Below are 55,627 nucleotides of genomic sequence, written 5' to 3'. Positions count from 1 at the left end.
GGAGAACGGCAAGATCGCCGAGAGCGGCACCCATGCCGAACTGTTGGCCCATCGTGGCTTGTATGCGCGGTTGTGGGCGCATCAGACCGGAGGGTTTGTCGGAATCGACTGACTTTTTCCGTCACCACAAAACTCTGCAGGCTCACTCCTACAGGGGATGTGCGAAACCTGTGACAGATAAAACCGCCACAGCCCGCTAACTACGGGCGCTGGCGGTTTTTTTGCGCCTGCTGGAAATCCGTTAAAAGCCTGCTGTACTCAGGCAAGGCTCCGGCACGGAACCTGTCGTAAATCGGCATGGAGGCCTCACTCGATGCAGTCTCGATAGCACGCCTATCAAGGACACTCTCATGTCTCTGTTCAAACGTTCAGTTACTGAGTTGTTGGGTACGTTCTGGTTAGTGTTGGGCGGTTGTGGCAGTGCGGTGATCGCCGCGTCTTCACCGTTGGGAATCGGGGTGCTGGGGGTCGCCCTGGCGTTTGGTCTGACGGTGCTGACCATGGCGTTCGCCATCGGCCACATCAGCGGATGTCATCTCAACCCGGCCGTCTCGGTCGGTCTGTTCGTCGGCGGCCGGTTCCCGGCCAAAGAGCTACCGGCCTATATCATCGCCCAGGTGCTGGGCGCGATTCTCGCGGCCGCGCTGATTGCCCACATCGCCAGCGGCAAGGAGGGATTTGATATCGCCGCCGGCCTGGCCTCCAACGGTTATGGCGAGCATTCGCCCGGCAAATACTCAATGGCCGCCGGGTTCGTGTGCGAACTGGTGATGACCGCGATGTTCGTGATCATCATCCTCGGCGCCACCGATAAACGCGCTCCGGCGGGCCTCGCACCGATTGCCATCGGCCTGGCCCTGACACTGATCCATCTGATCTCGATCCCCGTGACCAATACCTCGGTCAATCCGGCCCGCAGCACGGGCCCGGCGCTGATGGTCGGCGGCTGGGCGATCGCGCAGTTGTGGATGTTCTGGGTCGCGCCGCTGTTAGGCGCGGTGGTCGGTGGCGGGGTCTATCGCTGGCTGGGCAAAGAAGAAACCTGAAGCCTGTACAAATCCCCTTGTAGGAGTGAGCCTGCTCGCGATAGCGGTGTGTCAGTCAACATCCATGGCTCTGACAGACCGCTATCGCGAGCAGGCTCACTCCTACAGGGGATTCAGGTCTGGCGGTAGGGCAAGGCTGTTCTGGCTTCTTCGGCATACGCAAGGACTCCGGCACGCTCTTGTTGCAGGAAATCCTTCACCGCCGCTTTCAACCCGGGATGGCGCAGGTAATGCCACGAATGAGTGATCACCGGTTCGAAACCACGAATCAACTTGTGCTCGCCCTGGGCACCAGCGTCGAAACGTTGATAGCCCTGCGCAATCGCGTAATCCATGCCCTGATAGAAACAGGTTTCGAAGTGCAGCCGATCAAACTCCGCCAGGCAACCCCAATAGCGTCCGTAAAAGCTATCGCCACCCACCAGACTGAAAGCCATCGCCACCGGGCGTGAACCTTGTCTGGCCAGCACCACGCGAATCGACTCCGGCATGCGTTCGGCAAGCAGGCTGAAGAACTCGCGCGTCAGGTATGGCGCCTGACGTCGCACCGCATAGGTATTGGCGTAACAGGCGTAAACGAAATCCCATTGCGCCTCGTCCAGCTCCCGTCCCTGCAACCATTCAAACTCGAAGCCCTGCCCCGCCACTTGCTCGCGCTCTTTGCGCATCTGCTTGCGCTTGCGCGAACTGAGCACATCGAGAAAGTCCTGAAAGTCCCGGTAGCCGCGATTCTGCCAGTGATACTGACAGCCGATGCGCTGCAACCAGCCTGGTTGTTCAGCCATGGCGGTATCGGTGAAGAGATCGGTGAAATTGATATGTGCGCTGGAAAGCCCTTCGATTTCCAGATACCCCGGCAGGCTCTTGAGCAACTCGAAGCCGTCTTCGACCTTCGCCGCCAACAAGCGTGGGCCGCTGACCGGGCTGAACGGCACGGCCGTCAACAGCTTGGGGTAATAGTCGATTCCGGCGCGGGCACAGGCGTCGGCCCAGCCATGATCGAACACATACTCGCCGTAGGAATGCCACTTGCGGTAACTGGGCAGTGCCGCTATCAGTCGATCGTCCTCGATGTGCAACAAATGTTCCGGCTGCCACCCCGTGTGAGGGCCGACGCTGCCGCTGTCTTCCAGGGCGCTGAGGAAGGCATGGCGCAGAAACGGCTGATTCTCCGGCACCAGTGCGTCCCAGGTGGCCGGGGCGATTTCTGACAGGTTTTGCAGGCGTTGCAACGGCATCAACAGAGTCTCCACAAGCGGGTTTCAGCGCCCGGCGAGTATCGCCTATCGCCGGCCATTGCACACGTTCAATCGGGCGACAGCGCTCTAGATCAATAGTTCACGACGCATCTGGATCGTCATCAACCTGCCATCATCGTGCCACTGCTCTGTCATAAACCATCGCGATACTGGCGCCTGTTTTTAGAGCGCCGGGTTCTACCCGGACACTGTTTTCCGACCTTCACGTCGGTTGTGCCCAGGATGGTTCAGCCATCCCCTCTCATCTTCGGAGATTGCTATGCGTCTTGCTTCCACGAAAACTGCGGCGGCCCTGTGCGGTGGCCTGTTACTGGCCATGAGCGTTCCGGCCAGTGCTGCAGTCGACGCCAAACTGCTCGACATGCTCAAGGCTAACGGTTCGATTTCCCAGGCGCAGTACATTGAACTGCAAACTGAACTGGCCAAGGATCAGAAGGCTCAGCAAATCGCGCAGCAGGCGCAGCAAGAGACTAACGAGCAAATCGCGGCAACCGCGAAGAAAACCAATGAGCTGAGCTCCTTCGACCAGAAACTGGCCTGGGCCGCCAAGACCCAGTTCAAGGGTGACGTGCGTATCCGTCAGGAAACCATCAAGATCGACGGCGAACCGAACAACGGCGGCCGCGACAAGGATCGCCAGCGCATCCGTGCCCGCCTGGGCGCCTACACCGAGATCAACCCGCAAGTCGACACCGGCATCCGTATCGCCACCGGCGGCGGCGACGACGCCCGTTCGACCAACCAGGATCAGGACAACTACTTCGACAAGAAGCAGATCTGGCTCGACCTGGGCTACATCGACTACCACCCCGATCAGATCAAGAACCTGCACGTCATCGGCGGCAAAATGCTGCAACCGTGGGTCAGCATGGGTGACGTGATCTGGGACAGCGACATCAACCCGGAAGGTCTGGCCGTTACCTACAAATACCCGTTGGGCAGCAGCGCCGAGCTGTTCGGCAGCCTGGGTAACTACAACCTCAAGGACAACGTCGATGGCGACGGCGTGCAATTCCGTCACGACCTGCGCCTGACCTCTGGCCAGTTGGGTAGCCGCTTCGCGATCACCGACAACCTGAAACTGACCCTGGGCGGCAGCGTCTACGCCTACCAGAACGACAAAGACAGCCGCTGCACCGGGACTTCCACTCCGTGCGCCCTGGCGGTCAACGGCAACTCGGCCAACAACGAATTCCGTCTGTACGAGGGCTTCAGCCAGATCGATATCGGTGGCTTGCCAATGCCGTTGTCGTTCTACGGTCAGTACGTGAAGAACAACGATGCCGTGACCGATGCAGACACCGCCTGGCTGGTCGGCGCCAAGTCGAAAGTGTTCGGTCTGAACCTCGACTACAACTATCGTGACGTCCAGCGTGACGCCGTGGTCGGCGCCTTCACCGACTCCGACTTCGCCAACGGCACCACCGGTTCGCGTGGTCACAAGTTCAAGGTCGGTTACGACATCGACAAGAACTTTGCCATCGGCGCGACGTACTTCCTGACCAAAGCAGACTTCTCCAGCCGTACCCAGCGTGATGCAGACACCAACACCCTGCAGCTGGACGCGGAAGCGAAGTTCTAAGAAAACAGCGACAAGCTTCGAGCGACAAGTTGCAAGTCACCGCTCCCCTTGCGACTTGCCGATCGAAGTTGATTTTCCTGCAGCTCGATGCAGCAACAGCGATCCCCATCATCCGTTCGCTGGTGCTTCACCGGGCTGTGTTTTTTCACGGGCTATCGTCCCGCCGTTGCGCCGCCAAACGTTCCGCCAAGGCATCCACCCCTTCCTCCGGTTTCTCCGGCATCGCCTTCAAGGTCGCCTGCATCAAACGCATCTGCCGAATGAAACGCCGACAGTTCGGGCAGAACATCAGGTGATGACGCACCATCAGCTTCTCGCGAAAGCTCAACTGATCATCGAGATAATCGCTGGAGCGCGCCACTTGTTCCTTACAGGTCAGCATTCCCCGGTCTCCTCAAAATGCTCCACGGTCGCGAAGACTTTCAGCCGCGCACGATGCAGCAGCACACGGACATTGGAGAGCGAGATCTCCAGAAGATTACAGATCTCTTCCAGCTCCAGGCCCTGACGCTCACGCAACAGCAGAACACTGCTTTGCAATTCCGACAGACTGAGCAGCGTATGCTCCAGGCAGTCACGCAATTCACTTTCGGTCAGCAAGGCTTCGGGCGTGTCCTGGTGCCAGGCGAACGGGGCGATCAACCAATGGCCGTCGCCGGGAGAAAAGCGGTCGTCATCAATGGTGCCGTGGGGCGATGGCAAGTCATCCATCAGCACTTCGCGGCGATTCAGCTTGTAACGACTTTTGGCCGAGTTGGCGGTGATGGTCAGCAGCCAGGTCTTGAGGCTGGAACGACCTTCGAAACTGGCGATGTGGCGCACCACGGAAAGCCAGGCGTCCTGCACCACTTCTTCGACATGACGCTGGCCGACAATCGCATACGCCACGGCACGCATGGCGCTCTGATACGTAGTCACCAGTTCCTTGAAAGCCCGTTGTTCACCTGCCAGCAGGCGCTCAAGCAGTTGGGTGTCGTCAGCCATCCAAAAATCTCCTTGTGCCGATTCCGAAATGATAGCGGCAGGACTTCGCCTGCCGCCATTTCCGAAAAATTACAGCGTTTGAGCCGATTCGGATGTAGGAAAAGTCGACGTGTTTAAGAGGAAACTAAACCTCTTTTCAACGCTTGCGCAGAATCACGCTGCCGATCGAATAGCCTGCACCGAACGAACTCAATACAGCCAGCGAACCGGCAGCCAGATCATCCTGGTGCTTGTGGAAGGCAATCACGGAACCGGCGGAGCTGGTGTTGGCGTAGGTGTCGAGAATCACCGGCGCCTCTTCTTCGGTCGCTTCGCGGCCCAGCAGCTTGCGCACGATCAGGTGGTTCATGCTCAGGTTGGCCTGGTGCAGCCAGAAGCGCTTTACGTCGCCGACATTGAGCTGATTCTCTTGCAGATGCTCACCAATCAGTTCGGCGACCATCGGGCAGACATCCTTGAACACCTTGCGCCCTTCCTGCACGAACAGCTTGTCGCGGGCGCCGACGCCCTCTTCCGCGGCGCGGTTGAGGAAGCCGAAATTGTTGCGGATGTTATTGGAAAACTTGGTCAACAGTTTGGTGCTGACCACGTCGAACTGGTATTTGGACGTCGCCAGATCGGCACGCTCGATGATCACTGCAGTCGCGGCATCACCGAAGATGAAGTGGCTGTCACGGTCACGGAAGTTCAGGTGACCGGTGCAGACTTCCGGGTTGACCATCAGGATCGCCCGGGCCTGACCCAGTTGCACGCTGTTGGCCGCCGCCTGGATGCCAAAGGTAGCCGAGGAGCAGGCCACGTTCATGTCGAAGCCGAAGCCCTGGATGCCCAGCGCTTCCTGGACTTCGATGGCAATGGCCGGGTAAGCGCGCTGCAGGTTGGAACAGGCAACGATCACGCCGTCGATATCGGCGGCGGTTTTACCGGCGCGCTGCAAGGCTTGCTCGGCTGCGCCGATGGCCATCTGGCACAGCACCGACCATTCGTCGTTGGAACGCTCCGGCAGACGCGGCGCCATGCGCAGCGGGTCGAGGATGCCGTCCTTGTCCATGACAAAGCGGCTCTTGATGCCCGAGGCCTTTTCGATGAACGCGGCGCTGGATTCGGTCAGGGCCTGGACTTCACCGTTGGCGATGGCTTCGGCGTTATCGGCGTTGAACTGGGCGACGTAGGTGTTGAAAGACTGCACCAGCTCTTCGTTGGAGATGCTGTTGGCCGGGGTGTACAGGCCGGTGCCGCTGATGACGACATTATGCATGGTCGTTTCTCTAATCTGTTCAGGCAGAAAGTGCTGGAACCGTCGTACCAACACACAAAGGGTCTATTCCCATCCGGGGGACGCTGACCTGGCATCGCTTTATTCCGGTTCGCGACCTTACCGAAGGCTCTGGGTCGCGAAACGGGCGTTTATGGTCGCGAAGTTTGCCATAAACCCGAGGTTTTGGCGCCTTTCTCAAGATCGACGCTGCTTCCCTGCAGGAGTGAGCCTGCTCGCAATTGCGTCGTATCAGTCACTATTACGTTGACTGACACTCTGCTATCGCGAGCAGGCTCACTCCTGCAGGGGGTTGTGCAGGCCTGGCAATCAAGGTTCGACCTGCGTCCACTGCTTGTTCAGGCGTTTGTCGGAAATCGGGACTTTGGTGCCCAACTGCTGGGCGAACAGTGACACCCGGTATTCCTCCAGCCACCAGCGGTACAACTCCAGTTGCGGATCGCGCTTGCCTTCCTGGGCATGCTTGGCGGCGCGGGTCTGGTATTGCGCCCAGAGGCCGGCCAGTTCGCCGCTCCAGACACGATCCTTCTGCACTTGCGCCCCGAGCTTTTCGAAACGCTGCTCGACCGCTTTCAGATAACGCGGCAATTCCTTGAGCCATTGCATCGGCGTTTCCCGGACGAAACCGGGGTACACCAACTGGCTGATCTGCTGCTTGATGTCATTCAGTGCCACCGCTTGCGCAAGGTCGATCTTGCCCTTGAAACGCTTTTGCAGACCGTGCCACAGCTTGAGGATCTCCAGCGCCAGGCGCGCCACGCGTTCGGCGTGTTCGGTCCAGCTGCCGCGCTTGCGCTCGGCCAACGCTGCCAGCCCGGCGCCATCGCGGGGCAACGGGTCTTCGCCTTCCAGAATGCAGCTGTCGAGGCTGGCCAGCAGAATGTCTTCGACCAGCGCATCGACCCGGCCCAACTCGCGATAGAGCAGGCCCAGTTCGGTCTGCCCCGGCAATTTGCTGCGCAGGAACTTGGCCGGTTCCGCCAGTTGCTGCATCAGCAGACGCTGCAACGCGCGGCGGTGTTGAAACTCCGCTTCGGCCGGGGTCGAGAAGCGCCCTTCCTTGACCGCGCCGCCCTCTTCCACCAGCGCCGGATACACCGTCATCGACAGCCCGGCGATCTTCTGTTGCGTCTTTTCCGCCACTGGTGCAAAGACTTTCGCCTCCACCGGTGGCTGACTTTTTGCGCTCTGCGGCACCGCCAGTGCAGCCTGACTGGCTTCGGCAAACCGTGCGGTCAACTCGGCCAGATCGCGGCCTTCGCCGAGGAACTTGCCCTGGCCGTCGACGATTTCCAGGTTCATCCGCAAATGCCCTTCGACCTGCTGCGCCGCTTCCGCCCACGCCTCATCGCTGACCCGCGCACCGGTCATGCGCAGCAACTCGCGACCGAGCGCTTGCGGCAACGAACCTTCGGCGAAGGTCATGCGCTGCAATGCCGCTTTGATGAAGTCCGGCACCGGTACGAAGTTCTTGCGCAGCGCCTTCGGCAGGTTACGCACGAGGGCGATGCACTTGGCTTCGATCATCCCTGGCACCAGCCATTCGAGGCGTTCCGGCGGCAGCATCGGCAACAACGGCGCCGGCACGCGCAAGGTCACGCCGTCGCGCGGGTGATTGGGTTCGAAATGATAGGTCAGCGCCAGTTCCAGGTCACCGATGTGCAGCGTATCCGGGTAGTCGCGCGCGGTGACTTCACTGGCCTCGCGGGCCAGCACGTCCTCTTCGCGCATGATCAGCAGTTGCGGGTTCTTCTGGCTGTTGACCCGATACCAGCTGTCGAAGGTCGCGGTCTGGTGAATCTCTGCCGGCAAGCGCGCATCGTAAAAGGCGTACAGGGTTTCTTCGTCGGCGAGGATGTCACGGCGCCGGGCCTTGGCTTCCAGCTCGTCGAGCTGTTCGAGCAACTGTTGGTTGGCCGTCAGGCACTTGGCTTTCGACTGAATCTCGCCGCGCACCAGGCCTTCGCGGATAAACAGCTCGCGGGACACCACCGGATCCACCGGACCGTAATGCACCGGGCGACGGCCAACGACGATCAGCCCGAACAGGGTGATCTGCTCGTAAGCCACGACCTGGCCACGCTTCTTCTCCCAGTGCGGTTCAAAGTGGTTCTTCTTGATCAGGTGCCCGGCCAGCGGCTCGATCCAGTCAGCGTCGATCTTGGCGACCATGCGCGCGTAAAGCTTGGTGGTTTCCACCAGCTCGGCTGTCATCAGCCATTGCGGACGCTTCTTGCCGATCCCCGACGACGGGTGAATCCAGAAACGCCGCTGACGGGCGCCAAGGTAATCGCCGTCCTCGGTTTTCTGACCGATCTGGCTGAGCAGACCGACCAGCACCGCTTTGTGCAGTTTCGGGTAATCCGCCGGCTCTTTATTGAGGCTCAGCTGCATGTCACGGCAGATCAGGCTCAATTGGCGATGGGAATCACGCCATTCGCGCAGACGCAGGTAGTTGAGGAAGTTCTTGCGGCACCAGTTGCGCAGCGGGCTGGCCGTCAGCGCCTGGCGCTGTTCTTCAAAACCACGCCACAGATTGACCAGCCCGGCGAAGTCCGAATCGCTGTCTTTCCATTGCGCATGGGCCTGATCGGCGGCTTGCTGACGCTCCGGTGGACGCTCGCGGGGGTCCTGAATCGACATCGCACTGGCGACGATCAGCACTTCCTGCAGGCTGCCGAGCCTGGCCGCTTCGAGCAGCATGCGGCCCATGCGTGGATCCACCGGCAGGCGTGCCAACTGGCGCCCCAGCGGGGTCAACTGACTGTTGCGATCCACCGCCGAGAGTTCTTGCAGCAGATTGAAACCGTCGCTGATGGCTTTGCCATCCGGCGGCTCGATGAACGGGAACGCGGTGATTTCGCCGAGGCGCAAGTGCAGCATCTGCAAGATAACAGCGGCAAGGTTGGTGCGTAGAATCTCGGGGTCTGTGAATTCCGGGCGACCGAGGAAATCTTCCTCGCTGTACAAGCGCACGCAAATGCCCGGCTCGACCCGGCCGCAACGACCTTTACGCTGGTTGGCACTGGCCTGGGAAATCGCCTCGATCGGCAGACGCTGGACCTTGGCGCGGTAGCTGTAACGGCTGATGCGCGCGGTGCCGCTGTCGATCACGTAACGGATGCCCGGCACGGTCAGCGAGGTCTCGGCGACGTTGGTCGCCAGCACCACGCGACGCCCCGGGTGCGACTGGAAAATCCGCTGCTGTTCGGCGGGCGACAGGCGCGCGTACAGCGGCAGGATTTCGGTGTGTTTGAGCTGAGCCTTGCGCAGCATGTCGGCGGCGTCGCGAATCTCGCGTTCGCCGGGCAGGAACACCAGCACATCGCCAGGACTGCGGCGCTCGCTGCGCTCGTAGGCGGCGATTTCGTCGAGGGTGGCGAGGATCGCCTGATCCACGGTCAGGTCGTCTTCGACGCGGTTGCCCTCTTCGTCCTGCTCCAGGGTCAGCGGGCGATACCAGGTGTCCACCGGGAAGGTGCGGCCGGAGACTTCGACAATCGGTGCGTCATCGAAATGTTTGGAGAAGCGCTCCAGGTCGATGGTCGCCGACGTGATGATGACTTTCAGGTCCGGACGACGCGGCAACAGGGTTTTCAGGTAACCGAGCAGGAAGTCGATGTTCAGGCTGCGTTCGTGGGCTTCGTCGACGATGATCGTGTCGTAGCGTTCCAGATAGCGGTCGTTCTGGGTTTCCGCCAGCAGGATGCCGTCGGTCATCAGTTTGATCAGGGTGTTGGAATCGCTCTGATCCTCGAATCGCACCTGATAGCCGACCAGCGAGCCGAGCGGCGTGCCGAGTTCTTCGGCAACCCGGCTTGCGACGCTGCGTGCTGCAATTCGGCGCGGCTGGGTGTGGCCGATCAAGCCATGCTGGCCACGACCGATTTCCAGACAGATTTTCGGCAACTGAGTGGTTTTGCCCGAGCCGGTTTCGCCGGCGATGATCAGCACCTGATGCTTTTCCAGGGCCTGTTTGATTTCGTCACGCTTGGCCGCAATGGGCAGGCTGTCGTCATAACGAATCACCGGCAGGCTGGCCTTGCGCGCCAGCACCTGATCGCAGGACGCCTGCATCCGCGCCACCCACTGGGCCAGCTTGGCCTCGTCGGGTTTCTTGCGCAGCTCAAGCAACTGCCGCCGCAGCCGGTGACGGTCGGCGAGCATGGCGTGATCGAGGTTTTTCAGCAGTTTGTCGATGGAGGGCGATTCGTCGGTCATCGGGTACGCAATTCGGTCGTCTATTTATGCAGGGGGCGGATTGTCGCAGATTTGGCGGATTTGTGGCGTGTCTGGGGGATTGCGGCCCTCACCCTGGCCCTCTCCCAAAAGGAGAGGGGACCGAGCGAGTCAACTTTGCCAGCTTCACCGACCTGAACGTGCATCACCGAATCCATAATCGCCAAGGCCTTTCAGGTCGATGCTTGCTCCCTCACCCCAGCCCTCTCCCTCCGGGAGAGGGCTGGGGTGAGGGAGTTTTTAAGAGGGCTATTCGTTATCCAACCCTTTACGCCGATAAGGAAAGACATCAATCACTTTCCCGGCGCGAATCGCCTCCTGCAGGCTCTTCCAGTAATCCGCGTTATACAACTCGCCATGCAACTGATCGAACAACTTGCGCTGCCCCGAATCGGCAAACAGAAACGGCGGAAACTCCTCAGGAAAGACATCCAGCGGCCCGATCGAGTACCACGGTTCAGAGGCCATTTCATCCTCGGGGGTGCGCGGTGCGGGGATGTGGCGGAAATTGGCTTCGGTCAGGAAGCAGATCTCGTCGTAGTCGTAGAACACCACCCGCCCGTGCCGGGTGACGCCGAAGTTTTTCAACAGCATGTCGCCGGGAAAGATGTTGGCCGCCGCCAATTGCTTGATCGCCAGGCCATAGTCTTCCAGCGCCTCGCGCACCTGTGCATCGTTGGCGTTTTCCAGATAGAGGTTCAGCGGGGTCATCCGGCGCTCGGTCCAGCAGTGGCGGATCAGCACCGTGTCGCCTTCGACCGAGACGGTGGACGGCGCCACCTCCAGCAGTTCTTCCAGGCACGCCGGATCGAACTTGCTCAGCGGGAAACGGAAATCGGCGAATTCCTGGGTATCGGCCATGCGCCCGACCCGGTCGACGCTTTTCACCAGCCGGTATTTCTCGATCACCGTGGCGCGATCAACGTTTTTCGACGGCGAGAAGCGGTCCTTGATGATCTTGAACACGGTGTTGAAGCCCGGCAGGGTAAACACGCTCATGACCATGCCGCGCACGCCCGGGGCCATGATGAACTGGTCATCGGTGTTGGCCAGGTGGTTGATCAACGCACGGTAGAACTCGGACTTGCCGTGTTTGTAGAAACCGATTGAGGTGTACAGCTCGGCGATGTGCTTGCCCGGCAGTATGCGTCGCAGAAAACCGATGAATTCCGCCGGCACCGGCACATCGACCATGAAATACGAGCGGGTAAAGGAAAAGATGATCGACACGTCGGCTTCGTCGGTGATCAACGCGTCAATCTGAATCCCGCGTCCTTCACGGTGCAGCAGCGGAATCACCAGCGGCCACTGTTCGTCACGGGTGTAGATGCGCCCGACCAGGTAGGCCCCCTTGTTGCGGTAGAGCACCGAAGAAAACAGCTCGACGCTCAGTTCCGGGTCCTTGCACACCCAGTCCGGCAGGTTCTCGCGCAGTTGCGCTTCGAGGCGGCGCAAGTCGCCGGGCAAATCGGCGTAATCTTCGCTGAAGCGGTAATCGGCAAAAATGCTCGCCAGCATCGCGCTCAACTGGCCTTGCGGCTTGTAGGTGCGGGTCTGCGCGGCCCGTGCGCGGCGCAGGCTCGGACGCGTGGTGTGGATGAACATGCAGCCATCGCTGATCAGGTCATGGCTGAACAGCCCGCAGAAGATCGAGTTGTACCAGGTCTCGGACAATTCATCGTCGAAGCGCAGGTCGATGACGCTGATGTAGGCGCTTTTCACCAGTGGCCAGCAACTGACATTCATGAGTGCTTCGTCATCGAAGTACTCCCGCAGGCGGGCAATGGTTTCGCCGACTTTCTCTTCGTAGAGGTTGATTCGCGCCGCAGATGCGGTTTGCGTCTCCTGCCAGCGAGCCTGTTCGAAACGCTCCCGGGCGCCGTCGGTAATGCGCCGGAAATGCTCGCGGTAATCGTCAAAGCCTTCGAGAATCATCCGGGCGATGTCGGTGGCTGGCCATGGCTGCGGCATAGATGGGACCTCGGCGTGCAAGTGGGAATCCGTGCCAGAGCTTAGCCATGGATGCACCGGCAGGAGAAGTGCAATTTCTGCCAAATGCGCGGCAGGGTTGTACAACAACACAGTTTTTATCAAAGTTTTTTAGTCGACCGTTCGGTCAGCAAAGCCACCGACCAGTCGCGCACAACGCCCGCCAACCACGTGGCGCGGAGCCGCGTATTCATTGGCTTGCGGATCCAATAGCCGCCCCAGCGCTCTAGCCTGCATCTCTTCCTCTGTTATTCATGCTGCAGCAACACTCGGCATGACGTGCGCAGATTGGTCTTACCAAAATAGTGGCACTTTGATATACAGGCCGCCATCACCCTCTTCACAACAAGATCCTCGACTGACGGGGACGACCTCTCCCCCCCAAAGATCAAGGAGCACATTGATGTCTATCCGCAATCTGCGCATCGGTTTGCGCGCCGGTTTGAGTTTTGCCGTGCTGGCCAGTCTGTTGGTGATCGTCGGCCTGTTTGGCCTGGGTCAGATGAAAACTCTGCGTGAAAGCGCTGCGGTCATCGAAGAGTCGTGGATGCCGAGCATCGAAAGCATTCATGACGCCGCCGCGAACATTGCCAGCATCCGCCTCGAATCCCTGCGCCTGATCACCAGCACCCAGCCAGCCGTGCGTGACAGAAGCAAAGGCCTGATCAAGGTGCAGCGCGAAGAATTGCTCAAGCGTCTCAAAGACCATGAAGCCTTGCTCACCAGCGATCAGGAACGGGGCATGCTCGCAGGCTTGAGTGCCGACATCGGCAAGTACATGAGCATCCTCGACCAGATCATCAGCCAGATCGACGCCGGGCAAACTGAACAGGCCTACACCCGTTTGAACAATGATCTGGCGCCACAGGGCAGAGTGCTCGACACAACCCTGGAGCAGATGATCAGCCTCAACCAGCAAGGTGCCGACGCCGCCGCCGAGGCCGCCGCCGACATGTACCAGCGGGCGCTGTGGATCGTTGCGACGATTATCGTCACCGCGTTGATTGCCACGCTGTTGCTGGCGTGGCAGCTGACCCGCAGCATTACTACGCCGATCAATCAGGCGCTGAAGGTGGCCCAGCGCATCGCCGCCGGCGACCTCAGCGGCGAGATCGTCAGCAGCGGTCGCGATGAGGCCGCGCAATTGCTCGATGCCCTCGCGCAAATGCAGGGCAATCTGCGCTCGACCATTCGCGGCATCAGCGAGTCGGCGCAGCAACTGGCCTCCGCCGCCGAAGAAATGAGCTCGGTGATGGAACAAAGCACCCGCGGCCTGCAACAGCAGAATGACCAGATCGAACAGGCCGCCACCGCCGTCACCGAGATGAGCACAGCTGTGGATGAAGTCGCCGCCAACGCCGTGTCCAGTGCCGAGGCTTCCGAAGCGTCGAACGAAGACAGCAAGCATGGCCACGTCCAGGTCAGTGAAACCATCCGTTCGATTCAAGAACTGGTCACCACCGTGCTCGGTGCCTCGGAACAGGCCGAAGGCCTCGCCACCCAGGCCCAGGACATCAGTAAGGTGCTGGAGGTGATTCGCGGGATCGCCGGGCAGACCAACCTGCTGGCGCTCAACGCCGCCATCGAGGCTGCGCGGGCCGGTGAGGCCGGGCGCGGTTTTGCCGTGGTCGCCGATGAAGTGCGCTCGCTGGCGCAGCGTACGCAGAACTCCACCGAAGAAATCGAGTTGATGATCAGCAGCATCCAGCACGGCACCGGCGCGACGGTCGGCGCGTTGCAAAGCAGCGCCGAGCAGGCCAGTCACACCCTGCGTCGGGCCAACAGCGCCGGGCAGGCACTGGAGAAGATCACCGCGTCGATTGGGCAAATCAACCAGCGCAATCTGGTGATCGCCAGCGCCGCCGAACAGCAGGCGCTGGTGGCGCGCGAGGTCGACCAGAATCTGGTCAGCATCCGCGATCTCTCGACGCAAACCGCGGCCGGCGCCACCCAGACGTCGGCCGCCAGCCAGGAGCTGTCGCGGCTGGCGGTAGACCTCAATGGTCTGGTCACGCGCTTCGTGATCTGAGGGAAAAATTAAATGCCCCGATAGCGGTTGCCATCGCCGGGGCGCTCGGCAACACTCTCGTCCCGATCAAGGAAGGAGTGTTGTCGTGAGCCCTGTCGATATTTTCCGCATGCTGTCGCTGGCCGCCATCTGGGGTGCGAGCTTCCTGTTCATGCGCATTATTGCGCCGGTGATCGGCACGATTCCGACGGCATTCTTTCGGGTGTCGATTGCGGCTGTCGGGCTGCTGGTGATTCTCGGCCTGATGCGTATCAACTGGGATTTCAAGGGCAAGCTGAAAACCGTGATGTTGCTGGGGGTGATCAACTCGGGCATTCCGGCGACCCTGTATTCGGTCGCGGCGCAAGTGTTGCCCGCGGGTTATTCGGCGATCTTCAACGCCACCACGCCGCTGATGGGCGTATTGATTGGCGGCTTGTTCTTCAGCGAGAGGCTCACCGTCGCCAAACTGACGGGCGTGTTCCTGGGATTGTTCGGTGTCGGCGTGCTCACCCGCGCAGGGCCCGTGGCCTTCGACCTGGAATTGTTGATGGGCGCCCTCGCCTGCCTGCTCGCGACCACCTGCTACGGCTTTGCCGGATTCCTCACCCGTCGCTGGCTGGACCATACCGGTGGGCTCGACAGCCGACTGTCGGCCGTGGGCAGCATGCTCGGTGCCTCATTGTTTCTCTTGCCGCTGTTCGGCTACAGCGTCATCACTGCGCCACCGGCAAGCTGGGGTGGCTGGAATGTCTGGCTGTCGCTGCTCGGCCTGGGCCTGGGTTGCACGGCATTCGCCTACATCATTTACTTCCGCCTGCTCAGCTCGATTGGCCCGGTGAAGTCAATGACCGTAACCTTCATGATTCCGGCGTTCGGCGTGCTGTGGGGCGCATTGTTGCTGGATGAGCCGCTGTCGATGGCGCACCTGTATGGCGGGGTGTTGATTGCCTTGGCGTTGTGGCTGGTGTTGAAGCCTGCGGTGGTGAAGCCTGCCGAGGTGGCGGCTCGCTGATTCAGTCTTCGCGGGCAAGCCTGCTCCCACAGTGATTGATGTCGTCCACATCCTGCGGCTCGACACAAAACCCTGTGGGAGCGGGCTTACCCGCGATGGCGACCGAACAGCCGCCACCTCAACTGGCTATCAGCTGGATTTACGGAACACAAACGCCAGACCGACAATGATCAACAGCATCCCCAACACGCTCAACGCGGCCAGACGATTACCGAAGATCAGATAGTCCATCACCGCTGTCACCGCCGGCACCAGATAAAACAGGCTGGTGACATTCACCAGATTGCCCCGCGCGATCAGGCGATACAGCAACAGCGTCGCCAGCACCGACACCACCAGGCCCATCCACAACACCGGCACGATAAACCCTGCGCTGTGTTCGAAATGAAACGGCTGGAACGGCACGAAGATCCCGCACAGCAACAGCCCGGCCAGGTATTGCACCGGCAGCGTGCCGAGGGGATTGTCAGTGATGCCTTTCTGCATGATCGAGCCCAGTGTCATGCTCGCCAGCGCCAGCAGACCGAAGAGCATCCCGGCCCAGGACATACCGGCCAGACCGATCCCTTGAAACACCACCATGATCAGCCCTGCCAGCCCCAGCGTCAGCCCGAACAGGCGGCTCGCCGAGCGCTGCCGCTCCATCAATACAACGGTGAGAATCGGCTGCACGCCCATGATGGTCGCCATCACTCCCGGAGTGATTCGGGTGTTAAGGGCCAGCAGATAGAAAATCTGATAAGCCCCCAACAGCACCACCCCGGTGGCGATTGCATAGAGCATCGGCCTGCCGCCCTTGGGCAGCTTCAACTTGAGCAACGGCGCCAGCAGCAACAGCCCGCACAGGGCAATCACAAAGCGAATCAGCAGAAAGGCGAAGGGTGACGCATGGGCCAGGCCCCATTTGGAGAAGATCGCCCCGCTGCTCCACAGCAGAACGAACAGGCTCGTGGACGTCGCCGCGAGCACGGTTTTTTTCGAAAGGACAAACATGAATACCACCTGTAGTCAGGCAAAAAGCCAACTCAGCCGAAGCTGAAGTTCAGTAGGTTTTTCTGGCGGGCGCAGGGGTCAGCAGAGAATGCCGATCAGCCCGAAACGCCAACGCCCGGCGGTGATACGACTGCGCACACCGGCGTGCTACTGACAGGTGGAGGGTAATGACTGATCTGCCCAGGCTGCTGATTCCCGCACGGCACGACGCCAGCGTTGACCGCTGAATCGACTACCGCGTTGATGAGGGATGCAGGCATCGGGGCTGATCTTTGTTGAGGGTCTGGAAGGTGAATCGCCTGATTCACGAGCGCCGACTATAACCAGCGCGGAACATGGATTGCAACGATTTGTACAAAGGGCCAGCAGGGACAGCTCGAAGGCAGGCACATAGGCTGATGAGCAACGGATAGGCCCATTGATGGGGAGACAGGGAATGCTCGAAATTACATGCCAAGGGAACGGACGAATTTGCGGTATCAGTGGTATCGGTCAGAGGCGAGGAAGCAGGCGGCCAATACTTTTGCAAAACTACAGAAAGATTTGCAGCAGAAGGGGATCGTCGATGTCGACCACTCCAGAGTCCGATTTGAAGCTGTCGATGCGCTGGCTCTGAATGCCTATGAAGAATGGCTCGACCCTCATTTTTCATGGCAAGAAATTGTCAGGTGGAAATCCAGAGAACCGATGGGTTTTGATTTGGCTATCTGGTTTGACCATGAGCTCTGCGGGCTGTGCTTTGCAAACCCGAATCAGAGTCGGTTACGCGTGAAAATCGTGCGACTGGAAGGCAAGCCTGGCAACGATCACCCGCTCAAGAGTCGGATCGCGACGTTTGCCCTGACAGCTGTTACTCACTTCGCGCGAATCATTGGCAGTGAGCAGATCGAAATTCAGGAGCCTCTAGCAGGGGTTATTCCTCTCTACCGGCAACTGGGTTTCGATTTCGACTCAGAGGGGCGGCTTGTGATGCCTGTCGACTACGTCTAGTATCAGCTCAACTGCTCATTTAATGATCAATTTCGGAGGCGCCATGAAAAATCTCGTAGAAAGCAAAGCGCCAGACGTCAAATCGACCAACAGCAAGCGCTGTTCTGGGGAGTTGTCTGAAAAAGAGTTGCGCCGAATTACAGAAGCATTGGCAAAGCCCGCCAGTGAGGAGCCGGGAGGTGTTCTCGCCGGCGCCTCATTCACCTTCGCCTCATGAAAAAACCGCTCACAAGGAGCGGTTTTTTTTGTGATTGCGTTCAGCCTCAACCAAACAGCCAATACCCCAGCAATGTCAGCACCACCACCGCCAAAATCGGGCGCATGATGCGGTAGGCCTTGGGATTACGGCGTTTCCACTGTTTGACCACCCCACTGAACCTGTCGCTGAAGTTTTTGCTCCAGGCGTAGGCCTGGTTGATGCCGCCAACACGCTCGTCGTCAAGGTTCTGGGGTGCTGTTGCGCGCCCCAGCCAGCCGCTGATGAAGCGGTTGATGCGAGTCATCAAACGGTTGCTCAACGGACGCTCGATGTCGCAGAACAGAATGACGCGGGTTTTCTCGGTTTCGTTCTTGACCCAGTGCACATAGGTCTCGTCGAACATCACGTCTTCCCCGTCGCGCCAGGCGTAGACCTGACCATCGACGAAGATCCGGCAATCGTCAGAGTTTGGCGTCGACAGGCCCAAGTGATACCGCAGGGAGCCGGCAAACGGATCACGGTGCGGGTTCAGGTGGCTGCCACCCGGCAACAGCGCGAACATTGCCCCTTTGACATTGGGAATCGCACTGACCAGCGCCACGGTCTTCGGGCACAGGGCCTCGGCCGATGGCAGCGGCTTGTCGTACCACTTGAGGTAGAAACGTTTCCAGCCCTTTTTGAAGAACGAACCAAAACCGGCATCGTTGTTCTTCTCGGCGGCACGAATATAGCCCTCGTCGAACAGGTGCATGGCTTCGTCGCGAATGGTTTCCCAGTTGTCCCGCAGCACGTCCAGCTCCGGGAACTTGCTGCGATCCAGATACGGTTTGGACGGCACACCGGAGAACAGGTACATCAGGGCGTTGTACGGAGCGAACAGCGCCGAGTGGTTGACGAACTGACGCAGGACCGGCAAACGCGCCCGACCGCGCAAATGCACGTAGAGGATGCTGCCCACGAACAGCAGCAACACCAACACCTTGGCGGCTAACGAAAAGGTCATCAACGACTCCTTGAATAAAGACAACGCTGCGCAAGGCCCTTTACTCGGCATGGCAGCCGGCCATGATAAACACTACCGGCCTCGGGAAAAACCCGCCCAAGCCAAGATTCAGTGTTAAGAATTGCGCAACAAAGCATTTATTAGCATAACGATCCTGAATCCCGGCTGACCTGAATCAATGGGTTTACTGCTGATTCTCCTGTTCGGTGAACAGATCGCTGAACAACATGCTCGACAGATAGCGCTCGCCGGAGTCAGGCAAAATCACCACGATGGTCTTGCCCTGCATCTCCGGTGTTTCTGCCAGGCGTACCGCTACCGCCATGGCCGCGCCGCACGAAATACCGCACAAAATCCCCTCTTCCTGCATCAATCGCAGCGCCATGGCCTTGGACTCGTCGTCGGTCACCTGCTCCACCCGATCAACCATCGACAAATCGAGGTTCTTCGGCACGAAACCGGCACCAATCCCCTGAATCTTGTGTGGGCTCGGCTTGATCTCTTCGCCCGCCAGCGCCTGACTGATCACTGGCGAGGACACCGGCTCCACCGCCACCGACAGGATCGGTTTGCCCTGGGTATTCTTGATATACCGCGAAACGCCGGTGATGGTTCCGCCGGTCCCGACACCAGCCACCAACACGTCGACTGCGCCATCGGTGTCGTTCCAGATTTCCGGCCCCGTGGTTTTCTCGTGAATCGCCGGATTGGCCGGGTTGTCGAACTGCGAAGGCATAAAGTACTTGTCGGCATCACTGGCAACAATTTCGGCGGCCTTCTCGATCGCACCTTTCATGCCCTTGGCCGGTTCGGTCAGCACCAGCTCGGCGCCCAGCGCCTTGAGTACTTTACGACGCTCGATGCTCATCGAGGCCGGCATGGTCAGCATCAACTTGTAGCCTCGGGCGGCCGCGACAAAGGCCAGGCCGATGCCGGTGTTGCCCGAAGTCGGCTCGACAATGGTCATCCCCGGCTTGAGTTTGCCGCTGCTTTCGGCGTCCCAGATCATGTTGGCGCCAATCCGGCACTTGACCGAATAACCGGGGTTACGCCCCTCGATCTTGGCCAGAATGGTGACGCCGCGCGGCGCGATACGGTTGATCTGCACCAGCGGTGTGTTGCCGATGGAATGGGCGTTGTCAGCAAAAATACGGCTCATGGCTGGGTCCTTATGCAGCATTGAATTCAACGCCCAAGGTAAGCCTGTTGCCCAGCGCAGTCCAGTCAGGTCGAACGTCTGCGGCACACAACAGTCAATCGCTTACATCGTCAGGGAATTACCGTCATGAAACGTCGCTACAGCTGGCCATTAGGGATTTTTGCCGTCGTCGTTGTGTTGCTGATCGCGCTGCACATCGCCCTGCCCTACATGGTGCGCGACTACCTGAACGGCAAACTGGCGGACATGGGCGATTATCGGGGCCAGATTACCGACGTTGATCTGGCTTTGTGGCGCGGCGCGTACAAGATCAACGGGCTGAAAATCGTCAAGGTCGACGGCAAGGTACCGGTGCCGTTCGTCAACGCACCCGTGATTGATCTGGCGGTCAGCTGGCACTCGCTGTGGTACGACCATGCCGTGGTGGCGCAGGTGCAGTTCCTCAATCCCGAGGTCAACTTCGTCGATGGCGGGGCCAACAAGCAGAACTCCCAGACCGGTAAAGGCACCGACTGGCAAGCGCAACTCAGTAAATTGCTGCCGATCACCCTCGACGAGGTGCAGATCCACGACGGCAAGATCAGCTTCCGCAACTTCAGCTCAAGCCCACCGGTAAATATGAATGCCACCCAGGTCGAGGCCAGCGTCTACAACCTGACCAACGTGGTCGACAAGCAGGGCAAACGCGATGCCCGCTTCGAAGGCAAGGCCCTGCTGCTGGGGCATGCACCATTGGAAACCACCGCCACCTTCGACCCGCTGAGCAATTTCGAAGACTTCCAGTTCCGCCTGCGTGCCCGTGACATCGAACTCAAGCGCATGAACGATTTCGCCTCGGCCTACGGCAAGTTCGATTTCAACGCCGGCCACGGCGATGTGGTCATCGAAGCCCAGGCGAAAAAAGCTCAGGTCAGCGGCTACATCAAGCCACTGCTGCGTGACGTCGAAGTGTTCAACTGGCAACAGGACGTGGAAAACAAGGACAAGAGCATCTTCCGCTCAGTCTGGGAGGCCATCGTCGGCGGCTCGGAAACCGTGCTGAAGAACCAGGCCAAAAACCAGTTCGCCACCAAGGTCGAACTCAGTGGCAACGTGCATCAGCAAAACATCAATGGATTCGAAGCGTTCTTGCAGATTTTGCGCAATGGTTTCATCCAGGCTTTCAATGCGCGGTATGAACGGCCGAAGCCGGATGCGGGCTAAGACTTACGATTGACCACATATCGACCAGACTCTTCAGCTGCCAGCGTGGACTTTTGCTGCAATGAGTCCCAACCGAGACAAGCCAAGGCTAATGACCTTGGCACCGTCTCCCGCCCGTTACTGTATCGGCTGATGCTGCGGGCACTGACACCCAGCGCCTCGGCTGCCTGATTCAGAGAGAGTCCGGTACGTGCGCGCCAACCGATGAAAATACGGGTGTTGTCATCGGCAGTGTTTTGAGCCAGTGCATCCATATAAAGCGTGTCTGCGCCAATCTGTATATCGGGCTCGAGCCATTCGACAGTCCAGCCATGGTCGTCCAGGGTCGCAGTCGCAAACAGTTCGGGATCCAGCAATGGTTGCAGACCTGGATAAGCGTGGATATCTCGGCGCAGATCAAGCGTCAGATCCTGACCATCAATAAAAGTCAGTTTCAATCGAAAATCCGACAGTGCCTGCACAGCCGACAGACGAGGCCTTTTCATGGGTAACATCGTTTCCAGTCCTCCCGCAGTTGCGCTTGATGAGCCGCCACCCAAGCCAATGCGTCCTCGATAATCAGCGGTGGTGCCTTGCCCGTCGTGACTTCAACGGTTTCAACGCTCAGCATCACTTCCACCCCGCCACCGATCAAGTGGACATGGGGTGGAGGGTGATCCTTCTCGCGCAACTGAATGCGGTATTTGTCGCGAAATCGGTACTTAGTCGTCATGCCCGACAGGCTATCGCCAAATCGGCGATACTCGAATGCTGGCCCCGCGCCGAAACCGAGTCAACATGTGACGCCCCATTCAGAGACTGAATAAGCCGTCTGCGTTCACAGTCGACCGGGCTGCGCGTTATAGTCGGGGCATCCGATTTTTTCGCCCCCGCCCTGCCCGTGCAGGTCGGCGTTACCGTTCGAGGATTAGCAGATGAAGTTCGAAGGCACCCAGGCCTACGTCGCCACCGATGACCTGAAGCTGGCGGTCAACGCCGCTATCACCCTGGAGCGGCCGCTGCTGGTCAAGGGCGAACCGGGCACCGGCAAGACCATGCTCGCCGAGCAACTGGCCGAATCGTTCGGCGCCAAGCTGATCACCTGGCACATCAAGTCCACCACCAAGGCCCACCAGGGTCTGTACGAGTACGATGCGGTCAGTCGTCTGCGCGACTCGCAACTGGGCAACGAAAAAGTCCACGACGTGCGCAACTACCTGAAGAAGGGCAAGCTGTGGGAAGCGTTCGAGTCCGAAGAGCGGGTCATTCTGCTGATCGACGAAATCGACAAGGCCGACATCGAGTTCCCTAACGACTTGCTGCAAGAACTCGACAAGATGGAGTTCTACGTTTACGAGATCGACGAAACGATCAAGGCCAAAAAGCGCCCGATCATCATCATTACCTCCAACAACGAGAAAGAGCTGCCGGACGCTTTCCTGCGCCGCTGCTTCTTCCACTACATCGCCTTTCCGGACCGCACCACCCTGCAGAAAATCGTCGACGTGCACTACCCGGACATCAAGAAGGATCTGGTCAGCGAAGCGCTGGACGTGTTCTTCGACGTGCGCAAGGTGCCGGGCCTGAAGAAGAAGCCGTCGACCTCGGAACTGGTGGACTGGCTGAAGCTGCTGATGGCTGACAACATCGGCGAAGCGGTGCTGCGCGAGCGCGATCCGACCAAAGCCATTCCGCCGCTGGCCGGTGCGCTGGTGAAGAACGAGCAGGACGTGCAACTGCTTGAGCGTCTGGCGTTCATGAGCCGTCGCGGCTCTCGATAAGGGCATCGTCATGCTGCTCAACCTGTTCAATGAAATGCGTGCAGCCAAGGTGCCGGTGTCGGTGCGCGAGCTGCTCGACCTGATCAACGCGCTGAAACAGCGCGTGACCTTCGCCGACATGGACGAGTTCTACTACTTGTCGCGGGCGATCCTGGTCAAGGACGAACGGCATTTCGACAAGTTCGACCGCGCGTTCGGCGCTTACTTCAATGGCCTGGAAAAACTCGACGATCACTTGCAGGCGCTGATTCCCGAAGACTGGTTGCGCAAGGAATTCGAGCGCTCGCTGACCGATGAAGAGCGCGCGCAGATTCAGTCCCTAGGCGGCCTCGACAAGCTGATCGAAGAGTTCAAGAAGCGCCTGGAAGAACAGAAGGAACGCCACGCCGGCGGCAACAAATGGATCGGCACCGGCGGCACCAGTCCGTTCGGTTCCGGCGGTTTCAACCCGGAAGGCATCCGTGTCGGCGATGCCGGCAAGCGTCAGGGCAAAGCCGTCAAAGTCTGGGATCAGCGCGAGTACAAGAACCTCGACGACTCGGTGGAACTGGGCACGCGCAACATCAAGGTCGCCCTGCGTCGTCTGCGCAAGTTCGCCCGCCAGGGCGCGGCGGAAGAGCTGGACATCGACGGCACCATCGACCACACCGCCAAGGACGCCGGCCTGCTGAATATCCAGATGCGTCCGGAACGGCGCAACACGGTGAAGCTGTTGTTGCTGTTCGACATCGGCGGCTCGATGGATGCACACGTGAAGATCTGCGAGGAACTGTTCTCGGCCTGCAAGACCGAGTTCAAGCATCTGGAGTACTTCTACTTCCACAACTTCATTTATGAATCGGTGTGGAAGAACAACATGCGCCGCACCTCTGAGCGCACCTCGACCCAGGACCTGCTGCACAAGTACGGTGCCGACTATAAAGTGATCTTCATCGGTGACGCTGCGATGGCGCCGTATGAAATCACCCAGGCCGGCGGCAGCGTCGAGCACTGGAACGAAGAGCCGGGCTACGTGTGGATGCAGCGCTTCATGGAGAAGTACAAGAAGCTCATCTGGATCAATCCGTATCCAAAGGACACGTGGGGCTATACCTCCTCGACCAATATCGTGCGTGATTTGATCGAGGATCAGATGTATCCGCTGACCCTGCGCGGGTTGGAAGAAGGGATGCGGTTTCTGTCCAAATAATTGCTGCTGTCTGGACGGACGCCATCGCGGGCAAGCCCGCTCCCACAGTTCTCGAGTTGGACACAAATCTTGTGAACACCGCTGAACCCTGTGGGAGCCGGGCTTGCCCGCGATGCTTTTAGCAAATCGAAAAGCGCTGCAAATACTCGACATGCTCCCGGTGCGCAAGTTCTTGCACCACCGGCCTCAACCGCACCTGCGCCCCCGGCAGACACTGCGCCAGACGCGCCAGCGCCAACGGCGTCAACGCCCCCAACCGCGGATAGCCGCCAATGGTCTGCCGATCATTGAGCAGCACAATCGGCTGCCCGTCCGGCGGCACCTGCACCGCACCCAACGCAATCCCCTCGGAAATCATCGGCTGGCCCTGATACTGCAACGCTTTGCCCAGCAGCCGAATGCCCATGCGGTCGGCGCGACTGTCGAGCGTCCAACGACTGTTGAAGACATCAAACAGACTTTGCCCACTGAACTGGCCGATCTGTGCGCCGAGCACCAGGTCCAGCGGCGTATTCAGCCGCAAATCAGGTCGATGCTTCTGCGACATTTCACGCACCGGCAGCACGTCTGCGTGGTAACTCAGCGTCGCGCCCTTGGCCAGTGGCAATCCCAGCCCCTCGAGACCACCGAGTTCTTCGCGCACCACGGTGGCGCTGCTGCCCAGCACCTTCGGCGCATCAAAACCACCGGGGGCTGCCAGATAAGCCCGAGCCCCGAGCAACGGTTGGGTGAACTGCAGTTGCTGACCTTTACCCAGTTTGAAACTGCGCCATGGCGCCAACGGCTGACCGTCGATTCGTGCATCGAGATCAGCGCCGGCCAACGCCAGCCAGCAATCCTCCTGCGCTACCACGGCAAACCCGCCGAGGGTGATTTCGATCACCGGCAGGTCCAGTCGATTACCCAGTAGCCAGTTGGCCCAGCTCATCGAACACCAGTCCGCCGCGCCGCCCTGGGTCACGCCCAAATGGCGAACGCCAAAACGTCCGGCATCCTGCAACAAGCACAGGGGCGTGCTCGCCTCTATCATCAGTCGGCTCATGTCAGCGCCTCCAGCGGGGTGTCGTCGCCGCCAAGATTAATGAACTCGGCGTGACTGACCGCTTCGAATCGCACCGTGTCACCCGGCTGCATCAGGCTGTAACCGTCGCGATGGCGGTCGAACAGTTTGGCCGGGGTGCGCCCGATCAGGTTCCAGCCACCGGGAGACACCACGGGATACGCGGCGGTCTGGCGCTCGGCGATACCGACGCTGCCAGCGGCGACTTTCTTGCGCGGGGTGTCCAGACGCGGCGCTGCCAGCACCTCTTCCACCAGCCCCATGAAGGCAAAACCCGGGGCAAACCCAAGCGCAAAGACCTGATATTCCCGGCCACTGTGACGCCGGATCACCTCCTCCACCGACAAGCCGCTGCGTTGCGCCAACAGGCTCAACTCGGGGCCGACACTGAGGTCGTACCAGACCGGCAGCACATGACACTGGCCGGCCGTTCGGGCATTCGGCGACAGCTCGATCAGGGCTTGCGCGATCAATTCACGGGCCTGATTCGGGCTCAGCGCGGTCAGGTCGTAATGCACCATCAACGTGGTGTAGGACGGCACCAGGTCGATCAACTGCGCGCCAAACGTGGCCCGCAGGCGTTCACTGGCGGCGAGCATCCACGGCATGTTGGCTTCGGCGATTTCATCGAACAGGCGCAGCATCAGGCAGTCCAGGGCCACCACTTCAATCCGTGGGTTCATGGCGCGCTCTGCTGGTTCAGGGCCTCACGAATGCGTTGCACGGCGGCCACCGAACTGGCGTTGTCGCCATGCACGCACAAGGTGTTGGCCTGCAGGTGCAGCGCGCTGCCGTCGCTGGCGACGAGGTCGCCGCCACGGGCGATGGTCAGGGCCTGTTCGATGATGGTTTGCGCATCGTGATGCACTGCGCCCGGCTGTTGCCGCGATACCAGTCTGCCGGCACTGTCGTAGGCACGGTCGGCGAAGGCTTCGAACCACAGGGTCACGCCGTACTCGTCACCGAGCTGTTGCGCCAACGCGTTGTCGCGGGTGGCCATCAGCATCAGCGGCAAGCTGCGATCGTAAGCGGCGACAGCTTGAATCACTGCACGCAATTGCGCCGGGTTGGCCATCATGTCGTTGTACATCGCGCCGTGGGGTTTGACGTAGCTGACTCGCCCGCCCTGTGCCCGACAAATGCCGTCGAGGGCGCCGATCTGGTAATGCAGGATGTCTTGCAGTTCTTGCGCCGAATACGCCATCGAACGGCGGCCGAAACCGACCAGATCCTGATAGGCCGGATGCGCACCGATCTGTACGCCGTGGCTCAAGGCGAGGCTGACGGTTTTGCGCATGATGCCTGGGTCACCGGCATGGAAACCGCAGGCCACATTGGCGCAATCAATGAAAGGCATGACTTCGGCGTCCAGACCCATGGTCCAGCTGCCGAAACTCTCGCCAATGTCGCAATTCAATAACAGGCGGCTCACGGTCAACACTCCTGTAGCTTTTTGTCTTTCTATCCGTAGGACAAATGCCCGGTGGGCACTGCCCCCGCAGGTTATCAGTTACTGCGCATCCAGTTGCTTGCCGCGGGTTTCCGGCAGGCTCAACGCCGCCAGGATCACCACCCCGTAGGACACCGCCGCGAACGCGCCGATACCCACGCTCAGCGGGACTTTCTGACTGAGCAAGCCGATCAGCAGCGGAAACAGCGCCGCCAGCGCCCGGCCGATGTTGTAGCAAAACCCTTGGCCGGAACCGCGAATCCGCGTAGGAAACAGCTCGGTGAGAAACGCGCCCATGCCGCTGAAAATTCCCGAAGCGAAAAAGCCCAGCGGAAAACCCAGCCACAGCATCACGCCGTTGCTGACGGGCATCTGCGTGTACAGCAAGACGATGGTGAACGAGCCGACCGCAAACAGGATGAAATTCTTTTTACGTCCCAACAGGTCGGTGAGATAAGCACTGATCACATAGCCGACGTAGGAACCGACGATCACCATTGCCAAATAACCGCCGGTGCCGAGCACGCTCAAACCGCGTTCATTCTTGAGGAATGTCGGTAGCCAGGAGGTGATCGCGTAGTAGCCGCCCAAAGCGCCGGTGGTCAACAGGGAGGCGCGAAACGTGGTGAAGAGCATGCCGGGGGCGAAGATCTCGTAGAACTTCGCCGAATTCTCCGGGGTTTGCGCAGCCTTGGCCTCGCGATAGATCTCCGGATCTTTCACCAGGCGACGGACGAAAATCACAAAAATCGCCGGCACGATGCCGAGGATGAACAGCGCGCGCCAGGCGTCTTCCGGCGGCAATACCGAGAACAGCAGCGCATACAGAATCGCCGTCAGCCCCCAGCCCAGAGCCCAGCCGGATTGCACCATGCCCACCGCTTTGCCGCGGTCCTTGGCGCGGATCACTTCACCGATCAGCACCGCGCCGGCGGTCCACTCGCCGCCGAAACCGAAGCCCATCAGGGTGCGGGCGATCAGCAGTTGCTCATAGTTCTGGGCGAAGCCGCAGAGGAAGGTGAAGAAGGCGAACCACAGCACCGTCAGTTGCAGGGTGCGCACGCGGCCGATGCGGTCGGAGAGAATCCCTGCCACCCAGCCGCCGATGGCCGAGGCGATCAGGGTGCTGGTGTGAATCAGCCCGGCCTGCCCGGTGCTGATGCCCCACATGGCGATCAGGGTCGGCACCACGAAGCTGAGCATCTGCGTGTCCATGCCGTCCAGACCGTAGCCGATCTTGCAGCTCCAGAACGTGCGACGCTCTTGCTGATTGATGTTGCGATACCAGTCGAACGGCCCCGGACGCGCCGTTGCCGTGGATGCTTCTAGGGTGTCGGGAGCACTCATGGCTTATCTCCGCAGGTTTTTTATTGGTCTTGTTCGTAGCCCCGACGACGCCTATCGTGGGGGCCGGATACGCCGATTTTTGGGCGCGTCGCCCGGCTGCGTCCAACGAATAAAAACCCGCCTTAGGCATAAGAAAAATTTGTCACCCGAGCCGTTGCCATGAATCTGAAGTTTCTCGAGACCTTTGTCTGGGTCGCCCGGCTGAAGAGTTTTCGCCTGACCGCCGACAAGCTGTTCACCACCCAGGCGTCGATTTCCAGCCGCATCGCGGTGCTCGAGGGCGAGCTGGGGGTGAAGCTGTTTTTGCGTGATTCACGCGGCGTCAGCCTGACGCCCGAAGGCCTGAAGGTGCTGGACTATGCCGAGCAGATGCTCGACACCATGCAGGCGCTGAAGCACTCGATCGAGACCCGTTCGAGCAAGGTCGGCCGGGTGCGCATCGGGGTGATGGACACGGTGATCCACACCTGGCTCAGCCCGTTGGTGGCGCAGATGACTGATCTGTATCCACGGGTGGAAATCGAGCTGGTGGCGGATACGTCGTTGAACCTCTGCGATCAGTTGCAAAAAGGCTTTCTCGATATCGTCCTGCAAACTGACCTGATCCGCCATGAAAGCGTGCGCAGTCTGGAGCTGGCCAGTCATCCGCTGGGCTGGATCGTCGCCAGTAACTCAATCTACAACCGCGACTACGCCGACCTGGCCGAACTGGCGCAGGAACGGATCATCACCTACTCGAAAAACTCCCGGCCGCATCAGGACCTCCTGGCGCTGATGCAGGCCAACGGCGTGCTGACGCCACGTTTGAACTGCGTGAATTCGGTGTCGGCGATCACGCGGTTGTTGCGTGATGGATTTGGCATCGGCGTGCTACCACCGGTGTTGGTCGCCGAGGAGTTGGCGCGAGGCGAATTGACCTTGCTGGACATTGATCAGCGACCGCCAAATTTGCAGGTGGTGGTGTCTTGGCGGGTGGGGGTTGAGTGGGTCGAGGAGATCGTGACGTTGTGTCAGCAGGTGCTGGGGGACTATGCGCGCAAGGTGGGCGATAACTACATCACCCTCACTGACTGATCACACCTGTGGTGAGGGGATTTATCCCCGATGGGCTGCGTAGCAGCCCTTAAACCTGCAGCATCAGGTTTATCTGACACACCATAAGGGGGCCGCTTTGCGCCCCATCGGGGATAAATCCCCTCACCACAAAATCCCCTCACTTCAAGGGATTGTGCAGAACTTACAAGCCACGCACGTCGCGGTCTTCGATCGGCCGGCTCTGGCGCAAACGCCGGCCGCCCAGCACCACCCAGTCAATCAGACGAATCAGGCACTCGATGCCGAACGACAGCAACAATGCCCCGCTCATGCCCCAGATCATCGCCTCTGGCGTCAGCAGGATCTGGTAGCTGTAACCGTTCCAGGTTTCCTTGCGAATGTCGGGATCCGCCGCCAGCACCACCTGCAGAAAGCGGATGTACCACGGGCCTTGCATCGCCTGGTATTGCTTGTCCAGCGCGATCTGCCGGTTGAGCAAGGTGCTCAGGCTGTCGGCATCGCTGCGAAACACCGGGTCTTCACTGGCACGGTAATGCGCGACCAGCGCCTGCAAGTCGCCCTTGAAGAACTGCTCGGCAGTACCCTGGAAACCACGCAGACCGGTTTGCGCCTCGATCAGATGCGCCTCGACGCGTTTGGCGTAATCGCTGATGAACCCCGGCACCTGGACACCGATCAACAGGCCCGCCGCAAACAACACCAGCCGTAGATAACTGAGCAACATGGGGTGCAATCCTTATTCGGTCGTGCCCTGGCTGACGCATTCGCCGCGTCGCCACAGGCTCCATTGGCCCGGTTCGTAGCGGGTCCAGGTTTCATTTTCGGTCAAAGGCTCGGTGGCGATCACCGTGACCACGTCGTTGGGCGTGGTTTCGGCCTGGAAATCGACGATCACATCGACGTCCTTGAGCCGTGCCGGACCGAACGGCGCGCGTCGGGTGATCTGTGCCAGTTTGGTCGAGCAATAGCAGAACAGCCAGTCGCCGTCGCTGAGCAGGCAGTTGAACACGCCTTTGCTGCGGTATTCGGCGCACGCGGCGACCAGATCCGGCAACAGCACTTCTATATCGACCGGTTCCGGGAAGGCTGCACGCACGCGGTTGAGCAAATCGCAGAACGCCGCTTCGCTGTCGGTGTCGCCCACCGGGCGGTAGAAACTCTTGATCGGGGTGAAATCGGCGAGCTGGCCGTTGTGCGCGAAACACCAGTTGCGCCCCCACAGTTCACGCACGAACGGGTGGGTGTTGGACAGGCAGACCTTGCCCACGTTGGCCTGACGAATATGGCCGATGACCACTTCGCTCTTGATCGGATAACGTTGTACCAGATTGGCGACTTCCGACTCACTGCTGGCGGCCGGGTCCTGAAACAGGCGCAAACCGCGACCTTCATAGAAGGCGATGCCCCAGCCGTCGCGGTGCGGGCCGGTACGCCCGCCGCGCTGCATCAGGCCGGTGAAGCTGAACACGATATCGGTCGGCACGTTGGCACTCATGCCCAGTAATTCACACATGTGCGGACTCTCGGGATTACAGACGCGGCTCGACCCGCATGCGCTGCGGATTGTTCGGCACCGGCGGACGACCGTAGCGGTCATCACCGGCAGCGCCGAACGGTTGATCGTCGTCACGGTCATCGGCACGCGCCGCCGCTTTGGCGGCCTCGGCCTGCTCGCGACGGGCGCGGGAGGCGCGTTCGATCGGGAAGCGGATCAACACGAAAATCAGGTAGATGCCAAAGGCGATCATGCCGTACATGAACAGGTCGGAAATCGCCCGCCAGGCGTTGTTGCCGACCTTGAAGGCCAGATCCAGCGCAGTGATGGCGATGGACGGTGCAACCTTGGCTTTCACCGGGTCAATGATGGTCGGGCTGAACAGCAACACCGCCATCAGCACCCGCAGCGGCTCGCGCAGCCAGCGCCACATCCAGCGGGTCAGGCGCATCCATACCAACAGGCAGCCTACAGCGGCAAAGGCGTAGAGGCCCCAGGCGATCAGATAGTCGTTCTCGGTCATGGTGTCCATGGCAAGGCAGGCAAAGAGGCGCTTATAGTAACGACTTTTCGTCCGCCAGGCTTGTCCCAATGCCAGACGGCCAGCAGCCAACCTGTGGGAGCGAGCTTGCTCGCGAAAGCGGTGGGTCAGTGAAACAAATGTCATCTGACACGACGCCTTCGCGAGCAAGCTCGCTCCCGCAGGGGTCGGTGGCGGTCTCAAGAGCGGCGCCCCCTTATTTCCGAACATTGTCCGAGAGCCTTCCATGCCCCAATCCGCCCATGCCATCACTGCTCCGATTGCCCACAAGGCGCCCGGTGCCGACCCGTATGCCTGGCTGCAGGAGCGCGACACCGACGCGGTGCTCGACTACCTCAAGGCTGAAAACGCTTATCAGGAAGCGCAAACCGCCGATCAGGCCAAGCTGCGTGAAAGCCTGTTCGAAGAGATCAAGGGCCGGATTCTCGAGACCGACCTGTCCCTGCCCTCGCCGTGGGGTCCGTATCTGTATTACACGCGCACCACCGCTGGCGACGAATACGCCCGGCATTACCGCTGCCCGCGTCCGGCGGACGACAGCCTGACCCTCGACGAAAGCCGCGAGCAACTGCTGCTCGACCCGAACGTGCTGGCCAATGGCGGCTTTTTCTCTCTCGGCGCGTTCAGCATCAGCCCGGATCACCAGCGCCTGGCCTACAGCGTCGACGCGTCGGGCGACGAGATCTACACGCTGTTCGTCAAGGAACTGGCCAATGACAAGGTCAGCGAACTGGAATTCGAAGACTGCGACGGCAGCATGACCTGGGCCAACGACAGCCTGACCCTGTTTTTCGGGGTACTCGACGACACCCACCGCCCGCACAAACTGTTTCGCTACCGCCTCGACGGCACCGCCGCCGAAGAGGTGTTCCACGAGCCGGACGGGCGTTTCTTCCTGCATTGCTATCGCTCCAGCTCCGAACAGCAATTACTGCTGACCTTGGGCAGCAAGACCACCACTGAAGTCTGGGCACTGGACGCGCATCAGCCGCACCTGCCCTTCACCTGCCTGGCGCCACGGGTCGAAGATCACGAATACGACGTCGACCACGGCATGCTCGATGGCGCATGGACCTGGTTCATCCGCACCAACCGCGACGGCATCAACTTCGCCCTGTATCAGGCGCCGGACACCGGGGTCGCGCCGAGCGAAGCCGACTGGCAGAACTTGATCGCGCACAGCGACACGGTGATGCTCGACGGCGTCACCCTCAACGCCGAGGCCATGACCCTGAGCCTGCGCGAAGGCGGCCTGCCGATCATCGAGGTGCACTCACAGGGTTTGCCCTCGTATCGCGTGCAACTGCCGGATGCGGCCTACAGCCTCTATGTGCAAAACAGCCTGGAGTTCGACAGCGATCGCATTCGTCTGCGCTACGAGGCGTTGAACCGTCCGGCGCAGGTGCGACAGTTGCTGCTGGCCACCGGCGAGCAAACCGTCCTCAAGGAAACCCCGGTGCTCGGCCCGTTCGACGCCGACGCCTACGTCAGCCAACGCCTGTGGGCCACCGCGCCGGATGGCACACAGGTGCCGATCAGCCTGGTGATGAAACGCGAAATGGTCGGCAAAGCGGTGCCGCTGTACCTTTACGGTTATGGCGCCTACGGCTCCAGCCTCGACCCGTGGTTCTCCCACGCGCGCCTGAGTCTGCTTGATCGCGGCATGGCGTTTGCCATCGCCCACGTGCGTGGCGGCGGCGAGCTGGGCGAAGCCTGGTACCGCGCCGGCAAGCAGGAACACAAGCACAACACCTTCAGCGATTTCATTGCCTGCGCCGAATTCCTGATCCTCAACGGCATCACCACCGCCGAGAAACTGGCGATCAGCGGCGGCAGTGCCGGGGGTCTGCTGATCGGCGCGGTGCTCAATCAGCGGCCGGACCTGTTCGGCGTGGCGATTGCCGAAGTGCCGTTCGTCGACGTGCTCAACACCATGCTCGACCCGGAGCTGCCGCTGACCGTCACCGAATACGACGAATGGGGTAACCCCGAAGAGCCGGACGTCTATGAGCGGATCAAGGCCTACGCTCCTTACGAAAACGTCACCGCGCAGGCCTATCCGGCAACACTGGTGATCGCCGGCTACAACGACAGCCGCGTGCAGTACTGGGAAGCGGCCAAATGGGTGGCGAAACTGCGGGCGACCAAGACCGACGATAACGTGCTGCTGCTCAAGACCGAACTCGGCGCCGGGCACGGCGGGATGAGCGGGCGTTATCAGGGATTACGTGACGTAGCGCTCGAATACGCATTTGTTTTCAAGGTTCTGGGGTTGGCCTGAGGAACTCCGTCGGTCACTTGGGTCTTAATTCCAGACCCTTGTGGCGAGGGGATTTATCCCCGTTGGTCTGCGAAGCAGCCCCAAGAACTGCAAATTCGGTATCCCTGAAGTACCGTATTGGCAGGATTTGCGACTGCTGCGCAGCCGAGCGGGTCTTAATCCCCTCGCCACAAAAGCGTGTTCACACGGGATCCGTGTGAGGCCTTGAAATGTGAAAACAAAAAGACCGCAATGACATGTCAGAACCCACTCTACTGAACAACGAAATCCGTGACTGGCTGATGGACTGCGGCCTGTTCGATCAATTGCAGCTGGCGGACTTTGCCGCGGCCTCCGGCTACTTCAGCATCAGCACCGTGGCGCAAGGCGAGGCGATTTTCCACGAAGGCGATGCCGGCAGCTTCATGTGCATCATTCACACCGGGCAGGTCGCGGTGCAGAAAACCGGCGCCGACGGCCAGGTCATCACCATGGCCACCCTGCGCAGCGGCCGCGCCTTCGGTGAAATGGCGGTGCTCGATGGTGAACGACGCTCGGCGACCTGCATCGCCGCGAGCCACTGTCAGTTGCTCAACCTCGGCAAGGACTCGCTGGAAAAAATGCTCAACGACGCGCCGAAGATCGCCGCGAAAATCATCCGCGCCCTCGCCGTGTCCCTGTCGAAACGCCTGCGCATGGCCGACGGCCAACTGGCGGCGCAACAGGTTTAACCGCCAGGGGATTTCGCCTTGGTGCCGCTCGGTTCGATGCCCGGCACCGGTTGATCCTTGCCCGGCGGACTGGGCATTTCGATCGGTACCAGCGGCGGGCTGCCACTGCCGGCACCCGACTTGGGAATGTTGATCGGGGTGATTTGCGGATACGGCGTCGGTGTTGCAGTCCCGGGCGAACCGGGTGACGGCGTCGGGCTGACCGGAATGGTCTGCTGCGCCTGCACTGCAGTAATCGAGAGCGCGGCCAGGGCAATGACCGTTAGAATGGTGCGCTTCATCAAGGGCTCCGTTTGGCCTCTAGTCTGCGCTCAGGCTACTCCCAACGGGCCTGCTTGCCTTCCCCCTTGTAGAGATTTCCATGAAACGTTTCGTTCTGCTCGACACCACGCCGATCCCTGACAACGGTGGCGCCCTGTGCCTGTTCGAGTATGGCGAGGATTTCGTCATCAAGATCCAGGGCGGCGACGGCGGGCAATTGATGAACACGCGCATGCACGGTTCCGAAGATGCGCTGGCCGAGATTCCTTGCCGCAAAGTCGCCGGACGGCCGCACTCGCGGGTGTTGATCGGCGGCCTGGGCATGGGCTTCACCCTTGCCTCGGCGCTCAAGCATCTGGGCAAAAGTGCCGAAGTGGTGGTCGCCGAACTGGTCCCTGGCGTCGTCGAATGGAACCGTGGGCCGCTGGGGGAAAAGTCCGGGCGGCCGCTGCTCGATCCGCGCACGGTGATCCGTCAGGACGACGTGGCCAAGGTGCTGCAAAGCGAGCCGAACGGCTTCGACGCGATCATGCTCGACGTCGATAACGGTCCTGAAGGCCTGACCCAGAAGGCCAACAGTTGGCTGTACTCCGCCGCCGGCCTTAACGCCTGCGCCAAGGCCCTGCGCCCCAAAGGCGTGCTCGCCGTATGGTCAGCCAGCGCCGACCGACAGTTTTCCGACAAATTGAAGAAGGCCGGTTTCAAGGCCGAAGAAGTCCAGGTGTTCGCCCACGGCAACAAGGGCACCCGCCACACGATCTGGATTGCCGAGAAGCTCAAGGGCTGAGCTAAACTCTGCACATATCCGTCATTAGTCTTTTTACAAAGGTGAACCCATGAGTTCGTCCACCCCGACCAACACGTCGAAGCTCGATCGCATCCTTGCCGACAACCAGCGCGACAAGGAGATGGGCTACCGCGACAAGGCCCTGAAGATGTACCCGCACGTCTGTGGCCGCTGCACCCGTGAGTTTTCCGGCAAGCGCCTGAGCGAACTGACCGTGCATCACCGCGACCACAACCACGACAACAACCCGCAGGACGGCTCGAACTGGGAATTGTTGTGCCTGTATTGCCACGACAACGAACACTCGCGCTACACCGATCAGCAGTATTTCAGCGAAGGCTCGCTGAGCACGCCGAAGATCGCCAAGGCCACGCACAACCCGTTTGCTGCATTGGCCGGCCTGATGAAAAAAGAAGACTGAAGATCTTCAGCGCCTGAACAGGCCCAATCGCTGGCAAGCCAGCTCCCACAATGATTTTGGTCGCTCACAAATTTTGTGAACACCCGAGATACCTGTGGGAGCTGGCTTGCCAGCGATAGGGCCAGAGCAGACACCGCAGATCTCGAATCTGCCCGCCCTCCCCCAATCCCCGTATAATCGCCCTCTTTTTCCCGAAGGCACCCCGCTCGTGGCAGACAAACGTTACAGCTGCATTGGTTTGTACAACCCCAAATCACCGGAGAACGTCGGTTCGGTGATGCGCGCCGCAGGCTGTTACGGCGTGGCATCGGTGTTCTACACCGGCAAGCGCTATGAACGCGCCGCCGACTTCGTCACCGACACCAAGCGCGTGCACTACGACATCCCGCTGATCGGCATCGACGACCTGAAAAAAATCCTGCCGCTCAACTGCGTACCCGTTGCCGTGGAACTGGTCGAAGGCGCCCGCCCGCTGCCCGAATACACCCACCCGGACCGCGCGCTGTACATCTTTGGTCCCGAAGACGGCTCGCTGGATAAAGAGATCCGCGACTGGTGCGAAGACGTCGTGTACATCCCGACCACTGGCTGCATGAACCTCGCCGCCACGGTCAACGTCGTGCTCTACGACCGCATGGCCAAGGGTCTGAATACCCGCTCCGGACCAAAATTCCGCTGAAACGTCGCACATCCGATGGAACGAGCTGAGCGCTGTGGCAGTCAGCTTGTTTATCCATTACTCATTGCCTGGAGAAAGATCATGGCCGAGCTCAAACGCGTCGAACGTATCGAATCCACCCCGTTCCAGAGCCGCTCCGAACAGAACGTCGAAGGCTGGGAACGCATCGGCTCGCTGGCCGGTGGCGTGATCATGGTCGGCAAGGGGCTGCGCCGTGGCGGCGTGTTCGGCCTGATTCAGGTGGCAATTGGCGGCGTGGCGATGGCCCGCGGCATCACTGGGCACAGTTCGATGAAAAGCCTGATCGAGAAGAGTCGTCAGGACATGGACAATGTACGGGCCAAGATCGAGCGCGCCGGGGAAGAATTGAACAAACTCAAGGCCAACGCCGAGGCGGCGACCAGCACCGCCACCGTGACCGGCAACGATTCGGTGAAGTCGCCGAAAGCCGGGGTTTGATCAAGGATTTGCGGTGAGGCTTCTGGCCTCTTCGCTGGCAAGCCAGCTCCCACAGTTTCTGCGTCGTTCACCATTTTGATGAACATCCCGAATTCTGTGTCGTTCACCATTTTGATGAACATCCCGAATTCTGTGGGAGCTGGCTTGCCAGCGATAGCGATGTCACTGCAGTAACGCGGTATCGAGGACCTTGGAGGACTCGCCCAGAACACTCTCGGCCAGCTGCACAAACGCCTTGGTATCCACCGTCCCCAGATGCATCGCCCCGCGCAGTACATCATCCAGCGAGCGCTTGTTACGCGTCTTCAGGCGAATCTCGCGATCCAGCTCCTGCAGCACCATCACCGCTTTTGAAAGCTGCGCCGGGCTGATCTGCGCGCCGCGCAAGGTCGTCACCTTCTGACTGTCCCTGGCCAACTTCGCCTGCAACGCCTGATAACGCTCATCGCTCATGCCACCCGCACGGCGCACCAGTTCGATCGAGTAATACTCGGCCAATCCTTCACTGATCCAGTCGCTGCGCTGGGCGTCGTTGATCCGCCCGAACACCTGCGCCAACTCACGCACCAGTGCACTGCTGCCGCTCTCGCTGACCAGCGGCAGCCGCGTATTCATATAGATGGATTCGTGCGCACCGAGACTGCCGCGCCACATCGGGTCGTTGGCGCCGACGATCAACAGTTTTTTCGGATGCCGGGGATAGACCGCTTGCACCTGCGGCCAGACGAACGTCAGCAAGGTCAGCACATCCATGCGGCGCATGCCCTGCCCTTGCGGTGAGGCCACGGTAACTTCGGTTTCGCCCAGGCGCGTGCGGCGGCTGCCGAGGTGACCGGCCAGCATCCAGCCCGTCGGGCGGTCGAACAGGCGCGAAGGGTTGTCGATGCGGAATTTGTACTTGCCGATGCGCGGCCAGGCGGTTTCGACGCTTTGCCAGCCGCCGGGCAGTTCGAATTGCAGCCGCGACAACAGCTCGACGCCATCCTGCTGATCGAGCTTGGCCGGCGGCACCAGATCCTCGCCGCGCAGCAGCGCCCAGCTCGGGGTCATGCGCGTGTCGAAGCTGCCGCCCTTGCGAGCGTGGCTGACGCTGACGCGGTAGGTCAGACTGGCCTTGTCGCCCGTCGGACGCCAGACGCCCCGGGCCTGTTTGCCCGGGGTCAGCTGCCACTGGCCGTCGGCCTTGAAGTCGCTGTAATGGCTGCCATCACCGAGGTCGAAGTCGAGGCTGCGCACCGCTTCACCTTTGGCCAGGGTCAGGCGCACTTCGGCCTGATCGCTTTGCGGCAACAGGCGCACGTGGTAGTCCAGATCGACTTTCTTCGCTGCCCACACTGGCGCGCTCAACGCCAGCAAGCCCACACTGAGCGCCCGCCGCAATCCCCCAGCCATACACACTCCTTGGTGAAAGGTGAATCTGCGGGCGCTTAACCGGCCCGGAAAATCAGGTGATCTTCCCAATCATCCTCCGGCACGCTGCCTTCGGCGAGCATGCGCCCGGACTGGGAAATCCGTTCGTGGTGCACCGCGTCGCGATCGCCGCACACCAGGTGGTGCCACAACGGCAGGTCCTTGCCTTCGCTGACCAGCCGATAACCACAGGTCGGCGGCAACCACTTGAACTCTTCGGCCTGGCCCGGGGTGAGCTGGATGCAGTCCGGGACAAACTTGATGCGGTTCGGGTAATCGCTGCACTGGCAGGTTTTCAGGTCCAGCAGTTTGCAGGCGATGCGCGTGTAGTAGACGCTGTTGTCTTCTTCATCCTCGAGCTTTTGCAGGCAGCACAGGCCACAGCCGTCGCACAGCGATTCCCATTCCTCGTGATCCAGTTGATCGAGGGTTTTGCGTTTCCAGAACGGTTCGACTTTGGCGGCCATGGCTCAAGCATCAACATCAGGTGGTGAAAAGGCCGCCAGTCTAGTGCCCCCGGCCTTGCGGGCCAAGCGCTGGCGACTGTCGGTAAATCCCGCTTGTCAGGCAAATCACCGCCCAGTAGGGTTCTGTCACGAATTCATGACTCAAACACAGCAAGGAATCTTTTGATGAGTGCCAACCCTCGCGTTGCCGATTACGCCATTCACCCGCAATTCACCGACCGCTGGTCGCCGCGCGCGTTTACCGGCGAAGCGATCCCGGAAGAAACCCTGCTGAGCTTCTTCGAAGCCGCACGCTGGGCACCATCGGCTTATAACTCGCAGCCGTGGCGTTTTCTCTACGCGCGTCGCGATACGCCGAACTGGGCGCGTTATCTGGGTCTGCTCAATGAATTCAACCGCAGCTGGGCGCAACACGCTTCGGCGCTGGTGATCGTGATTTCCAAAACCACGTTCACCGCACCCGGCGCCAGTGAAGAGACGCCGGCGCTGTGGAGCACGTTCGACACCGGTTCGGCCTGGGGCCATCTGGCACTGCAAGCGAGCATCAGCGGCTGGCACACCCACGGCATGGCCGGTTTCGATCAGGAACTCACGCGCAAGGAGCTGAATATCCCGGAAGGTTATGCGCTGCATGCAGCAGTCGCAGTTGGCAAGCTGGGTGACAAGGCGACGCTGGCCGAGTACCTGCAGGCCCGTGAAGAGCCAAGCCCGCGTCGTCCGCTGAGCGAGCTGGTGGCTGAAGGCGACTTCACCCTTTAAGCCATACTGCAAAAACCCCTGTGGGAGCTCGCCTGCTAGCGATTGCGGTGTGTCAAACAACATCAATGTTGACTGACACTCCCTGATCGCCAGCAGGCTAGCTCCCACAGGTTTTGTGCATCATTCAAGTGAGCAGTGGATTTAATATCCGCGGTTGAAATCCACTTCGCCGCGCAACGCCTCGCCGGCCTGATACGCCTTCAGGTTGTCGACAAACAGCTGCACCATCAACGAAGGCGAAGTCGGCGCCGAACTGTGGCCGGTCAGCAACAAACCCCAGGCCGTCCAGAACGGATGACGTTGCGGCAGCGGTTCCTGGCGGCAGACGTCGATCACCGCGCCGGCCAGATGGCCTTCTTTCAATGCTTCGACCAGATCCGCATCCACTACAGCCACACCGCGCCCGACGTTGATGAACAACCCGGTCGGCTTGAATTGCTTGAACAGTGCCGCGTCGTAAATATCGTGGGTGTGCTCGGTGTTGGGCAGCAGATTGACCACGTAATCCACCTCGCCCACCAGCCGTGGCAGATCCGCCAGCGCCCCGACTTCGACGAACGGCGCCTGTTCGCGGGCGCTGCTGGCGATGCCGTACAACTCGACGCCAAACGGCAGCAGGAACTGCGCCACGCTCTGGCCAATGTCGCCGGTGCCGACGATCAGCACCTTGCGCCCGACCAGGCTCTGACCGGTGCGGTTATCCCACTTGCGCTCGACCTGGCTGACCAGACGCGCCAGCACTTCACGTTCATGACCGAGCATGTAGGTCAGGACGTATTCGGCCATCACCTGACCGAAAATCCCCACCGCACGGGTCAAGCGGTAATCGCGGCGCAAACCGTCGGCCAGCAACGGCGTGATGCCGGCCCAGGTCGACTGCAGCCATTGCGGTTGATGCCCCTGGCGCAACAGGGTCGCGAGCAGATCCGGCTGCCCCAGCCACACCGGGCAATCGGCAGCCTGTCGGGCCAGTTCGGCGGAGTCGCCGCTGGTCAGTACTTCCAGTTCCGGAGCTGCCTGACGCAGCAGCCGGGCGTATATCGCGTGGTCGTGTTCAGCAATCAGAACGCGCATCTTCAAACCTTTCGCAAACCGTGCAGACGGCCACCGGAGTAAGGGTGGCCATCGCGGTAAAAACAGTTCCAGGGTTACCCGAGGCCCAGAACAGGGCCTGGCAGATCAGACCGGATCGTTGCGTCGCAGCAACTCTTCGGGCAAGTGTTCGATGTATTCGTCCTCGGCCGGCGGCATCTGCAGGTGATAGCCCTGCTTGTCGAGGTTTTCCAGCACTACGACGATGTCTTCGCTGGCCAGCTTGCGCTCGGGCGACAGCACCAGATCGAAGGCGTGCTTCGGTTTGCCGAAGGCCAGCATCAATGCTTCCGGCACGCGCTCGAGCGCATCGCTCTTGAGCACGTAAAGGTACATGCCGCTGCGCTTGGAGCTTTGGTAAATGGAGCAAATACGTTTCAAGGCTGTTCTCCGGCGGTGGCCAGGCTGTCGAGCAGCTTCTGGCCCATCAATTCGCGGCGCCAGCCACGCAGCGAATCAGGCAATTGGTAAGGCCCCTCGGGGTAGCCGCTTTTGACCAGCGCCTCGAGGGTTTTCTTGCGCAGCATCAGTTCCGGGGCAATGCCCAGACGCTCGGCCTCGGCCTGACCCAATGCGCGCAGTTGTTTGATCAATGCTGCGGCTTCGATCGGTAATGGCTCCGGTACGGCGGGCGGCCATTGATCAGGCCCCACACTGCCAGAGCGCTTGATCAGATCAAGCAGAAATTGGCCGTCCTGACGCACGGTACGCGGGTGCATGTCTTCGATCTTGCCCAACGCCGCGAGGTTGTCCGGTTGTGTGCGGGCCAGCGGCCACAGCGAATGCTCGCGGACGATGCGGTTACGCGGTAGATCACGGGCGCGGGCTTCCTTTTCCCGCCAGGCACACAGCTCACGCAGAACCGCCAGTTGCGCACGGGACAGTTTCCACGCCAGTTTGGCCTCGCGATAAACCTCGTAAGGGTCGGTTTCGCGGCGCAGGTTGGCGACCAGTTCCGCGCCGTCCTCCAACACCCAGGCGAATTTGTCGTCAGACAGTTTGGGCCGCAGTTGTACGAAAACCTCCGCCAGATGCACGGCATCTTCGGCGGCGTAGCTGATTTGCGTGTCGGACAACGGGCGCTGCAACCAGTCGGAACGGGTTTCGCCCTTGGGCAGTTCGATGCCGAGCACTTCCTGCACCAGCCGCGAATAGCCCATCGAGAAACCGAGGTTCAGGTAAGCGGCTGCCAACTGGGTGTCGAACAGCGGTGCCGGCAGGCTGCCGGTCAGGCGCAACAGGACTTCGAGGTCTTCGCTGCACGCGTGCAGCACCTTGAGCACTGCCGGGTTTTCCAGCAACGCAGCCAGCGGTTGCCAGGCGTTGATGCTTAGCGGATCAATCAGGTAGGCGCGCTTGCCGTCACCGACCTGCAACAGACCGGCAATCGGGTAGAAGGTGTCGACCCGCATGAATTCGGTGTCGAGGGCAACGAACGGCAGCTGCTGCCACTCGGCGCAAAACTGCGCGAGGCTTTCGTTGTCGCGAATCCAGTGAATATCGATAGCCACACGGCTCTCCCTTGAAGAATGGCGCGCAGTATATATCGCCACCGGCGATTTACGCGCCTGCGAAGGGCAAGAGCTGTAACGAAATGTCCTGCCAAGGAAAAAGAATAGTCTGACAGAGAGAACCGACAGATCTGTATCTGTAGAAGGTGCCGAAGGCTGACGGGGTGCACCGCGCCTCAGTCCTTGGCCAGCACGCCGTCAATCACCGCGCCACGACAGCCGGCGAACATGTCCAGGCCTGGTCGATAAACCGAACTCTTGATCTCCAGCAACCCCAGCATCGAGTGGAACAGATTGTCCTGGCTCAGAGGTTTGTCGCGGTTCATCTGCAGACAGTGCGTGTCGAGCGAATAAGCCTTTTGATAGTTGTCGGAGAACCAGGCCAGCATCGCCACATGTTTCTGTTGGTCCGGCGCCAGCATATAAGGCGTGCCGTGCAGGAACAGGTTGTACTCGCCCAGCGACTCGCCATGATCCGACAGGTACAACATGGCGGTGTCGACTTTGTCCTGATTGCTGCGCAGCACATCGATCAGGCTCGCCAGCACATGGTCGGTATAGACCAGCGTGTTGTCGTAACCGTTGACGATGCTTTCGCGGCTGCAATTGTTCAGCGCATTACTTTCGCACACCGGCGTGAAGTGTTCGTACGCCTTCGGATAACGCTTGAAGTATTCCGGACCGTGGCTACCCATCTGGTGCAGCACCAGCACGGTGTCCTTGTCCAGATGCTCGATAAAACCCTGCAGACCTTGCAGGAGAATTTCATCGCGGCATTCGCTGTTGGCGCACAGAGAAGGGTCTTTCATATTGCTGACGTCTTGCAGGGTGACCCGGTCGCAAGTGCCTTTACAGCCGGACTGGTTGTCGCGCCAGATCACGTCGATCCCGGCATGTTTGAGCACGTCGAGCAGGCCTTCTTCGTTCTTCGCCTTGCTGGCGTCGTAATCCTTGCGGCCCATGTTGGAAAACATGCATGGCACTGAAACGGCGGTTTCCGTGCCGCAGGAGTGCACATCGGTGAAGGCGATCAGCCCGGCTTCCTTGTCCAGTTTTGGTGTGGTGTCACGGTTGTAACCGAGGATGCCGAAGTTTTCTGCTCGTGCACTTTCGCCCACGACCAGGACGGTCAGGGATTTGCGCAGCGGATGTTGCCGTGCCGGATTACGTTGCGCGTCCTCACCGATTTTGACGAATGGCTGCTGCGCCGAGACGACTTGCTCGCGCAAGTAACCGGCCAACGCGCCAATGTAATTGCTGGGCACCAGCATCAAGCGGATTTCATGGTGATTGCGAAACAACGAAGACAGCCCTTGATAGTTGGCCAACGCCACACCCCCGATAACTGCAACTGACGCCATAACCACAATAACTTTATAGAGTAACTCTCGATGCCAGCGACGAAAGTTAACAGGGACTTTCCACAACAACCAGGACGGTAAAACACCCAACAAAACAATATAGGCAAACAACTTCAACGACAGCAGGTCACGCACTTCCGTCGCGTTGGTTTCGGCGAAGTTGCGGAACATGCCCGCATCCATCATTACGCCATACTGGCTCATGAAATAAGCCACGCCGGCGCTGATCAGAAAGATCAGTGTCAGGATCGGTTTGAGCAGCGGCCGGAAGGCAAAAAAGGTCAGTACGATGTTGAAAGCCGCCAGGATAATCACCCCGAAAGCCACGCGCATGACGATGCCTTCGCCATCGGCTGCAGTGATCTCGAACAGATGTTGCCACAGCACAAGATTGAAACCGGCCAGAAGAAAGGCACTGGCAATCAACGTCACCCATTCCGGGCGCACGGTTTTTAACTTCAACATAGAGACGGGCAGTTCCTGAAAAGAAGAACCCTGGTTAATTGTGAAAAATTCATTAACCAAGGCGCGACAAACTCTAGGCAGCCCCCCATCAATTTTTTGTGAAAAAGACGCCAACGATTAGTTGGCTAGCGCTAATTCGTCAGAACCTGTCAGGTATTTGAGAACGGTTCAGTTTTGACGCAGTAAACACTCCGTGCAGGCGCGGCCAAAGTTTATGATTTTTTGATCTGGACCTGTAAAAGCAAGATCAACAGATCGCAGCCTTCGGCAGCGCCTGCAGGGTGTGTGGGGTATTTGATTTTTAGGTGGGTTCGTGGATTTTCTGGTTTGCTCGACCGTTGCCGCCACGCGCCTAATCCTCAGTCCCCGTGTCAAAGGTCTGAAGATGGAAAACATCCGCGCCACCTCACGCCCCGCTGTCGGGCTGATGCTCGCCATCGCTCTGGTTGCCCTTAACCTGCGCCCGTCAATGGCGGCGGTCGGCCCGCTGTTGTCGGCGATCCGTGGCGACATTGCGCTCAGCTTCAGCCTCGCGTCATTGCTGACGATGCTGCCGGTGACAGCCATGGGCTTGGGGATGTTTTTCGGCCTGAGCATCGGTCGGCGCCTGGGTGAACGGCGCACGGTCATGCTGTCGCTGCTGATCATCGGCCTGGCAACGCTGTCGCGCTGGTTCATCGACTCGGCCGCAGAACTGATTGTCGGCGCAGTGCTCGCCGGTTTCGGCATTGCGTTGATCCAGGCATTGATGCCGGCACTGATCAAATCGCGGTTTGCGGACAACGTTGCCCTGTACATGGGCCTGTATGTCACCTCGATCATGGGCGGCGCAGCGATTGCCGCCTCGTTCGCCCCGCTGGTGATGCTGCAGACCGGAAGTTGGCGCGCGGGCCTGGCGATCTGGGCAGCACTGGCGCTGCTGGCGTCGATGCTCTGGTGGGCGCAACGCGCAAACCTGCCGCACGCCATGCCCGAAACGCACAAGCAAGAATCCTTTTTCCGTCATCCTCGCGCCTGGTTACTCGCCGTCTTCTTCGGTCTGGGCACGGCGTCCTACACCTGTGTGCTCGCCTGGTTCGCACCGTACTACGTGGAACAAGGCTGGAGCGAACAACACGCCGGGCTGCTGTTGGGTTTTCTGACAGCCATGGAGGTCATTGCCGGCCTGCTGGTGCCCGCTATCGCCAACCGCAGCCGGGATCGACGCTGGGTGCTGAAGGGCCTGCTGTTGCTGATCATTGCCGGATTTTGCGGCCTGACGCTCACCCCTCATCACCTGAGCCTGCTCTGGCCGTGCCTGTTGGGCCTGGGCATTGGCGGATTGTTTCCGATGAGCCTGATCGTCTCCCTCGACCACTTCGACCACCCGCAACGCGCCGCCAGCCTGACCGCTTTCGTGCAAGGCATCGGCTATCTGATTGCCGGTCTCTCGCCACTGCTGGCCGGGACAATCCGCGATCGACTGGGCAGCTTCGAATGGGCCTGGTGGTCACTGACCGCGGTCATGGTCATGATGTGGCTGATGGCTCGGCGCTTCGATCCGCGCCACTACGCATGCCAGTTCCCCTGAGCAAGCTAGAGGCTTCTGGCCATCTTTTCGCGGTTTGCCGGACGACGTCGTATTGCTAAAAGTTTCTGTCCCACTACTGACCGTGAATTGTCCCACGGGGGTTTCTCCTGGCACCATCGTTCCGTTAGGATCATTCGCACACGTTTGCGCGGATTCAGCGCAAGGAGCACAGCGAGACGGAACGGATGCTGAACAGTAACTTGCTTCGAAAGCTCGACATGCAGGACCTCATGGTGTTTATCGCCGTGTATGAGCAAAGCAGCGTCACCGATGTCTCGGAAACGCTGTTTGTCAGTCAGTCCACGGTCAGTTACTGCCTGAAAAAACTGCGCACCAGTTTCGAAGACGAACTGTTCATCAATACCCGCACCGGCATGCGCCCGACCTACAAGGCCAGCAGCATGTACAGCCATGTGCAGAAGATCCTCGAAAGCATCAACCTGTGCCATGCCGGTGCAGCGGCCTTCGATCCGACCCGGCAAGCGGTCACCTTCAACATCTGCGCTCCGGAGTACTTCGAACAACTGATCCTGCCGCGACTGTTGAAGCGCTTCGACTTCGATGATTTGCCGGTGATGGTCAACATGCACAAGTTCGAAACCGACGTACCGGCCGACGAGTTACGCGACGGCAGCCTCGACCTGGTGATCAGTTTCGGCCCCAACTTCCATCGCTCTCACGCCGACCTCAAGTCACGGATGCTGCTGGAAGATGATCTGGTCTGTGTCTTCGACAAGCGCGCCACGCCACTGGAACCACGCCTGAGCCTGCAAGCCTTTACCGAACGCCGGCATGTGTTCCCGACACCGTGGACGTCCACCACCAACATGGTCGACGGCTGGCTCGCTCGCCAGGCGCAGAAACGTCAGATTGTTGCGCGCTCAAATAGCTATAGCGCGGCGTTGAAGATGATCACCGGCACCGACTTCATTCTCACCCTGCCGCGCCGCATTCAACGCCTGCTGACCAACGATGCGGTGTTCAAACACTGTGAGGCGCCGAATGGTCTGCCGGGCTTCACCCTCGACATGCAGTGGAGCCAGAACGCCGATCAGGACAGCGCCAACGTCTGGCTGCGCGAGCAGGTAATCAAGGTGTGCAGCGAACTGGAAGTGGCCTGAGCCTTACACGCCGATGGCCGTTTTGCTGTAGGACTCGCGATCAATGTCGAGCAGCTCGACACACAGCTGCACCTCAACCCCGGCCGGCCATTCGCACAGGTCCTGCAACACCGCCAGGAGGCTCTGGGACAACTGTTTCTTGATCTCCGGCGAACGGCCACTGAGCATCGCCAGTTTCACATACACAAACGCACGCTCGCCCATGACCGTGCCGACCTTGAAGGTCTCGACCTTGACCGCCCGGCTCTTGATATCGAATTCCGCCGCGAACTGACCGGACCCCACCAATGTGTTGTTGAGCCGGATCAACGCAACGTCGGCATTGAGCTGCGGCAGATTGGCGGTGTATTCCATGTGCAGGTGTGGCATCGCAAGACTCCAGTGTGGCGACAGAAAGGTCGTACATATACCACAGCGGCGTCCTGCTCTCCTGCGCGACTTTTCGTCAATCTGTCGCCCCTACCCTCGCAGGAGCCGCCGGAGGCCGCGATCTGTTGATCTTGCTTTGAACATAAAAGGTAAGGATTGCAGCCTTCGGCAGCTCCTGCGGAAAAGCGCTCGCCCTCAGGACACGCTGAGCGGCCGCTCGCTCATGAAGGCCTCCAGCCGTGAGCGCAGCCAGCGTTCTGCCGGGTCGCTGTCGACGTGACTGAGCCAGACCATCGACAGGTCCAGCGTCGGCGTCTTGAACGGAAACGGCTCCTTGAACAGCAGCCCCGACGCGGCCATGGCCTCGGCGGTGTAATCCGGCAGGCTGGCGATCAGGTCGGTGCCGGCCAGCAATGCCGGCAAAGCGCTGTACTGCGGCACCGACAACACCACCTGCCGGGTACGCCCGAGCTCCGCCAGCCATTCGTCCGCGAATCCGCTGACGTTGGCGGTGTGAGACACCAGTACGTGCGGGCGGGCGCAATATTCATCGAGAGTCAGCGGCGTATCGGAGGCGTCGGCCCGCAGAATGCTCGGCTGAATGTGCCGCAACAATTTGCGCTTGGCGTTGGCCGGCAGGCCACGGGTCTGACTGATGCCGACGGTGATGTCGCCGGCAGCCAGCAAATCGGGAATTCGCCAGTAATCGACATGTTGCACGACAAACACCACATTCGGCGCCTCCTGACGCAGCGCGCGCAACAGCGGCGGCAATAGGCCGAACTCGACATCATCGGACAGGCCGATGCGAAAGGTCATGGTGCTGACGGCCGGATCGAAGTTGCGCGTCAGGCTCAGCGCCACCGACAGCGAATCCAGCGCAGGCTTCAGATGACGAAAGATATCCTCGGCACGGGCCGTCGGTTCCATGCGGTGCCCCACGCGGATGAACAGCGGATCGTTGAGCATCGTACGCAGCCGGTTGAGCGCCGAACTGATGGTCGGCTGGCCGAGAAACAGCTTCTCCGCCGCCCGCGTCACATTGCGCTCAAGCATCAGGGTCTCGAACACCACCATCAGGTTGATGTCGGCCTTGCGTAGTTCATTGCGATTCATCCCTTGCTCCCCGATCCCCAGATAACCGGCAGTGTAGAAAGGCCTTGGGGGCGGCGTCCATCGCCACGATGGATCCGCTCACTGTCTAACACTTCGAGGTTTCTGGGTCGCACCTTTCAGAAACATCCGCCAACCATTGGAAACAATTGCCCAATAGCCAAAAACCTCGCCTGCGCTAGGCTTGCGTCGATGCGCCACACAGGCTGGCGCACACGTCTATCGCATGGAGCGAACTGAATGTATTTCGAGATTTACAGGCAATCCAGAGGCACCCCGAGCACCGGCAAAGGGCAATGGCGCTGGAGGCTGAGGGCGGGAAACCACGAGACCATCGCCAGTGGCGAGTCGTATGTGAACAAGGCGGATTGCTTGCATGTGATCGAATTGATCAAAGCTGCGCGAGGGGAAACACCGATAAAGGAGATTTAAGCGCGCAACGGTACGCCTGACTTGATCAAACGCGAACAGGCGCCCTCGCGGTCATGACTGTCTGATGCAGGTGTAAGTTAACGCCTGCAAAACAACAAAGCCCCGCTGGTTTGATTCAGCGGGGCTTTGTTCCGGCTCTGCAGAGATTGGAACAGGCAAGACCTGGTCACGCGTTGCCAGATTGATCGCAGGAAACGAAAAAGCCCCGCAGCTTCTCAGCTACGGGGCTTTTTCTATGTAATGGCGGAGAGATAGGGATTCGAACCCTAGGTACCGGTGAAGGTACAACGGATTTCGAATCCGTCCCATTCGGCCACTCTGGCATCTCTCCAACGGCGCGCATCATAACAACACTTTCGCTGGTTGCGAACCCCCCAAACGAAATTTTTTCCGTGCTATCAGATGCTTGCGTCGATTAAAGCGGTACACCCAGACGATTGGCGACTTCTTCGTAGGCTTCGATGACGTCACCGAGGCCCTGACGGAAGCGGTCCTTGTCCATCTTCTTCTTGGTGTCCTTGTCCCACAGACGGCAGCCGTCCGGGCTGAACTCGTCGCCCAGGACGATCGAGCCGTCGCTGAACACGCCGAACTCAAGCTTGAAGTCGACCAGCAGCAGGCCGGCGTCATCGAACAGTTTGCTCAAGACTTCGTTGACCTTGAGCGACAGTTCTTTCATGCGCGCCAGTTGTTCGGTGGTGCCCCAGCCGAATGCCACGACGTGGGATTCGTTGATGAACGGGTCGCCCTTGGCGTCGTCCTTCAGGAACAGTTCGAAGGTGTAAGGGTTGAGCTTCATGCCCTCTTCAACGCCCAGGCGCTTGACCAGGCTGCCAGCGGCATAGTTACGCACAACGCACTCGACCGGAATCATGTCGAGCTTCTTCACCAGGCACTCGTTGTCGCCCAGCAGTTTGTCGAATTGGGTCGGAATACCGGCCGCTTCGAGTTTCTGCATGATGAAGGCGTTGAACTTGTTGTTCACCATGCCTTTGCGGTCGAGCTGCTCGATACGCTTGCCGTCGAACGCCGAGGTGTCGTTGCGAAACAGCAGGATCAAGCGGTCAGCGTCGTCGGTTTTGTAAACCGATTTGGCTTTGCCGCGGTAGAGTTCTTCACGTTTTTCCATGATGGGCTCCGCTTGCTAAGTAGGTGGGCTAGGCGATGTGGCGCCAGTCGAGCCCTGAATCTTGATCGGCCAGTTGCAGCCAGTCCGGATCGCACCCGAGGGTGTCGACAAAACATTGCCGGGCCAGTTGCGGCAGGTTGTTCTTGCTGCTCAGATGGGCCAGGACCAGGTGTTGCAGGCCCTGCCAGCCCAACTCGGCCACCAGGAATGCCGCCTGATGGTTGTTCAAATGTCCCAGCTCGCCGCCCACCCGTTGCTTGAGAAAGTACGGATAGTGACCACGGGCCAGCATGTCGCGGCAATGGTTGGACTCGATCATCAACGCATCGAGATCCCGATAACCGTCCAGCACCCGCTCGCAGTAGGAACCCAGGTCGGTCAGCAGGCCGAAGCGCCGCTGCTGTTGATCACTGAAGACGTACTGGGTCGGTTCCTGCGCATCATGGGCCACGGCAATGACCCCGATGTTCAGAGCACCGATCTGCAGTTGCTCGCCGCCGGCCAGATAGCCTGCGGGTTCAATCGGTTTGCGCATCCCGCGCAGTGTGCCGCGACTGAGGTAGACCGGCAGATTGTAGCGCCGAGACAGTAAACCCACGCCATGCACGTGGTCGGCATGTTCGTGGGTCACAAGTATCGCGTTCAGTTGCGCCGGGTGCACACCCAGGCGCAACAGGCGTTTTTCGGTTTCCCGCAGGGAAAAACCACAATCCACCAGCACATACGTATCAGCACTGGCGATCAGCGTGCCGTTCCCTTGGCTACCGCTGCCGAGAACGGCAAAACGCATGTGATCAGCCCAGATTGTCCTGAATCACGCTCAACACTTTGCGCGCCACGTCAGCCGGTGCGACGGTGTTGATGTTTTTCTCGACGGTCACCTGAATGCTCTCGCCAACCTTGCTCAGGCGAACCTGATAGCGCTCGGCGCGGGCTTCCACTTCTTCCTTGCTCGGCGCACTGCCGAACAGGCTGCTGAAGAAACCAGGCTTTTCGTCTTTCTTCTCGGCTTTTTCGGCCAGGTTGATGTAGTACAGGCCCAGGCTGCGGTTGATGTCTTCAACGCGCCATTCACCCTGTTCCAGTGCACGGCCGACGCTCGACCAGGCACGGTCCAGATCGGTACCGACGTTCAACACCGGGTTACCGCTGCCGTCTTCGCTGAGGCTGACACGGCTCGGCGTATCGAAGTCACGGGAAGCAAGCATCGACACGGAACCGCCCTTCTCGGAGATACGGCTCATGCTCGCCAGCATGTCGTCGACCAGCGCTGCGTCAAGGCCTGTGTTGACCGAACGGTTGGTGAAGGCCACGTCGGCGGTGCTGCCGGCAGGACGCTCGGCGCTGACCACGTAGATTTCACTGGTGTTGCGCTGCACGCCTGGCTCGATACGCACACGAACGCGGGTTTCGCTGTCGCTGGCGATACCGGCCGCGCTCAGGCGCTTGGCCATGGAGGCGGACAGTTCATCGGAATGCTGCCAGGTGGTGGTGAATTCACCGGTTTGCGGACGCTGTTCATCCAGACGGAAACCGTTGTCCTGGAAGAACTGCACAGCCACTGGCCAGACTTCGGCCGGCGGATGCTGTGCCACGACCCAACGTGAGTCACCGCTCTTCTGCAGCGAGTAATCGCTGGCATCGGCAACGGCCGACAACGGTTGAGGACGTGGAACGATGTACTCACCCTTGGCAGTGTCGTCAGCGACGTTGCGCGGGATCGGCAACAGCGGATCCAGACGTTTGGAGGTGCTGACATCCGGTGGCAGTTGCATCGGTGCAGTCTGTTGCGCTTGCAGGTAATCGCTTCCACGGTCGCGGAAATAACCTTCCGGCCCCCAGACCCATCCACAGCCGCTGGTGCTGGAGATAATCAAGGCAAGTGCGGAAAGTCCGGCCATTCGCTTCATGCGTTGTACTTCCTCAATTAAACCAGGACGCTGCACTGGCGCAGGGCCGAGCGAAGCGTTTCATGACAAGGTGCGCTCAGCCAGGTCAGCGGCAGGCGGATGCCTTCGTGCATCAGGCCCATTTCAACCAGAGCCCACTTGACCGGAATCGGGTTGGCTTCGATGAACAGGTCTTTGTGCAGCGGCATCAGTTTTTCGTTGATGGCCCGTGCGGTGTCGGCGTCGCCCTTGAGCGCTGCCTCACACAGGTCGGCCATTTCGCGCGGAGCGACGTTGGCAGTTACCGAGATGTTGCCTTTGCCGCCCAGCAGGATCAGTTCGACGGCGGTCGGATCATCGCCGGACAGCACGATGAAGTCCTTGCTCACGCCGTCGATTATGGCCTTGGCGCGCTTGAGGTCGCCGGTGGCTTCCTTGATGCCGACGATGTTCGGCACGCTGGACAGGCGAATCACGGTCTCGGCCTGCATATCGCAGGAGGTGCGGCCGGGAACGTTGTAGAGAATCTGCGGAATGTCGACCGCTTCAGCGATGTGCTTGAAGTGCTGGTACAGACCTTCCTGAGTCGGCTTGTTGTAGTAAGGAACAACCAGCAGGCAGGCATCGGCGCCGGCCTCCTTGGCGTTGCGGGTCAGTTCGACGGCTTCGCGGGTGGAGTTGGCGCCAGTACCGGCGATGACCGGAATGCGCCCGGCAACCTGTTTGACCACGGCTTTGATCACGGCGATGTGTTCTTCTACATCAAGGGTTGCCGACTCGCCGGTAGTACCGACCGCGACAATGGCATGGGTGCCGTTCTTGAGATGGAAGTCCACGAGTTTGCTGAGGCTGTCCCAGTCCAGACGCCCTTGTGCATCCATGGGAGTGACCAGTGCCACCATACTGCCCGCAATCATGAAACCGCTCCTGCCGGAAAAAGAGAGCGGTAATGGTACTGGCGCCAAGATGCTTGCACAAGCGAAGTACTGCGCTGCCGCCATTCCCCTTGGCGTCGCTTTTCGCTACCCTTCAGACTTTGATCGGTACTGATCAGCTTGTACGCCGGGTTCCAGCCTCCCTTTTCGGCCTCCCAGGCCCCGTTCCTGCGTCGCATCGACGCGCTCCCGCTATAGTGGAGCGAGCCGCGAGCGCTGGCCGGGCCTTTTGAACGGACAGCCTGAACAGGCACGCAGGCTCGCTCCGACGACCAACGCCCGTCAACCTACCGACCGCTCATCGCTTTAGGAATGCTGCATGTCCACCCCCACAGTTCGCGAACAATTCCTTGTCATCAGTGCCCTTGGCGCCAACCCCATGGAGCTGACTAACGTCCTGTGTCGCGCCAGCCATGAAAATCGCTGCGCCGTCGTCACCTCCCGCCTGACCCGCCACGGCGAGTGCAGTGCGCTGGTGCTGGAGATTACCGGTAGCTGGGACGCGCTGGCCCGCCTCGAAGGCAGCCTGCCGGTGCTGGCCAAACGGCACGCTTTCACCGTCAACGTGGTGCGCAGTGCGGCGCTGGAAAACCGCCCGCAAGCGTTGCCGTACGTGGCTTATGTCAGCTCGGCGTATCGCCCTGACATCATCAATGAGCTGTGCCAGTTCTTCATGGATCACAACGTCGAGCTGGAAAACCTGACCTGCGACACGTATCAGGCACCCCAGACCGGCGGCACCATGCTCAACGCCACGTTCACCGTGACGCTGCCGGCCGGCACACAGATCAGCTGGCTGCGCGATCAGTTCCTCGACTTCGCCGACGCGATGAACCTGGATGCGCTGATCGAACCCTGGCGCCCACAAAACCCAATGTAAGGAAGCTTTCATGGCCGTTGTCATCGACCAACCGGTTACGGATTTCGAAGCCCCTGCCACCAGCGGGCAGACCGTCAGCCTGTCTGCCCTGAAAGGCAAACAAGTGGTGATCTACTTCTACCCGAAAGACAGCACTCCGGGCTGCACCACTGAAGGCCAGGGTTTTCGTGATCAGTACGCGGCATTCCAGGCAGCCAACACGGAAATTTTCGGTATCTCCCGCGACAGCCTGAAGTCCCACGAAAACTTCAAGTGCAAGCAGGCGTTTCCGTTCGAGCTGATCAGCGACAAGGACGAAGCCGTTTGCCAGCTGTTCGACGTGATCAAGTTGAAGAAGCTGTACGGCAAGGAATACCTGGGCGTTGATCGCAGCACGTTCCTGATCGACAAGAACGGTGTACTGCGCCAGGAATGGCGCGGCGTGAAAGTGCCGGGGCATGTGGATGCGGTGCTGGCGGCGGCTCAGGATTTGAATAAAGCCTGATGTTTTGGCGTCGCTCTCACTGACGCCATCGCTGGCAAGCCGGCCCCCACAGGTTTTGTATGCGCCTGAAACCCTGTGGGAGCTGGCTTGCCAGCGATGAGACCCCACGCCTCAGCCCGATTACAGCAAAGGTGCCACCACCGGTTCCTTGCGCGGCCAGGCATCAAGCACAGCCTTGAACAGCGTCGCCAGCGGGATCGCAAAGAACACCCCCCAAAAGCCCCACAGCCCGCCAAACAACAGCACTGCACAAATGATCGCCACCGGGTGCAGGTTGACCGCCTCCGAAAACAGCAGCGGCACCAGCACGTTGCCGTCCAGCGTCTGAATGATCCCGTAGACCGCCATCAGATAGATGAACTGATCGCTCCAGCCCCACTGGAACAAGGCGATCAACAGCACGGGCACCGTCACCACCACAGCGCCGACATAAGGCACCACCACCGACACACCCACCAACAACGCCAGCAGCGCCGCGTAATTGAGCCCCAGCGCAACGAAGCCGATGTAAGTCACGCCACCGCAGATCACGATTTCGATCACCTTGCCGCGAATGTAGTTGGCGATCTGCCGGTTCATTTCCTGCGCGACCCGGGTGATCAGAGCGCGCTCGCGGGGCAAATAGCCGCGCACCCACTCGCCGATCATCGACCGGTCCTTGAGGAAGAAGAACACCAGGATCGGCACCAGCACCAGATAGATCATGATGTTGACCAGCAGCGGCAGGCTCGATAGCGAAAACGTCAGCGCCCATTGCCCGAACTTGCCGATCTCGCCACGCGCCGCTTCGATGGCCTGCAGCACCTGCTCATCGGAGACCAGATGCGGGTACCGCTCTGGCAGCAGCAGGAGCAACGATTGCCACTTGGCAAGCATGCCCGGCAGTTCGTTGAACAGCGTGATCACCTGATGCCAGAGCAACGGCAGCACCACGACGATAAACAGCATCAGCACGCCCATGAACAGCGCAAATACCAGCCCCACCGCCGCACCACCCGGCACCCGCAGTCGCTCGAGCGTCACCACCAGGCCCTGCATCAGATAAGCGAGCACCATCCCGGCCAACACCGGGGCCAGCATTCCGCCGAGGGTGAGCACAGCCGTGAAGGCGAGAATCAACAGCACCGCCAGCACCACCGCCTCTTCATCGGAAAAGTAGCGCTGAATCCAGTCGCGTAACACTTTGAACATCAATAATCCTCAGGGCTTTTACGCTGTCGGTTTCAGGCTTTCTTCAACCAGTAACGGTAAACACCGGCGTCGTCTTCTTCGCGCAGCAGCACATGACCGGCCAAGCGGGCGAAAGTGCGGAAATCGCGTTGCGAACCCGCATCCGTGGCGATCACCTTGAGCACCGCACCGCTCGGGAGCTTGTTGAGTTCCATTTTTGCCTTGAGTAACGGCAACGGACAATTAAGGCCACTGGCGTCCAGTTCCACGTCATGGGCTACAGCGTCAGTCATTGCGTCACTCCGGATCAGGTCATTCGAGCTGCCTAGAATATCTGGTCGCAAGCCCGGTGTCCGGCTACAGTAAGGTCTTTGTCTTCTAAGGCTTTGTGCATGACTTTTCTGCGCCCTACCCTGCTGACGCTCGCTTGCCTGCTCGCCTCACCGGGCTTTGCCGACGATCTGCCGTCACTTGGCGACGCCAGTTCTGCCATTGTCTCGCCGCAACAGGAATACCAGCTCGGTCGGGCCTGGCTGGCCATGCTGCGCAGCCAGGTTGCACAGCTCAACGATCCGCAGCTCAAGGACTACGTCGAATCCAGCGTCTACAAGCTGGTGGAAACCAGTCAGGTCACCGACCGCCGCCTTGAATTCATTCTGATCAACAGCCCGCAACTCAACGCCTTCGCGGCACCGGGCGGCGTGGTCGGGGTCAACGGCGGCCTGTTCCTCAATGCACAGACCGAAGGCGAATACGCTTCGGTACTGGCCCACGAACTGGCTCACTTGTCGCAACGTCACTTTGCCCGCGGCGTCGAGGCGTCCCAGCGGATGCAGGTGCCGATGATGGCAGCCCTGCTGGCCGGGATCGTCATCGCCGCAGCCGGCGGCGGTGACGCCGGCATCGCGACCATCGCCGGCACCCAGGCGGCGGCGATTCAGTCACAACGCACATTCTCCCGTCAGAACGAACAGGAAGCCGACCGCATCGGCATCCTCAATCTGGAAAAGGCAGGGTACGACCCGCGCT

57 protein-coding genes and 1 tRNA gene (2 of these 58 cut by a window edge) are annotated in these 55,627 nt (G+C 60.1%); 24 read left to right on the top strand and 34 right to left on the bottom strand.

Annotation, left to right across the window (positions count from 1 at the left end):
• Both HV782_RS08110 and aqpZ read left to right on the top strand, forming a co-directional pair.
• Positions 1–112, top strand: partial view of an ABC transporter ATP-binding protein gene (locus HV782_RS08110; protein WP_123465557.1) — the final stretch only. Its footprint begins 1,721 nt before the window's first position; 112 of the gene's 1,833 nt are visible here — the last part of the coding sequence; its start codon lies off the left edge, out of view; the stop codon is at positions 110–112.
• Positions 113–350: 238 nt separating this feature from the next.
• Positions 351–1,046, top strand: a complete 696-nt coding sequence (gene aqpZ / locus HV782_RS08105) for an aquaporin Z (RefSeq protein WP_128616360.1) — start codon at positions 351–353, stop codon at positions 1,044–1,046.
• 113 nt (positions 1,047–1,159) lie between these two features.
• Here the strand turns inward: aqpZ and HV782_RS08100 are convergent, their stop codons facing one another.
• Positions 1,160–2,284 carry a GNAT family N-acetyltransferase gene (locus HV782_RS08100; protein WP_186744630.1) on the bottom strand — a complete coding sequence of 375 codons (1,125 nt, stop codon included), beginning with the start codon at positions 2,282–2,284 and terminating at the stop codon, positions 1,160–1,162.
• Positions 2,285–2,564: 280 nt separating this feature from the next.
• On the opposite strand from HV782_RS08100, the gene HV782_RS08095 reads away from it, so the two are divergent.
• The gene (locus HV782_RS08095) at positions 2,565–3,887 is read left to right on the top strand and encodes a putative porin (protein WP_123465552.1); all 1,323 of its coding nucleotides are present in this window, start codon (positions 2,565–2,567) and stop codon (positions 3,885–3,887) included.
• 145 nt (positions 3,888–4,032) lie between these two features.
• Here the strand turns inward: HV782_RS08095 and HV782_RS08090 are convergent, their stop codons facing one another.
• From HV782_RS08090 to aceK, 5 genes are all read right to left on the bottom strand, one after another.
• Positions 4,033–4,269 (bottom strand): anti-sigma factor family protein, encoded by a 237-nt coding sequence (locus HV782_RS08090; protein ID WP_123465550.1) that lies wholly within the window; start codon positions 4,267–4,269, stop codon positions 4,033–4,035.
• On the bottom strand, positions 4,263–4,871 hold the full coding sequence (locus HV782_RS08085) for an RNA polymerase sigma factor (protein WP_123465548.1): 609 nt from the start codon (positions 4,869–4,871) through the stop codon (positions 4,263–4,265). Before HV782_RS08085 ends, HV782_RS08090 begins: the two co-directional genes overlap by 7 nt.
• Before the next feature lie 136 nt (positions 4,872–5,007).
• Positions 5,008–6,129, bottom strand: coding sequence for a beta-ketoacyl-ACP synthase III (locus HV782_RS08080; RefSeq protein WP_123465546.1), 1,122 nt, complete (start codon positions 6,127–6,129; stop codon positions 5,008–5,010).
• Between the two features lie 327 nt (positions 6,130–6,456).
• The gene (hrpA, locus tag HV782_RS08075) at positions 6,457–10,368 is read right to left on the bottom strand and encodes an ATP-dependent RNA helicase HrpA (protein ID WP_186744628.1); all 3,912 of its coding nucleotides are present in this window, start codon (positions 10,366–10,368) and stop codon (positions 6,457–6,459) included.
• Positions 10,369–10,635: 267 nt separating this feature from the next.
• Positions 10,636–12,357 carry a bifunctional isocitrate dehydrogenase kinase/phosphatase gene (aceK, locus tag HV782_RS08070; protein WP_123465542.1) on the bottom strand — a complete coding sequence of 574 codons (1,722 nt, stop codon included), beginning with the start codon at positions 12,355–12,357 and terminating at the stop codon, positions 10,636–10,638.
• A 292-nt stretch (positions 12,358–12,649) separates the two neighbouring features.
• Here aceK and HV782_RS08065 point away from each other — a divergent pair, with 292 nt between their 5' ends.
• A complete protein-coding gene (locus tag HV782_RS08065; RefSeq protein WP_437180212.1) occupies positions 12,650–14,404 on the top strand; it encodes a methyl-accepting chemotaxis protein in 1,755 nt (584 codons plus the stop codon).
• A gap of 85 nt (positions 14,405–14,489) precedes the next feature.
• Entirely contained in the window at positions 14,490–15,398 is a 909-nt protein-coding gene (locus HV782_RS08060) for a DMT family transporter (protein ID WP_123465539.1), read from the top strand.
• A gap of 129 nt (positions 15,399–15,527) precedes the next feature.
• Here the strand turns inward: HV782_RS08060 and HV782_RS08055 are convergent, their stop codons facing one another.
• Entirely contained in the window at positions 15,528–16,391 is an 864-nt protein-coding gene (locus HV782_RS08055; protein ID WP_128616353.1) for a DMT family transporter, read from the bottom strand.
• Positions 16,392–16,841: 450 nt separating this feature from the next.
• Between HV782_RS08055 and HV782_RS08050 the strand changes: the two genes are divergently transcribed.
• Both HV782_RS08050 and HV782_RS08045 read left to right on the top strand, forming a co-directional pair.
• Positions 16,842–17,381 (top strand): hypothetical protein, encoded by a 540-nt coding sequence (locus tag HV782_RS08050; RefSeq protein ID WP_123465535.1) that lies wholly within the window; start codon positions 16,842–16,844, stop codon positions 17,379–17,381.
• A gap of 43 nt (positions 17,382–17,424) precedes the next feature.
• A complete protein-coding gene (locus tag HV782_RS08045; RefSeq protein ID WP_185015791.1) occupies positions 17,425–17,598 on the top strand; it encodes a hypothetical protein in 174 nt (57 codons plus the stop codon).
• A gap of 46 nt (positions 17,599–17,644) precedes the next feature.
• On the opposite strand, the gene HV782_RS08040 is transcribed toward HV782_RS08045, so the two are convergent.
• Together HV782_RS08040 and cysK are read right to left on the bottom strand one after the other, a co-directional pair.
• Positions 17,645–18,583, bottom strand: coding sequence for an aspartyl/asparaginyl beta-hydroxylase domain-containing protein (locus HV782_RS08040; RefSeq protein WP_186744623.1), 939 nt, complete (start codon positions 18,581–18,583; stop codon positions 17,645–17,647).
• Between the two features lie 184 nt (positions 18,584–18,767).
• On the bottom strand, positions 18,768–19,742 hold the full coding sequence (gene cysK / locus HV782_RS08035; protein WP_123465531.1) for a cysteine synthase A: 975 nt from the start codon (positions 19,740–19,742) through the stop codon (positions 18,768–18,770).
• Between the two features lie 126 nt (positions 19,743–19,868).
• On the opposite strand from cysK, the gene HV782_RS08030 reads away from it, so the two are divergent.
• Positions 19,869–20,945, top strand: a complete 1,077-nt coding sequence (locus tag HV782_RS08030; protein WP_186744620.1) for a DUF748 domain-containing protein — start codon at positions 19,869–19,871, stop codon at positions 20,943–20,945.
• On the opposite strand, the gene HV782_RS08025 is transcribed toward HV782_RS08030, so the two are convergent.
• A complete protein-coding gene (locus HV782_RS08025) occupies positions 20,942–21,439 on the bottom strand; it encodes a DUF2442 domain-containing protein (protein WP_186744617.1) in 498 nt (165 codons plus the stop codon). The two genes, HV782_RS08030 and HV782_RS08025, sit on opposite strands and share 4 nt — an antisense overlap.
• Entirely contained in the window at positions 21,427–21,657 is a 231-nt protein-coding gene (locus tag HV782_RS08020) for a DUF4160 domain-containing protein (RefSeq protein ID WP_186744615.1), read from the bottom strand. The genes HV782_RS08025 and HV782_RS08020 overlap by 13 nt, the downstream gene beginning before the upstream one ends.
• A 202-nt stretch (positions 21,658–21,859) precedes the next feature.
• Here HV782_RS08020 and HV782_RS08015 point away from each other — a divergent pair, with 202 nt between their 5' ends.
• A complete protein-coding gene (locus tag HV782_RS08015) occupies positions 21,860–22,705 on the top strand; it encodes an AAA family ATPase (protein ID WP_025110627.1) in 846 nt (281 codons plus the stop codon).
• A 10-nt stretch (positions 22,706–22,715) separates the two neighbouring features.
• Positions 22,716–23,894: a vWA domain-containing protein gene (locus HV782_RS08010; RefSeq protein ID WP_007956512.1), complete on the top strand. Its 1,179-nt coding sequence runs from the start codon at positions 22,716–22,718 to the stop codon at positions 23,892–23,894.
• A 118-nt stretch (positions 23,895–24,012) separates the two neighbouring features.
• On the opposite strand, the gene HV782_RS08005 is transcribed toward HV782_RS08010, so the two are convergent.
• From HV782_RS08005 to HV782_RS07990, 4 genes are all read right to left on the bottom strand, one after another.
• Positions 24,013–24,936, bottom strand: coding sequence for a 5-oxoprolinase subunit C family protein (locus tag HV782_RS08005; protein ID WP_186744612.1), 924 nt, complete (start codon positions 24,934–24,936; stop codon positions 24,013–24,015).
• Positions 24,933–25,637 carry a 5-oxoprolinase subunit PxpB gene (gene pxpB / locus HV782_RS08000; protein ID WP_123465522.1) on the bottom strand — a complete coding sequence of 235 codons (705 nt, stop codon included), beginning with the start codon at positions 25,635–25,637 and terminating at the stop codon, positions 24,933–24,935. Before pxpB ends, HV782_RS08005 begins: the two co-directional genes overlap by 4 nt.
• Positions 25,634–26,386 (bottom strand): 5-oxoprolinase subunit PxpA, encoded by a 753-nt coding sequence (locus HV782_RS07995; RefSeq protein WP_123465520.1) that lies wholly within the window; start codon positions 26,384–26,386, stop codon positions 25,634–25,636. Before HV782_RS07995 ends, pxpB begins: the two co-directional genes overlap by 4 nt.
• A gap of 78 nt (positions 26,387–26,464) precedes the next feature.
• Entirely contained in the window at positions 26,465–27,751 is a 1,287-nt protein-coding gene (locus tag HV782_RS07990; RefSeq protein WP_123465518.1) for an MFS transporter, read from the bottom strand.
• A 159-nt stretch (positions 27,752–27,910) separates the two neighbouring features.
• Between HV782_RS07990 and HV782_RS07985 the strand changes: the two genes are divergently transcribed.
• Positions 27,911–28,825, top strand: coding sequence for a LysR family transcriptional regulator (locus HV782_RS07985; RefSeq protein WP_186744610.1), 915 nt, complete (start codon positions 27,911–27,913; stop codon positions 28,823–28,825).
• A 163-nt stretch (positions 28,826–28,988) separates the two neighbouring features.
• Here HV782_RS07985 and HV782_RS07980 read toward each other — a convergent pair whose 3' ends face one another.
• From HV782_RS07980 to HV782_RS07970, 3 genes are read right to left on the bottom strand one after another with little or no spacing between them, the layout of a single operon-like run.
• On the bottom strand, positions 28,989–29,531 hold the full coding sequence (locus HV782_RS07980; RefSeq protein ID WP_128616348.1) for a DUF2937 family protein: 543 nt from the start codon (positions 29,529–29,531) through the stop codon (positions 28,989–28,991).
• A 12-nt stretch (positions 29,532–29,543) separates the two neighbouring features.
• On the bottom strand, positions 29,544–30,320 hold the full coding sequence (locus HV782_RS07975) for a class II glutamine amidotransferase (protein WP_025110635.1): 777 nt from the start codon (positions 30,318–30,320) through the stop codon (positions 29,544–29,546).
• A gap of 16 nt (positions 30,321–30,336) precedes the next feature.
• A complete protein-coding gene (locus tag HV782_RS07970) occupies positions 30,337–30,834 on the bottom strand; it encodes a hypothetical protein (RefSeq protein ID WP_064586450.1) in 498 nt (165 codons plus the stop codon).
• Between the two features lie 235 nt (positions 30,835–31,069).
• On the opposite strand from HV782_RS07970, the gene HV782_RS07965 reads away from it, so the two are divergent.
• Positions 31,070–33,124, top strand: coding sequence for a S9 family peptidase (locus HV782_RS07965; RefSeq protein ID WP_186744608.1), 2,055 nt, complete (start codon positions 31,070–31,072; stop codon positions 33,122–33,124).
• Between the two features lie 236 nt (positions 33,125–33,360).
• Positions 33,361–33,834 carry a cyclic nucleotide-binding domain-containing protein gene (locus HV782_RS07960; protein WP_123465510.1) on the top strand — a complete coding sequence of 158 codons (474 nt, stop codon included), beginning with the start codon at positions 33,361–33,363 and terminating at the stop codon, positions 33,832–33,834.
• On the opposite strand, the gene HV782_RS07955 is transcribed toward HV782_RS07960, so the two are convergent.
• Positions 33,831–34,115 carry a hypothetical protein gene (locus HV782_RS07955; protein ID WP_123465508.1) on the bottom strand — a complete coding sequence of 95 codons (285 nt, stop codon included), beginning with the start codon at positions 34,113–34,115 and terminating at the stop codon, positions 33,831–33,833. The genes HV782_RS07960 and HV782_RS07955 overlap by 4 nt on opposite strands.
• 80 nt (positions 34,116–34,195) lie before the next feature.
• On the opposite strand from HV782_RS07955, the gene HV782_RS07950 reads away from it, so the two are divergent.
• The 4 genes from HV782_RS07950 (at position 34,196) to HV782_RS07935 (ending at position 36,441) form a co-directional block, all read left to right on the top strand.
• Entirely contained in the window at positions 34,196–34,882 is a 687-nt protein-coding gene (locus HV782_RS07950) for a spermidine synthase (RefSeq protein WP_123465506.1), read from the top strand.
• 49 nt (positions 34,883–34,931) lie between these two features.
• Complete coding sequence (locus tag HV782_RS07945; protein WP_007911336.1) at positions 34,932–35,303, top strand: YajD family HNH nuclease; 372 nt, start codon at positions 34,932–34,934, stop codon at positions 35,301–35,303.
• A 208-nt stretch (positions 35,304–35,511) separates the two neighbouring features.
• On the top strand, positions 35,512–35,982 hold the full coding sequence (locus HV782_RS07940) for an RNA methyltransferase (RefSeq protein WP_007911337.1): 471 nt from the start codon (positions 35,512–35,514) through the stop codon (positions 35,980–35,982).
• Positions 35,983–36,063: 81 nt separating this feature from the next.
• Positions 36,064–36,441: a YgaP family membrane protein gene (locus tag HV782_RS07935; protein WP_186744606.1), complete on the top strand. Its 378-nt coding sequence runs from the start codon at positions 36,064–36,066 to the stop codon at positions 36,439–36,441.
• Positions 36,442–36,603: 162 nt separating this feature from the next.
• Here the strand turns inward: HV782_RS07935 and HV782_RS07930 are convergent, their stop codons facing one another.
• Both HV782_RS07930 and HV782_RS07925 read right to left on the bottom strand, forming a co-directional pair.
• Positions 36,604–37,833, bottom strand: coding sequence for a hypothetical protein (locus tag HV782_RS07930; RefSeq protein WP_186744604.1), 1,230 nt, complete (start codon positions 37,831–37,833; stop codon positions 36,604–36,606).
• A 35-nt stretch (positions 37,834–37,868) separates the two neighbouring features.
• Positions 37,869–38,318: a YcgN family cysteine cluster protein gene (locus tag HV782_RS07925; protein WP_003222605.1), complete on the bottom strand. Its 450-nt coding sequence runs from the start codon at positions 38,316–38,318 to the stop codon at positions 37,869–37,871.
• 165 nt (positions 38,319–38,483) lie between these two features.
• Here HV782_RS07925 and HV782_RS07920 point away from each other — a divergent pair, with 165 nt between their 5' ends.
• The gene (locus HV782_RS07920) at positions 38,484–39,077 is read left to right on the top strand and encodes a nitroreductase family protein (protein WP_123465500.1); all 594 of its coding nucleotides are present in this window, start codon (positions 38,484–38,486) and stop codon (positions 39,075–39,077) included.
• Positions 39,078–39,218: 141 nt separating this feature from the next.
• Here HV782_RS07920 and HV782_RS07915 read toward each other — a convergent pair whose 3' ends face one another.
• The 4 genes from HV782_RS07915 to HV782_RS07900 form a co-directional block, all read right to left on the bottom strand.
• Positions 39,219–40,151 (bottom strand): D-2-hydroxyacid dehydrogenase, encoded by a 933-nt coding sequence (locus HV782_RS07915; RefSeq protein WP_123465498.1) that lies wholly within the window; start codon positions 40,149–40,151, stop codon positions 39,219–39,221.
• Between the two features lie 105 nt (positions 40,152–40,256).
• On the bottom strand, positions 40,257–40,550 hold the full coding sequence (locus tag HV782_RS07910) for a YcgL domain-containing protein (protein WP_122608866.1): 294 nt from the start codon (positions 40,548–40,550) through the stop codon (positions 40,257–40,259).
• On the bottom strand, positions 40,547–41,680 hold the full coding sequence (rnd, locus tag HV782_RS07905; protein ID WP_123465496.1) for a ribonuclease D: 1,134 nt from the start codon (positions 41,678–41,680) through the stop codon (positions 40,547–40,549). Before rnd ends, HV782_RS07910 begins: the two co-directional genes overlap by 4 nt.
• 176 nt (positions 41,681–41,856) lie before the next feature.
• Entirely contained in the window at positions 41,857–43,506 is a 1,650-nt protein-coding gene (locus tag HV782_RS07900) for a phosphoethanolamine transferase (protein WP_186744602.1), read from the bottom strand.
• A 385-nt stretch (positions 43,507–43,891) separates the two neighbouring features.
• On the opposite strand from HV782_RS07900, the gene HV782_RS07895 reads away from it, so the two are divergent.
• Together HV782_RS07895 and HV782_RS07890 are read left to right on the top strand one after the other, a co-directional pair.
• Positions 43,892–45,076: a cyanate transporter gene (locus tag HV782_RS07895; RefSeq protein ID WP_128614646.1), complete on the top strand. Its 1,185-nt coding sequence runs from the start codon at positions 43,892–43,894 to the stop codon at positions 45,074–45,076.
• Positions 45,077–45,261: 185 nt separating this feature from the next.
• Positions 45,262–46,197 (top strand): LysR family transcriptional regulator, encoded by a 936-nt coding sequence (locus HV782_RS07890; RefSeq protein WP_123465494.1) that lies wholly within the window; start codon positions 45,262–45,264, stop codon positions 46,195–46,197.
• Between the two features lie 3 nt (positions 46,198–46,200).
• On the opposite strand, the gene HV782_RS07885 is transcribed toward HV782_RS07890, so the two are convergent.
• Both HV782_RS07885 and HV782_RS07880 read right to left on the bottom strand, forming a co-directional pair.
• A complete protein-coding gene (locus HV782_RS07885) occupies positions 46,201–46,566 on the bottom strand; it encodes a 5-carboxymethyl-2-hydroxymuconate Delta-isomerase (protein WP_123465492.1) in 366 nt (121 codons plus the stop codon).
• A gap of 195 nt (positions 46,567–46,761) precedes the next feature.
• Positions 46,762–47,682 (bottom strand): LysR family transcriptional regulator, encoded by a 921-nt coding sequence (locus HV782_RS07880; protein ID WP_123465491.1) that lies wholly within the window; start codon positions 47,680–47,682, stop codon positions 46,762–46,764.
• A 237-nt stretch (positions 47,683–47,919) separates the two neighbouring features.
• Here HV782_RS07880 and HV782_RS07875 point away from each other — a divergent pair, with 237 nt between their 5' ends.
• On the top strand, positions 47,920–48,111 hold the full coding sequence (locus HV782_RS07875; protein WP_123465490.1) for a YegP family protein: 192 nt from the start codon (positions 47,920–47,922) through the stop codon (positions 48,109–48,111).
• 241 nt (positions 48,112–48,352) lie between these two features.
• On the opposite strand, the gene HV782_RS07870 is transcribed toward HV782_RS07875, so the two are convergent.
• The 5 genes from HV782_RS07870 to dapA all read right to left on the bottom strand — a co-directional run bounded on the left by HV782_RS07870 (position 48,353) and on the right by dapA (position 52,046).
• A tRNA-Ser gene (locus tag HV782_RS07870) sits at positions 48,353–48,442 on the bottom strand.
• 84 nt (positions 48,443–48,526) lie between these two features.
• Positions 48,527–49,240 (bottom strand): phosphoribosylaminoimidazolesuccinocarboxamide synthase, encoded by a 714-nt coding sequence (gene purC, locus HV782_RS07865; RefSeq protein ID WP_123465488.1) that lies wholly within the window; start codon positions 49,238–49,240, stop codon positions 48,527–48,529.
• A 28-nt stretch (positions 49,241–49,268) separates the two neighbouring features.
• A complete protein-coding gene (locus HV782_RS07860; RefSeq protein ID WP_186744599.1) occupies positions 49,269–50,030 on the bottom strand; it encodes an MBL fold metallo-hydrolase in 762 nt (253 codons plus the stop codon).
• 4 nt (positions 50,031–50,034) lie between these two features.
• Positions 50,035–51,150, bottom strand: a complete 1,116-nt coding sequence (gene bamC / locus HV782_RS07855; RefSeq protein WP_128614644.1) for an NlpB/DapX family lipoprotein — start codon at positions 51,148–51,150, stop codon at positions 50,035–50,037.
• 17 nt (positions 51,151–51,167) lie between these two features.
• Positions 51,168–52,046 (bottom strand): 4-hydroxy-tetrahydrodipicolinate synthase, encoded by an 879-nt coding sequence (dapA, locus tag HV782_RS07850; RefSeq protein ID WP_123465482.1) that lies wholly within the window; start codon positions 52,044–52,046, stop codon positions 51,168–51,170.
• 337 nt (positions 52,047–52,383) lie between these two features.
• On the opposite strand from dapA, the gene HV782_RS07845 reads away from it, so the two are divergent.
• Positions 52,384–52,944 carry a glycine cleavage system transcriptional repressor gene (locus HV782_RS07845; RefSeq protein WP_186744597.1) on the top strand — a complete coding sequence of 187 codons (561 nt, stop codon included), beginning with the start codon at positions 52,384–52,386 and terminating at the stop codon, positions 52,942–52,944.
• Positions 52,945–52,954: 10 nt separating this feature from the next.
• Positions 52,955–53,428: a peroxiredoxin gene (locus HV782_RS07840; protein WP_123465475.1), complete on the top strand. Its 474-nt coding sequence runs from the start codon at positions 52,955–52,957 to the stop codon at positions 53,426–53,428.
• Between the two features lie 120 nt (positions 53,429–53,548).
• Here the strand turns inward: HV782_RS07840 and HV782_RS07835 are convergent, their stop codons facing one another.
• Both HV782_RS07835 and HV782_RS07830 read right to left on the bottom strand, forming a co-directional pair.
• The gene (locus tag HV782_RS07835) at positions 53,549–54,619 is read right to left on the bottom strand and encodes an AI-2E family transporter (protein ID WP_128614645.1); all 1,071 of its coding nucleotides are present in this window, start codon (positions 54,617–54,619) and stop codon (positions 53,549–53,551) included.
• Positions 54,620–54,651: 32 nt separating this feature from the next.
• Positions 54,652–54,891, bottom strand: a complete 240-nt coding sequence (locus HV782_RS07830) for a sulfurtransferase TusA family protein (protein WP_186744595.1) — start codon at positions 54,889–54,891, stop codon at positions 54,652–54,654.
• A 99-nt stretch (positions 54,892–54,990) separates the two neighbouring features.
• On the opposite strand from HV782_RS07830, the gene HV782_RS07825 reads away from it, so the two are divergent.
• On the top strand, positions 54,991–55,627 hold the 5' portion of the coding sequence (locus HV782_RS07825) for a M48 family metalloprotease (protein ID WP_123465470.1). 797 nt of this gene lie beyond the right edge of the window; only the first 637 of its 1,434 coding nucleotides appear in the window; it begins with the start codon at positions 54,991–54,993; its stop codon lies off the right edge, out of view.

It is taken from the genome of Pseudomonas monsensis, from assembly GCF_014268495.2.
GTDB classification, from domain to species: Bacteria; Pseudomonadota; Gammaproteobacteria; order Pseudomonadales; family Pseudomonadaceae; genus Aquipseudomonas; species Aquipseudomonas monsensis.
The sequence above is the reverse complement of the archived record's forward strand: the minus strand, read 5'-3'. Positions and strand labels throughout refer to the sequence as shown.

Excerpts from the sequence above, each read along its gene's own strand:
- aqpZ (WP_128616360.1), top strand. The coding sequence starts at position 351 with ATGTCTCTGTTCAAACGTTCAGTTACTGAGTTGTTGGGTACGTTCTGG.
- HV782_RS08100 (WP_186744630.1), bottom strand. The coding sequence starts at position 2,284 with ATGCCGTTGCAACGCCTGCAAAACCTGTCAGAAATCGCCCCGGCCACC.
- HV782_RS08095 (WP_123465552.1), top strand. The coding sequence starts at position 2,565 with ATGCGTCTTGCTTCCACGAAAACTGCGGCGGCCCTGTGCGGTGGCCTG.
- HV782_RS08090 (WP_123465550.1), bottom strand. The coding sequence starts at position 4,269 with ATGCTGACCTGTAAGGAACAAGTGGCGCGCTCCAGCGATTATCTCGAT.
- HV782_RS08085 (WP_123465548.1), bottom strand. The coding sequence starts at position 4,871 with ATGGCTGACGACACCCAACTGCTTGAGCGCCTGCTGGCAGGTGAACAA.
- HV782_RS08080 (WP_123465546.1), bottom strand. The coding sequence starts at position 6,129 with ATGCATAATGTCGTCATCAGCGGCACCGGCCTGTACACCCCGGCCAAC.
- hrpA (WP_186744628.1), bottom strand. The coding sequence starts at position 10,368 with ATGACCGACGAATCGCCCTCCATCGACAAACTGCTGAAAAACCTCGAT.
- aceK (WP_123465542.1), bottom strand. The coding sequence starts at position 12,357 with ATGCCGCAGCCATGGCCAGCCACCGACATCGCCCGGATGATTCTCGAA.
- HV782_RS08065 (WP_437180212.1), top strand. The coding sequence starts at position 12,650 with ATGACGTGCGCAGATTGGTCTTACCAAAATAGTGGCACTTTGATATAC.
- HV782_RS08055 (WP_128616353.1), bottom strand. The coding sequence starts at position 16,391 with ATGTTTGTCCTTTCGAAAAAAACCGTGCTCGCGGCGACGTCCACGAGC.
- HV782_RS08050 (WP_123465535.1), top strand. The coding sequence starts at position 16,842 with ATGCCAAGGGAACGGACGAATTTGCGGTATCAGTGGTATCGGTCAGAG.
- HV782_RS08045 (WP_185015791.1), top strand. The coding sequence starts at position 17,425 with ATGAAAAATCTCGTAGAAAGCAAAGCGCCAGACGTCAAATCGACCAAC.
- HV782_RS08040 (WP_186744623.1), bottom strand. The coding sequence starts at position 18,583 with ATGACCTTTTCGTTAGCCGCCAAGGTGTTGGTGTTGCTGCTGTTCGTG.
- cysK (WP_123465531.1), bottom strand. The coding sequence starts at position 19,742 with ATGAGCCGTATTTTTGCTGACAACGCCCATTCCATCGGCAACACACCG.
- HV782_RS08030 (WP_186744620.1), top strand. The coding sequence starts at position 19,869 with ATGAAACGTCGCTACAGCTGGCCATTAGGGATTTTTGCCGTCGTCGTT.
- HV782_RS08025 (WP_186744617.1), bottom strand. The coding sequence starts at position 21,439 with ATGTTACCCATGAAAAGGCCTCGTCTGTCGGCTGTGCAGGCACTGTCG.
- HV782_RS08020 (WP_186744615.1), bottom strand. The coding sequence starts at position 21,657 with ATGACGACTAAGTACCGATTTCGCGACAAATACCGCATTCAGTTGCGC.
- HV782_RS08015 (WP_025110627.1), top strand. The coding sequence starts at position 21,860 with ATGAAGTTCGAAGGCACCCAGGCCTACGTCGCCACCGATGACCTGAAG.
- HV782_RS08010 (WP_007956512.1), top strand. The coding sequence starts at position 22,716 with ATGCTGCTCAACCTGTTCAATGAAATGCGTGCAGCCAAGGTGCCGGTG.
- HV782_RS08005 (WP_186744612.1), bottom strand. The coding sequence starts at position 24,936 with ATGAGCCGACTGATGATAGAGGCGAGCACGCCCCTGTGCTTGTTGCAG.
- pxpB (WP_123465522.1), bottom strand. The coding sequence starts at position 25,637 with ATGAACCCACGGATTGAAGTGGTGGCCCTGGACTGCCTGATGCTGCGC.
- HV782_RS07990 (WP_123465518.1), bottom strand. The coding sequence starts at position 27,751 with ATGAGTGCTCCCGACACCCTAGAAGCATCCACGGCAACGGCGCGTCCG.
- HV782_RS07985 (WP_186744610.1), top strand. The coding sequence starts at position 27,911 with ATGAATCTGAAGTTTCTCGAGACCTTTGTCTGGGTCGCCCGGCTGAAG.
- HV782_RS07980 (WP_128616348.1), bottom strand. The coding sequence starts at position 29,531 with ATGTTGCTCAGTTATCTACGGCTGGTGTTGTTTGCGGCGGGCCTGTTG.
- HV782_RS07975 (WP_025110635.1), bottom strand. The coding sequence starts at position 30,320 with ATGTGTGAATTACTGGGCATGAGTGCCAACGTGCCGACCGATATCGTG.
- HV782_RS07970 (WP_064586450.1), bottom strand. The coding sequence starts at position 30,834 with ATGGACACCATGACCGAGAACGACTATCTGATCGCCTGGGGCCTCTAC.
- HV782_RS07965 (WP_186744608.1), top strand. The coding sequence starts at position 31,070 with ATGCCCCAATCCGCCCATGCCATCACTGCTCCGATTGCCCACAAGGCG.
- HV782_RS07960 (WP_123465510.1), top strand. The coding sequence starts at position 33,361 with ATGTCAGAACCCACTCTACTGAACAACGAAATCCGTGACTGGCTGATG.
- HV782_RS07955 (WP_123465508.1), bottom strand. The coding sequence starts at position 34,115 with ATGAAGCGCACCATTCTAACGGTCATTGCCCTGGCCGCGCTCTCGATT.
- HV782_RS07950 (WP_123465506.1), top strand. The coding sequence starts at position 34,196 with ATGAAACGTTTCGTTCTGCTCGACACCACGCCGATCCCTGACAACGGT.
- HV782_RS07945 (WP_007911336.1), top strand. The coding sequence starts at position 34,932 with ATGAGTTCGTCCACCCCGACCAACACGTCGAAGCTCGATCGCATCCTT.
- HV782_RS07935 (WP_186744606.1), top strand. The coding sequence starts at position 36,064 with ATGGCCGAGCTCAAACGCGTCGAACGTATCGAATCCACCCCGTTCCAG.
- HV782_RS07930 (WP_186744604.1), bottom strand. The coding sequence starts at position 37,833 with ATGGCTGGGGGATTGCGGCGGGCGCTCAGTGTGGGCTTGCTGGCGTTG.
- HV782_RS07925 (WP_003222605.1), bottom strand. The coding sequence starts at position 38,318 with ATGGCCGCCAAAGTCGAACCGTTCTGGAAACGCAAAACCCTCGATCAA.
- HV782_RS07920 (WP_123465500.1), top strand. The coding sequence starts at position 38,484 with ATGAGTGCCAACCCTCGCGTTGCCGATTACGCCATTCACCCGCAATTC.
- HV782_RS07915 (WP_123465498.1), bottom strand. The coding sequence starts at position 40,151 with ATGCGCGTTCTGATTGCTGAACACGACCACGCGATATACGCCCGGCTG.
- HV782_RS07900 (WP_186744602.1), bottom strand. The coding sequence starts at position 43,506 with ATGTTGAAGTTAAAAACCGTGCGCCCGGAATGGGTGACGTTGATTGCC.
- HV782_RS07895 (WP_128614646.1), top strand. The coding sequence starts at position 43,892 with ATGGAAAACATCCGCGCCACCTCACGCCCCGCTGTCGGGCTGATGCTC.
- HV782_RS07890 (WP_123465494.1), top strand. The coding sequence starts at position 45,262 with ATGCTGAACAGTAACTTGCTTCGAAAGCTCGACATGCAGGACCTCATG.
- HV782_RS07885 (WP_123465492.1), bottom strand. The coding sequence starts at position 46,566 with ATGCCACACCTGCACATGGAATACACCGCCAATCTGCCGCAGCTCAAT.
- HV782_RS07880 (WP_123465491.1), bottom strand. The coding sequence starts at position 47,682 with ATGAATCGCAATGAACTACGCAAGGCCGACATCAACCTGATGGTGGTG.
- HV782_RS07875 (WP_123465490.1), top strand. The coding sequence starts at position 47,920 with ATGTATTTCGAGATTTACAGGCAATCCAGAGGCACCCCGAGCACCGGC.
- purC (WP_123465488.1), bottom strand. The coding sequence starts at position 49,240 with ATGGAAAAACGTGAAGAACTCTACCGCGGCAAAGCCAAATCGGTTTAC.
- HV782_RS07860 (WP_186744599.1), bottom strand. The coding sequence starts at position 50,030 with ATGCGTTTTGCCGTTCTCGGCAGCGGTAGCCAAGGGAACGGCACGCTG.
- bamC (WP_128614644.1), bottom strand. The coding sequence starts at position 51,150 with ATGAAGCGAATGGCCGGACTTTCCGCACTTGCCTTGATTATCTCCAGC.
- dapA (WP_123465482.1), bottom strand. The coding sequence starts at position 52,046 with ATGATTGCGGGCAGTATGGTGGCACTGGTCACTCCCATGGATGCACAA.
- HV782_RS07845 (WP_186744597.1), top strand. The coding sequence starts at position 52,384 with ATGTCCACCCCCACAGTTCGCGAACAATTCCTTGTCATCAGTGCCCTT.
- HV782_RS07840 (WP_123465475.1), top strand. The coding sequence starts at position 52,955 with ATGGCCGTTGTCATCGACCAACCGGTTACGGATTTCGAAGCCCCTGCC.
- HV782_RS07835 (WP_128614645.1), bottom strand. The coding sequence starts at position 54,619 with ATGTTCAAAGTGTTACGCGACTGGATTCAGCGCTACTTTTCCGATGAA.
- HV782_RS07830 (WP_186744595.1), bottom strand. The coding sequence starts at position 54,891 with ATGACTGACGCTGTAGCCCATGACGTGGAACTGGACGCCAGTGGCCTT.